Annotated in this window: 54 protein-coding genes (2 of these 54 running past the window's edge); 22 read left to right on the forward strand and 32 right to left on the reverse strand. The window is 71.2% G+C overall.

Annotation, left to right across the window (positions count from 1 at the left end):
- Nucleotides 1–365 carry the beginning of a WS/DGAT/MGAT family O-acyltransferase gene (locus RC2_RS15100; protein ID WP_068146489.1) on the reverse strand. 1060 nt of this gene lie to the left of the window's left edge, so the window shows 365 of its 1425 coding nt (coding positions 1–365); its start codon is at nucleotides 363–365; the stop codon falls past the left edge of the window.
- Nucleotides 366–583: 218 nt separating this feature from the next.
- On the opposite strand from RC2_RS15100, the gene RC2_RS15105 reads away from it, so the two are divergent.
- Nucleotides 584–1177, forward strand: a complete 594-nt coding sequence (locus tag RC2_RS15105) for an Rv3235 family protein (RefSeq protein WP_068146491.1) — start codon at nucleotides 584–586, stop codon at nucleotides 1175–1177.
- Between the two features lie 9 nt (nucleotides 1178–1186).
- On the opposite strand, the gene secA is transcribed toward RC2_RS15105, so the two are convergent.
- The 14 genes from secA to RC2_RS15175 all read right to left on the reverse strand — a co-directional run bounded on the left by secA (nucleotide 1187) and on the right by RC2_RS15175 (nucleotide 20198).
- On the reverse strand, nucleotides 1187–4135 hold the full coding sequence (gene secA, locus RC2_RS15110; protein ID WP_068146493.1) for a preprotein translocase subunit SecA: 2949 nt from the start codon (nucleotides 4133–4135) through the stop codon (nucleotides 1187–1189).
- 189 nt (nucleotides 4136–4324) lie between these two features.
- A complete protein-coding gene (hpf, locus tag RC2_RS15115; protein ID WP_082895405.1) occupies nucleotides 4325–5131 on the reverse strand; it encodes a ribosome hibernation-promoting factor, HPF/YfiA family in 807 nt (268 codons plus the stop codon).
- Nucleotides 5132–5358: 227 nt separating this feature from the next.
- Nucleotides 5359–6021, reverse strand: a complete 663-nt coding sequence (locus RC2_RS15120; protein ID WP_068146495.1) for a ComF family protein — start codon at nucleotides 6019–6021, stop codon at nucleotides 5359–5361.
- A 96-nt stretch (nucleotides 6022–6117) separates the two neighbouring features.
- Nucleotides 6118–7893, reverse strand: a complete 1776-nt coding sequence (gene lpqB, locus RC2_RS15125; RefSeq protein WP_072681572.1) for an MtrAB system accessory lipoprotein LpqB — start codon at nucleotides 7891–7893, stop codon at nucleotides 6118–6120.
- On the reverse strand, nucleotides 7890–9518 hold the full coding sequence (gene mtrB, locus RC2_RS15130; RefSeq protein WP_082895651.1) for an MtrAB system histidine kinase MtrB: 1629 nt from the start codon (nucleotides 9516–9518) through the stop codon (nucleotides 7890–7892). Before mtrB ends, lpqB begins: the two co-directional genes overlap by 4 nt.
- Before the next feature lie 82 nt (nucleotides 9519–9600).
- Entirely contained in the window at nucleotides 9601–10278 is a 678-nt protein-coding gene (gene mtrA, locus RC2_RS15135) for an MtrAB system response regulator MtrA (protein WP_068150822.1), read from the reverse strand.
- Nucleotides 10279–10282: 4 nt separating this feature from the next.
- Nucleotides 10283–10966 (reverse strand): dTMP kinase, encoded by a 684-nt coding sequence (locus RC2_RS15140; RefSeq protein ID WP_068150825.1) that lies wholly within the window; start codon nucleotides 10964–10966, stop codon nucleotides 10283–10285.
- 32 nt (nucleotides 10967–10998) lie between these two features.
- On the reverse strand, nucleotides 10999–12528 hold the full coding sequence (gene ahcY, locus RC2_RS15145; RefSeq protein WP_068150828.1) for an adenosylhomocysteinase: 1530 nt from the start codon (nucleotides 12526–12528) through the stop codon (nucleotides 10999–11001).
- 59 nt (nucleotides 12529–12587) lie between these two features.
- Entirely contained in the window at nucleotides 12588–13766 is a 1179-nt protein-coding gene (locus tag RC2_RS15150; protein WP_068150831.1) for an alkane 1-monooxygenase, read from the reverse strand.
- A 179-nt stretch (nucleotides 13767–13945) separates the two neighbouring features.
- Nucleotides 13946–15454, reverse strand: a complete 1509-nt coding sequence (locus RC2_RS15155; RefSeq protein ID WP_068150834.1) for an amino acid permease — start codon at nucleotides 15452–15454, stop codon at nucleotides 13946–13948.
- A 148-nt stretch (nucleotides 15455–15602) separates the two neighbouring features.
- Nucleotides 15603–16853 carry a mannose-6-phosphate isomerase, class I gene (gene manA / locus RC2_RS15160; RefSeq protein ID WP_068150837.1) on the reverse strand — a complete coding sequence of 417 codons (1251 nt, stop codon included), beginning with the start codon at nucleotides 16851–16853 and terminating at the stop codon, nucleotides 15603–15605.
- Between the two features lie 73 nt (nucleotides 16854–16926).
- Complete coding sequence (locus RC2_RS15165) at nucleotides 16927–18117, reverse strand: tobH protein (RefSeq protein WP_245811135.1); 1191 nt, start codon at nucleotides 18115–18117, stop codon at nucleotides 16927–16929.
- Nucleotides 18118–18192: 75 nt separating this feature from the next.
- Nucleotides 18193–19560 (reverse strand): phosphomannomutase/phosphoglucomutase, encoded by a 1368-nt coding sequence (locus RC2_RS15170; RefSeq protein ID WP_072681577.1) that lies wholly within the window; start codon nucleotides 19558–19560, stop codon nucleotides 18193–18195.
- A 218-nt stretch (nucleotides 19561–19778) separates the two neighbouring features.
- The gene (locus RC2_RS15175) at nucleotides 19779–20198 is read right to left on the reverse strand and encodes a DUF3499 domain-containing protein (RefSeq protein ID WP_174552336.1); all 420 of its coding nucleotides are present in this window, start codon (nucleotides 20196–20198) and stop codon (nucleotides 19779–19781) included.
- Between the two features lie 201 nt (nucleotides 20199–20399).
- Between RC2_RS15175 and RC2_RS15180 the strand changes: the two genes are divergently transcribed.
- The gene (locus RC2_RS15180; RefSeq protein ID WP_245811144.1) at nucleotides 20400–20819 is read left to right on the forward strand and encodes a metallopeptidase family protein; all 420 of its coding nucleotides are present in this window, start codon (nucleotides 20400–20402) and stop codon (nucleotides 20817–20819) included.
- Nucleotides 20820–20894: 75 nt separating this feature from the next.
- On the opposite strand, the gene RC2_RS19445 is transcribed toward RC2_RS15180, so the two are convergent.
- Nucleotides 20895–21167 carry a WhiB family transcriptional regulator gene (locus tag RC2_RS19445; protein ID WP_139277428.1) on the reverse strand — a complete coding sequence of 91 codons (273 nt, stop codon included), beginning with the start codon at nucleotides 21165–21167 and terminating at the stop codon, nucleotides 20895–20897.
- Nucleotides 21168–21797: 630 nt separating this feature from the next.
- Between RC2_RS19445 and cofD the strand changes: the two genes are divergently transcribed.
- The 3 genes from cofD to RC2_RS15200 are packed head-to-tail and all read left to right on the forward strand — an operon-like array spanning nucleotide 21798 to nucleotide 24660.
- Nucleotides 21798–22760, forward strand: a complete 963-nt coding sequence (gene cofD / locus RC2_RS19210; protein ID WP_068148733.1) for a 2-phospho-L-lactate transferase — start codon at nucleotides 21798–21800, stop codon at nucleotides 22758–22760.
- Nucleotides 22757–24097, forward strand: a complete 1341-nt coding sequence (locus RC2_RS15195) for a coenzyme F420-0:L-glutamate ligase (RefSeq protein WP_068148731.1) — start codon at nucleotides 22757–22759, stop codon at nucleotides 24095–24097. The genes cofD and RC2_RS15195 overlap by 4 nt, the downstream gene beginning before the upstream one ends.
- Complete coding sequence (locus RC2_RS15200) at nucleotides 24094–24660, forward strand: NUDIX hydrolase (protein ID WP_068148727.1); 567 nt, start codon at nucleotides 24094–24096, stop codon at nucleotides 24658–24660. The genes RC2_RS15195 and RC2_RS15200 overlap by 4 nt, the downstream gene beginning before the upstream one ends.
- Before the next feature lie 30 nt (nucleotides 24661–24690).
- On the opposite strand, the gene manB is transcribed toward RC2_RS15200, so the two are convergent.
- From manB to rfbD, 3 genes are read right to left on the reverse strand one after another with little or no spacing between them, the layout of a single operon-like run.
- Nucleotides 24691–25767, reverse strand: coding sequence for a mannose-1-phosphate guanylyltransferase (gene manB, locus RC2_RS15205; RefSeq protein ID WP_068148724.1), 1077 nt, complete (start codon nucleotides 25765–25767; stop codon nucleotides 24691–24693).
- Nucleotides 25764–26696 carry a glycosyltransferase family 2 protein gene (locus RC2_RS15210; RefSeq protein ID WP_068148751.1) on the reverse strand — a complete coding sequence of 311 codons (933 nt, stop codon included), beginning with the start codon at nucleotides 26694–26696 and terminating at the stop codon, nucleotides 25764–25766. The genes manB and RC2_RS15210 overlap by 4 nt, the downstream gene beginning before the upstream one ends.
- Nucleotides 26697–26706: 10 nt before the next feature.
- Nucleotides 26707–27591 carry a dTDP-4-dehydrorhamnose reductase gene (gene rfbD / locus RC2_RS15215; protein ID WP_068148721.1) on the reverse strand — a complete coding sequence of 295 codons (885 nt, stop codon included), beginning with the start codon at nucleotides 27589–27591 and terminating at the stop codon, nucleotides 26707–26709.
- 290 nt (nucleotides 27592–27881) lie between these two features.
- Here rfbD and RC2_RS15220 point away from each other — a divergent pair, with 290 nt between their 5' ends.
- On the forward strand, nucleotides 27882–29318 hold the full coding sequence (locus RC2_RS15220; protein WP_068148748.1) for an LCP family protein: 1437 nt from the start codon (nucleotides 27882–27884) through the stop codon (nucleotides 29316–29318).
- A 25-nt stretch (nucleotides 29319–29343) separates the two neighbouring features.
- The gene (locus tag RC2_RS15225) at nucleotides 29344–30060 is read left to right on the forward strand and encodes a TIGR03089 family protein (protein ID WP_068148718.1); all 717 of its coding nucleotides are present in this window, start codon (nucleotides 29344–29346) and stop codon (nucleotides 30058–30060) included.
- A 13-nt stretch (nucleotides 30061–30073) separates the two neighbouring features.
- Here the strand turns inward: RC2_RS15225 and RC2_RS15230 are convergent, their stop codons facing one another.
- From RC2_RS15230 to RC2_RS15240, 3 genes are read right to left on the reverse strand one after another with little or no spacing between them, the layout of a single operon-like run.
- Nucleotides 30074–30490 carry a hypothetical protein gene (locus RC2_RS15230; RefSeq protein ID WP_174552337.1) on the reverse strand — a complete coding sequence of 139 codons (417 nt, stop codon included), beginning with the start codon at nucleotides 30488–30490 and terminating at the stop codon, nucleotides 30074–30076.
- Entirely contained in the window at nucleotides 30487–31002 is a 516-nt protein-coding gene (gene purE, locus RC2_RS15235) for a 5-(carboxyamino)imidazole ribonucleotide mutase (protein ID WP_174552338.1), read from the reverse strand. The genes RC2_RS15230 and purE overlap by 4 nt, the downstream gene beginning before the upstream one ends.
- Complete coding sequence (locus RC2_RS15240; protein ID WP_261768135.1) at nucleotides 30995–32206, reverse strand: 5-(carboxyamino)imidazole ribonucleotide synthase; 1212 nt, start codon at nucleotides 32204–32206, stop codon at nucleotides 30995–30997. Before RC2_RS15240 ends, purE begins: the two co-directional genes overlap by 8 nt.
- A 156-nt stretch (nucleotides 32207–32362) precedes the next feature.
- On the opposite strand from RC2_RS15240, the gene RC2_RS15245 reads away from it, so the two are divergent.
- Entirely contained in the window at nucleotides 32363–32968 is a 606-nt protein-coding gene (locus RC2_RS15245; protein ID WP_139277418.1) for a GtrA family protein, read from the forward strand.
- A 163-nt stretch (nucleotides 32969–33131) separates the two neighbouring features.
- Here the strand turns inward: RC2_RS15245 and RC2_RS15250 are convergent, their stop codons facing one another.
- The 4 genes from RC2_RS15250 to RC2_RS15265 are packed head-to-tail and all read right to left on the reverse strand — an operon-like array spanning nucleotide 33132 to nucleotide 36553.
- The gene (locus RC2_RS15250) at nucleotides 33132–34436 is read right to left on the reverse strand and encodes a HAMP domain-containing sensor histidine kinase (RefSeq protein WP_068148712.1); all 1305 of its coding nucleotides are present in this window, start codon (nucleotides 34434–34436) and stop codon (nucleotides 33132–33134) included.
- A gap of 4 nt (nucleotides 34437–34440) precedes the next feature.
- The gene (locus tag RC2_RS15255; RefSeq protein ID WP_068148709.1) at nucleotides 34441–35124 is read right to left on the reverse strand and encodes a response regulator transcription factor; all 684 of its coding nucleotides are present in this window, start codon (nucleotides 35122–35124) and stop codon (nucleotides 34441–34443) included.
- Complete coding sequence (locus tag RC2_RS15260; RefSeq protein ID WP_082895525.1) at nucleotides 35121–35660, reverse strand: PH domain-containing protein; 540 nt, start codon at nucleotides 35658–35660, stop codon at nucleotides 35121–35123. The genes RC2_RS15255 and RC2_RS15260 overlap by 4 nt, the downstream gene beginning before the upstream one ends.
- Nucleotides 35661–35662: 2 nt before the next feature.
- Nucleotides 35663–36553 (reverse strand): biotin--[acetyl-CoA-carboxylase] ligase, encoded by an 891-nt coding sequence (locus RC2_RS15265; RefSeq protein ID WP_068148703.1) that lies wholly within the window; start codon nucleotides 36551–36553, stop codon nucleotides 35663–35665.
- A 90-nt stretch (nucleotides 36554–36643) separates the two neighbouring features.
- Between RC2_RS15265 and RC2_RS15270 the strand changes: the two genes are divergently transcribed.
- A complete protein-coding gene (locus tag RC2_RS15270; protein WP_068148700.1) occupies nucleotides 36644–38314 on the forward strand; it encodes an acyl-CoA carboxylase subunit beta in 1671 nt (556 codons plus the stop codon).
- A gap of 30 nt (nucleotides 38315–38344) precedes the next feature.
- Here the strand turns inward: RC2_RS15270 and RC2_RS15275 are convergent, their stop codons facing one another.
- From RC2_RS15275 to RC2_RS15285, 3 genes are read right to left on the reverse strand one after another with little or no spacing between them, the layout of a single operon-like run.
- Nucleotides 38345–39760, reverse strand: a complete 1416-nt coding sequence (locus RC2_RS15275; protein ID WP_068148698.1) for a hypothetical protein — start codon at nucleotides 39758–39760, stop codon at nucleotides 38345–38347.
- On the reverse strand, nucleotides 39747–41111 hold the full coding sequence (locus RC2_RS15280) for a hypothetical protein (RefSeq protein WP_068148694.1): 1365 nt from the start codon (nucleotides 41109–41111) through the stop codon (nucleotides 39747–39749). The genes RC2_RS15275 and RC2_RS15280 overlap by 14 nt, the downstream gene beginning before the upstream one ends.
- Nucleotides 41108–42358, reverse strand: a complete 1251-nt coding sequence (locus RC2_RS15285; RefSeq protein WP_169818380.1) for a glycosyltransferase — start codon at nucleotides 42356–42358, stop codon at nucleotides 41108–41110. The genes RC2_RS15280 and RC2_RS15285 overlap by 4 nt, the downstream gene beginning before the upstream one ends.
- A gap of 545 nt (nucleotides 42359–42903) precedes the next feature.
- On the opposite strand from RC2_RS15285, the gene RC2_RS15290 reads away from it, so the two are divergent.
- From RC2_RS15290 to RC2_RS15350, 13 genes are all read left to right on the forward strand, one after another.
- Nucleotides 42904–44214, forward strand: coding sequence for a glycosyltransferase (locus RC2_RS15290; protein ID WP_068148689.1), 1311 nt, complete (start codon nucleotides 42904–42906; stop codon nucleotides 44212–44214).
- Nucleotides 44202–45041: a glycosyltransferase family 2 protein gene (locus RC2_RS15295; protein WP_082895521.1), complete on the forward strand. Its 840-nt coding sequence runs from the start codon at nucleotides 44202–44204 to the stop codon at nucleotides 45039–45041. The genes RC2_RS15290 and RC2_RS15295 overlap by 13 nt, the downstream gene beginning before the upstream one ends.
- 68 nt (nucleotides 45042–45109) lie before the next feature.
- Complete coding sequence (locus tag RC2_RS15300) at nucleotides 45110–46636, forward strand: condensation domain-containing protein (RefSeq protein WP_068148685.1); 1527 nt, start codon at nucleotides 45110–45112, stop codon at nucleotides 46634–46636.
- Complete coding sequence (locus RC2_RS15305; protein WP_068148682.1) at nucleotides 46633–48096, forward strand: condensation domain-containing protein; 1464 nt, start codon at nucleotides 46633–46635, stop codon at nucleotides 48094–48096. Before RC2_RS15300 ends, RC2_RS15305 begins: the two co-directional genes overlap by 4 nt.
- Nucleotides 48087–49451, forward strand: coding sequence for a condensation domain-containing protein (locus tag RC2_RS15310; RefSeq protein WP_068148681.1), 1365 nt, complete (start codon nucleotides 48087–48089; stop codon nucleotides 49449–49451). The genes RC2_RS15305 and RC2_RS15310 overlap by 10 nt, the downstream gene beginning before the upstream one ends.
- A 61-nt stretch (nucleotides 49452–49512) precedes the next feature.
- Nucleotides 49513–49746, forward strand: a complete 234-nt coding sequence (locus tag RC2_RS15315) for an acyl-CoA carboxylase epsilon subunit (protein ID WP_068148678.1) — start codon at nucleotides 49513–49515, stop codon at nucleotides 49744–49746.
- Nucleotides 49743–50420, forward strand: a complete 678-nt coding sequence (locus tag RC2_RS15320) for a Maf family protein (protein WP_068148675.1) — start codon at nucleotides 49743–49745, stop codon at nucleotides 50418–50420. The genes RC2_RS15315 and RC2_RS15320 overlap by 4 nt, the downstream gene beginning before the upstream one ends.
- A 44-nt stretch (nucleotides 50421–50464) precedes the next feature.
- Nucleotides 50465–51352, forward strand: coding sequence for a sulfurtransferase (locus RC2_RS15325; protein WP_068148672.1), 888 nt, complete (start codon nucleotides 50465–50467; stop codon nucleotides 51350–51352).
- The gene (locus tag RC2_RS15330) at nucleotides 51349–51768 is read left to right on the forward strand and encodes a SufE family protein (RefSeq protein WP_245811136.1); all 420 of its coding nucleotides are present in this window, start codon (nucleotides 51349–51351) and stop codon (nucleotides 51766–51768) included. Before RC2_RS15325 ends, RC2_RS15330 begins: the two co-directional genes overlap by 4 nt.
- A 159-nt stretch (nucleotides 51769–51927) precedes the next feature.
- The gene (locus RC2_RS15335; RefSeq protein WP_068148670.1) at nucleotides 51928–53409 is read left to right on the forward strand and encodes a condensation domain-containing protein; all 1482 of its coding nucleotides are present in this window, start codon (nucleotides 51928–51930) and stop codon (nucleotides 53407–53409) included.
- A gap of 105 nt (nucleotides 53410–53514) precedes the next feature.
- Complete coding sequence (locus RC2_RS15340; protein WP_068148667.1) at nucleotides 53515–55308, forward strand: acetyl/propionyl/methylcrotonyl-CoA carboxylase subunit alpha; 1794 nt, start codon at nucleotides 53515–53517, stop codon at nucleotides 55306–55308.
- A 43-nt stretch (nucleotides 55309–55351) separates the two neighbouring features.
- Complete coding sequence (locus tag RC2_RS15345; RefSeq protein ID WP_068148664.1) at nucleotides 55352–55771, forward strand: DUF1707 SHOCT-like domain-containing protein; 420 nt, start codon at nucleotides 55352–55354, stop codon at nucleotides 55769–55771.
- On the forward strand, nucleotides 55771–56502 hold the full coding sequence (locus RC2_RS15350; RefSeq protein WP_139277430.1) for a haloacid dehalogenase type II: 732 nt from the start codon (nucleotides 55771–55773) through the stop codon (nucleotides 56500–56502). The genes RC2_RS15345 and RC2_RS15350 overlap by 1 nt, the downstream gene beginning before the upstream one ends.
- Here RC2_RS15350 and RC2_RS15355 read toward each other — a convergent pair.
- The 3 genes in view from RC2_RS15355 to RC2_RS15365 are tightly spaced (at most 45 nt apart) and all read right to left on the reverse strand, a layout consistent with a single transcriptional unit that may run on beyond the window.
- A complete protein-coding gene (locus tag RC2_RS15355; protein ID WP_169818379.1) occupies nucleotides 56484–56993 on the reverse strand; it encodes a class I SAM-dependent methyltransferase in 510 nt (169 codons plus the stop codon). The genes RC2_RS15350 and RC2_RS15355 overlap by 19 nt on opposite strands.
- Before the next feature lie 45 nt (nucleotides 56994–57038).
- Nucleotides 57039–57485: an Lrp/AsnC family transcriptional regulator gene (locus RC2_RS15360; protein ID WP_068148656.1), complete on the reverse strand. Its 447-nt coding sequence runs from the start codon at nucleotides 57483–57485 to the stop codon at nucleotides 57039–57041.
- Nucleotides 57482–57671: the final stretch of a CPBP family intramembrane glutamic endopeptidase gene (locus RC2_RS15365; protein WP_068148653.1), read on the reverse strand. It continues 521 nt past the right edge of the window; the window shows 190 of its 711 coding nt (coding positions 522–711); its start codon lies beyond the right edge, outside the window; it ends in the stop codon at nucleotides 57482–57484. Before RC2_RS15365 ends, RC2_RS15360 begins: the two co-directional genes overlap by 4 nt.

Consider the following 57671-nt stretch of genomic DNA (forward strand, 5'->3'; position numbering starts at 1 on the left):
ACCAGGTACATCTCCCACAGTGGACGAGTCCGGTCCAGCGGGCGCGACGTCAGCCGGGCGACCAGATCGTGCAACTGTTCGGTCGATCCCGGCTTGGGCAGTGCGGACCGCCGGATGTGATAGGTGATGTCGAAGTCGCGATCGTCGACCCACACCGGGCGAGCCAGCCCGAACGCGACCTCGCGCACCTTCTGCCGGTACCGCGGCACCAGCGCCAACCTGCTCTCGACGAGAGTCAACAGCTCGTCGTACGTGAAACCGCCACGCGGAGTGCGGAAGACCGCCAGGGAGCCCACGTGCATCGGCGTGGTCCCCGCCTCGAGGAAGTAGAACGACGCATCCTGAGTGGTGAGTCTGGTGGCCACCGCGCATCCCCCTCGATCGTCGGACCCACCGGATCCGGCCTGCCGGTCGTGACCTTCAGTCTCGCACGACGAGGGCCGGTCGGTTCGAGCGGAGGGACGCCGACGGTTCCGTGCCCGGGTCGGGTGTTTCCCCGACTCGGACGCCCTCGCCTGTGAGTCCAGGGGACATTCGCGCGAGACCGTGTACGACGACGAGCGGCGCGACGACACTCGGCCGCATGACCGCCCCCGACGTCCGACTGGACCACCCGCCCACCTCCGAGCCGTCGCTCGAGGACGACGGGATCGACCGGCCGTGTGCCTGTGCACCGCCCGTCGCACTGCCGTGCTCGGCACCGCCGGTCACACCGCCGTGCTCGGCACCGCTCCGCGTGTCCGGACGCCGTCCCGGCCCGCATTCCGGACGGTCGCCCGACCGGGTCGGATCGAACGGGGGTCGACCGGAACCCGTGCGCACCGTCCTCCGGCCCGATCCGGATCCCGAACTCGCCGCGGCCCGCTCGGCCGCCGACCGTCTGCTGCGCGGCGCGTTCGAGGTGATCGATCGACGGCGGGCACCGAACTCGCTCCGTGCGGGCGTCTCCCCCGCCGTGCTCGGCATGATCGCCTCGCTGTCCACGACGGAGGTTCCGGGCCGCGCCGCCGGGGTCGCGGTGCTACGCACGGTCCACGTCCGCCGCGGAGCCGGCGGGCACCTCGAAGTGTTCGGCTCCTACTCGCGCGGGGAGCGACGGTTCGCGGTGGCGGCGCAGCTCTCCATCGGACGGCCCGCAGGCTCGCCGTGGATCGTCACGAGCCTGCGGTTGTCCTGAACGCCGGATCTATTTGCGGCGCTTCGACTTCGCGCCGCGCTTGACGGGCTTGACGGTATTGCGTGCGGCTTCACGGCGTTCCCGCCGGGTGGCCGTGGACTTCTCCGCCGCTGCGCCGTCGGACGACGCGCGGCGCACGGTGGTGCCGCCGGACTCGTCCGGTCCCGAGTACGTGAGGCGGGACGGATCACGCTCGTCGAGCCCCTTCGCCCGCAACGCCGGGGGTGCCGTCTTCTCGGCTGCCACGGCCGCGGGCTCCCGGGTCGGCGACGCATCGCGACCCGCCGGGGCACCCGGCCCGGCGGCCGGCGTCGGTGTCGTGGGCGGCGCCGGGGTGGCGTTCGACCCTGCTGAGGCGGCCGGTGCTGCGGCCCGGGCGGTGACCGGGTTCTGCAGTCCGGCGCCGACCTGCAGGCCCGCGGACGCTGCCGGGCTCGGTGCCGTGGCCTCGACCTGCAGGTTGAACAGGAAGCCGACCGACTCCTCCTTGAGACCGTCGAGCATGCCGGTGAACATGTCGTAGCCCTCACGCTGGTACTCCACCAGCGGGTCTCGCTGCGCCATGGCCCGCAGGCCGATGCCCTCCTTGAGGTAGTCCATCTCGTAGAGGTGCTCGCGCCACTTCCGGTCCAGCACCGACAGCAGAACCCGACGCTCGAGTTCGCGCATGCCGCCCTCGCCGGCGATCGCGTCGATCTCCGCCTCGCGCCGCGCGTAGGCGGACCGGGCGTCGTCGAGCAGAGCCTCGCGGAGCTCGTCGCGGGAGAGATCCCCCTTCTCGCCGAACTCGTTCTCCTGCGTCAGTTCCTTCTGATCCACGCCCACCGGGTACAGCGTCTTCAGCGCCGTCCACAGCTGGTCGAGATCCCAGTCCTCGACGTACCCCTCGGCCGTCGCGCCGTCGACGTAGGCAGTGACCACGTCGGTGATCATCTGCTCGACCTGGCCCTCCATGTCCTCGCCGCGCAGGATCCGTCGACGCTCCTCGTAGATGACGGTGCGCTGCTGGTTCATCACCTCGTCGTACTTGAGCACGTTCTTGCGGATCTCGAAGTTCTGCTGCTCGACCTGGGTCTGCGCGCTCTTGATCGCCTTCGAGACCATCTTGGCCTCGATGGGCACGTCGTCCGGCAGATTCAGCCGGGTCATGATCGACTCGAGCGCCGCGCCGTTGAACCGGCGCATCAGCTCGTCACCGAGGGACAGGTAGAAGCGGCTCTCGCCCGGATCGCCCTGACGTCCCGACCGTCCGCGCAGCTGGTTGTCGATGCGCCGCGAATCGTGCCGTTCGGTGCCCAGGACGTACAGCCCGCCCGCCTCGCGCACCTTCTCCGCCTCGGCCTTGACCTGACTCTTGACGTCCTCGAGGGTGGGCTCCCACGCCTGCTCGTACTCCTCGGCGGACTCCACGGGGTCGAGCCCGCGGCTCCGCAGCGCGAGGTCGGCGAGGATGTCGGGATTGCCACCGAGCACGACGTCGGTGCCACGACCGGCCATGTTGGTGGCCACGGTGACCGCACCGGACCGGCCGGCCTCGGCGATGATGGTCGCCTCCTGCTCGTGGAACTTCGCGTTCAACACATTGTGCGGCACACCGCGCTTGGTGAACTGCTTGGACAGGTACTCCGACCGCTCCACGCTCGTGGTGCCGATCAGGACCGGCTGCCCCTTCTCGTGGCGCTCGACGACGTCGTCCACCACGGCCGCGAACTTGGCTTCCTCGCTCTTGTAGATGAGGTCGCCGTTGTCCACCCGGACCATCGGCCGGTTGGTCGGGATCGGGATGACGCCCAGCGAGTAGATCTGGTGCAGCTCGGCGGCCTCGGTCTCGGCCGTACCGGTCATGCCGGAAAGCTTGTCGTAGAGGCGGAAGTAGTTCTGCAGGGTGATCGTGGCGAGGGTCTGGTTCTCCGCCTTGATCTCCACCTTCTCCTTGGCCTCGATGGCCTGGTGCATGCCCTCGTTGTACCGGCGACCCACGAGAATGCGGCCGGTGAACTCGTCGACGATGATGACGTCGCCGTCGCGGACGATGTAGTCCTTGTCGCGCTGGTAGAGCTCCTTGGCCTTGACCGCGTTGTTGAGGTAGCTCACCAGCGGCGAGTTGGCGGCCTCGTAGAGGTTGTCGATGCCGAGCTGGTCCTCGACGAACTCGACGCCCGCCTCGTGCACACCGACCGTGCGCTTCTTGATGTCGACCTCGTAGTGCAGGTCCTTCTTCATCAGCGGGGCGATGCGCGCGAACTCCGCGTACCACTTGCTGGACGCGTCCGCCGGGCCCGAGATGATGAGCGGGGTCCGCGCCTCGTCGATGAGGATCGAGTCGACCTCGTCGACGATCGCGAAGTTGTGACCGCGCTGCACCAGGTCGTCCAGGGAGTGCGTCATGTTGTCGCGGAGGTAGTCGAAGCCGAACTCGTTGTTGGTGCCGTAGGTGATGTCGGCGGCGTAGGCCGCCCGGCGCTCGGCCGGCGTCATGCCCGACAGGATCACGTCGACCGACAGCCCGAGGAACCGGTGCACGCGGCCCATCCACTCGGAGTCGCGCTTGGCCAGGTAGTCGTTGACCGTGACCACGTGGACGCCGTCACCCGACAGCGCGTTCAGGTAGGCCGGCAGCACACAGGTGAGGGTCTTGCCCTCACCCGTCTTCATCTCCGCGATGTTGCCGAAGTGCAGGGCTGCGCCGCCCATGACCTGCACGTCGAAGTGGCGCTGCGACAGCACCCGCATGGAGGCCTCGCGAGCGACGGCGAAGGCCTCGGGCAGCAGGTCGTCCAGCGTCTCACCACCCTCGATGCGGGCGCGGAACTCGTCCGTCTTCCCCCGCAACTCCGCGTCGGTGAGCCCCTCGACGTCCGGAGACAGGGAGGAGACGTGATCGGCGATGTGCTTCAGCCGCTTGACCATGCGACCTTCACCGACACGGAGCAACTTGGACAACGACAACGACGGCACGGTCTTTACTCGTCCTCGGGTTCGGGTACAGGGGCGGGCGGAGCCGCGCCGGGGCGCGACTCCACCGGGGGCGCACGGCGACCTCGGCGCATCCATCGTAGGCGTCCTGCCTGACAGGTCGCTGTGAGGCCGACACGAAGCCGCCGGGCACCCCCCCACGAGACGGGGGCGCCCGGCGGACTCGGCGCGTCAGGACAGGCGGAGCAGTCCGTAGTCGAACGCATGGCGGCGGTAGACCACCGACGGTCGGTCCGACTCCTTGTCGTGGAACAGGAAGAAGTCGTGACCGACGAGTTCCATCTCGTAGAGAGCGTCGTCGACGGTCATGGGCACCGCCGGGTGCTCCTTCGTCCGCACGATCCGCCCGGGCCCGTCGGTGGGCTCGGTGTCGAGGGTGTCGAAGGCCTCGGCGGGCGCGGCGTCGACGGTGTTCTGCAATGCAGCGGTCGCCTCCGCGACGGAGACCGGGCGCTTCTCGCCGTAGTGAACCTTGCGGCGATCCTTCGTCCGCCGCAGGCGGTTCTCGAGCTTCGCGACGGCGGCGTCGAGGGCGCCGTAGAAGCTGTCCGCGCAGGCCTCCGCGCGCACCACGGGACCCTTGCCGCGCGCGGTGATCTCGACGCGCTGGCAACTCTTCGACTGGCGCCGGTTGCGCTCGTGCATGAGTTCGACGTCGAACAGGTGAATGGTCGGATCGAAGCGCTCGACGCGAGCGAGCTTCTGCGACACGTGAATTCGGAAGTGATCGGGGATCTCGACGTTGCGACCCTTGACGACGACATCGGCGGACGCCTCGGTCGGTGCGGCGCCGGGCGCGGGCGGCGGGGCGTCGTCGAACCAATCGACGCGCGCATCGGCGGCGCCGGGCGACTCGGGCGGGCTGGTGCGAGTGATCTCGGGCCCCGGACCGTGGGTCTCACGGGGATGAGCGTGCACCCGATGGGTGTTGGTCTGTGCTGCCGTCGTGTGAACTGCCGTAGTCGGCGACGTCGTCATACGTACCTCCCGATCGATGCTGCGCGAACAGTGTTGTCGCACAGGGAAATGCGAGGCACCGGAGCGCTGAATGCCCGGCGCCAGGTAGAGAGGCATCACCTCCTGACCTGGTGTCGAACGTGATCGAGCGTGGCCCCGACCGTAGTCGCTCACGTGCACGTCTGCCACCGTTAGCCGGATATTCACACACGGTGTTCAGCAACCACCGTCGTGGTCCGTGGAGCCGCCTACCGGACGGCCCCGATCACCACCACCGCGTCGACGGCGACACCCGCTCGCCGCAGTGCCGCGACGGACTCCGCGGCGGTGGTTCCGGTGGTCAGCACGTCGTCGACGAGCACCACCGGCCCGGGCGGCACCCGCGCTCCTCGTACGCCGATGCGGCCCGCCAGGTTCTCGGCGCGTTGCGCGGCACTCAGACCCACCGAGTCGCGCACGCCGCCGTCGACCGTCAGCACCCGCGCCGTCGACACCACCTCGGATACCGACGCGGCGGATGCCCGGAACGCGGAGGCCGCGGCGAGGCACAGGCGGACCACCGGATCGCCCCCGCGCCGACGCGCGGCCCGTCGACGCGACGGCGCGGGCACCAGGACCAACGGGTTGAGCTCGGGGGGATCGAGATCGCCGGAGTCGCGCAGACTCGCGATCGCCCCGGCCAGCGCACGGCCGAGGGGGGCGGCGAGATCACGCCGCCCGCGTTCCTTCGCCGCGACCACGGCTGCCCGGTGCGGTCCCGCGTAGGAGCCGAGCGCGAAGCACGGGACACCGACCGTCACCGCCGGGCGCACCGCGCGCGGCGGCTGCGCCAGCGCGTCGGCACACCGCGCGCACCAGGCGACGCTCGCCGCCCCGCATCCGCCGCACTCTCGCGGCAACACCAGATCCATACCCGCCCGCACCGTCGCCGGCCACCGTCCCCCCACGTGCGGCAGTGTGCCGGACGCCTCCGACGGAGTGCGGTCGACGACGCGCCCGACACGGCCTCAGCCGGGAAGGACCGGGACCGACCTCGCACCGGTCAAGCCGGGTACCTCGCGCCAGTACCGGTCGGACGCCGGATCGCTGTCGTCGATCTCGAAGACGGCGCGGGAGTCCGCGACGTAGGTGGTGCTCGGGGTCGCGTCCACGGACACCACGGGGGCGGTGAGGTTGCGACTGGGCAGACCGTCGAGCCGTGATCCGTCCACGGCCACCTGGACGATCGGGATCTCCGTCGCGGCGCGCGCCACCACGACCGTGTCGCCGGTGCTCCAGTCCAGGGACAGCGCGGCACTGGCCAGACCCGCAGCCACCGCCTCGGGCTCACGCAGCGAGTAGGTGCCGTCGGCACGGCGCACCACCACGCAGACGTAGACCGCGCCGTCGACGATCAGGGCGGCGCGAACCCCGTCGCGGGAGAGCCGGAGCTCGGTGATCTGTCCGCCGAGCTCCGCGATCTCGGAGGACTCGACGTCGGTCAGCGACACCTGGCCGGTGGCCGGGTCGCGGACCGCACGACGCACCGCGGACCCGTCGATCACCGCCCACACGGCGTCGCGATCGGGACCCCACGTGGGCCGGGTGATGGTGCCGCCCTCCGCCACCGGGAACGCGGACCCGCCGTAGGACCCGATGAGCAACGCGTCCGGCGGCGCGGGCGCCGGCCGTCCGGTGTCGGACACCGCGGCGACCAGCGTGCCGTCCGTGGACAGAGCGATCGACCGCATCGTGTTCACCGTGCCGAAGAAGCCGGGAACCGGGGTGACGCCGTTCGACCCGACGCGAACGAGGCTCCCGTCACGCAGCGCGTGCAGCCCGACGTCGGTACCGGCCACGGCCGACGGGTCGAACTCGGCGAGGTCCGCCGTGGTCCAGCCGTCGGGGAACTCGGGATCGAGCGGCACGCCGTCGGCGAGCAGGACGTACGGCCCCGACACCTCCGCCCGAGCCAACGTCCAGACGATCTGCGCGGCCAGGAGAGTTCTCGTCGCGCCGTCGAGTGGGCTCGCCCCGCCCAGGTCGATGCGGACACCGCCCGGTCCGACACCGACCCCGGTGGGGCGCCCGTCGGCCTTGGTGATGGCCTGCGCCGTGGTCAGACCGTTGACGACGTTGCGCACCGCCGGTTCCAGCGACAGGCGCGGGCCTGCCTGCAGCAGGGTGATCAGCGTGTCCGCCATGCGATCCTGCGACGCGGCGATCCACCGCTGGTCCGGAACGAGGGTGGTCCCGGTGGGGTCGACGAAGTACAGCGATCGGCGCTGGTAGGAGCCGAGGAACTGAGTCCGGTCCATCACGACGCCGGACGGCAGCTCGTCGATCCGCCATTGCCCGTCGCGAAGGACCAGGGTGAGTCGGGTCTCGAAGGACCCCTGCTCGGCCCGGTACTGGCCGCCGGTGTCGAGCTGGCCGACGCGGTTCGCGCGGATGGTGTACTCGATCGAGTCGTCCGTTCGCGACTCCTCGAGCACGTCGATCTTGTCCACGACGATCGCGATGGCACCGTCGTTCCACCGGTCCGCGGCCTCGGGGGTGAGGAACTGCCGCGCCCCCGCGTGTCGGTCGGTCGGATCGGTGCTCGCCTTCACGAAATCGCGCACCAGCAGACTCGGCTCGCGGCCCGGCGCCGGCTCGGGCAGTTCCTCCGCGACGGGTCCGCGCGCGACCGTCCCGATCGCCTGGGGTGCGGACGAGCTGGGCAGCGAGGCGCAGCCGGAGAGCACCGTCGTCAGGACCGCCATCAGCGCGAGGATCGTGCGCCGCCCGGTCGCGGCGGTCATCGATGCTCCCCCGACGACGCCCCGACACCCTCCGGACGCGCGGCGGGCACGGGCTGCCCTGCGGAGTACCGCTGCCCGGTGGGTCGGAGCGGCAGCGGGCTGGACACCACCTTGCGGCCACGCACCCGCGGCAGCGTCAACCGGAAGCAGGCCCCTTGCCCCGGCTCGCCCCAGGCTTCGAGCTTGCCGTCGTGCAGCCGAGCGTCCTCCAGCGAGATCGCCAGCCCCAGACCGGTTCCGCCGGATCGACGGACCCGGGAGGGGTCCGAGCGCCAGAACCGGTTGAAGACCAGTTTCTCCTCGCCGGGACGCAGGCCCACGCCCTGGTCACGCACCACGAACGCCGCCGCGTCGTCGTCGGCTCGCAACCGCAGCAGGACGGGTTTGCCCTCCCCGTGGTCGAGTGCGTTCGCGAGCAGGTTGCGCAGGATGCGCTCGACCCGCCGCGGGTCGACGGCCGCGTTCACCGGATCGTCAGGCATGTCGATGATCAGTTCCGTTCCCGTCTCGCGCGCGAGATGACGCACGGTGGACACGGCCGCCCGCGCGCACATGCGCAGGTCGAGTTGCTCGGATGCCAACTCCGCCACGCCGGCGTCGTGCCGGGAGATCTCCAGCAGGTCGGACAGCAACGTCTCGAAGCGATCCAGCTCCGCCACCAGCAGTTCCGACGACCGCTTGAGGAGTGGATCGAGGTCGTCCGAGCCGTCGTGGATCAGTTCGGCCGCCATCCGGACCGTCGTGAGCGGCGTGCGCAGCTCGTGGGAGACGTCGGAGGTGAACTGGCGCTGCAGGTTGCCGAACTCCTCGAGCTGGGTGATCTGCTTCGACAGGCTCTCGGCCATCTCGTTGAAGGACATGGCCAGGCGCGCGATGTCGTCCTCGCCGCGCACGGGCATCCGTTCCTTGAGGCGACCGTCCGCGAAGCGGACCGCGATACGCGAGGCGGACCGGATCGGCAGAACCACCTGCCGGGCCACCAGCAGCGACACCGCAGCCAGCAGCACCATCAGCACCGCGCCACCGATCAGCAGCGTGCCGCGCACCAGGGCGAGCGAACGGTCCTCCCCCGCCAACGGGAAGACGAGGTAGAGCTCGAGATCGGGCAGATCCGAGGCCGTGGGACTGCCGACGATCAAGGCGGGCCCGGAGTACCCGCCCGGCTCGGACACGGGCGCGAACTGGTAGCTGATCTGATCGGCCTGAACGAACGCACGCAGGGCGTCCGGGATCTGGTCGGCCGGGCCGGTGGACAGTTCCCGCCGGGCACCGTCGCCGCGCACCAGCAGAACCGGGTCGAAAGTTCCCGCGGACCCACCCTCGGATGCGGTGTCGCCGTCACGACTGGTCAGGCTGCTCCGCGCGAGCTCGAGCCGATTGGCGACGGACGTCGTGTCGTCTCCGGCGAGTTGACTCTCCACCGAGGCTCGCGCGCGATCGAGCTCCTTGGTCGCCGCGTCGATCTTGGTGTCGAGCAACCGGTCGGTGATCTGCCCTGTCAGGACCACACCCAACACGGAGATGACCACGAACGAGAGCGTCAACGTCGAGACCACCACGCGCAGCTGCAGCGACCGACGCCACGCATGGCCGGCGGCGGCCCCCACGGAGCGCGCCCAGCGCATCACCGGCGAGAACGTACCGTTGATGCGCCGTCGCGAACGGGACGTGAAGATCACCGACCTCCTCGTCCGGGGACCCCGTCGATCACGGCGGTCCGGCCTTGTACCCCACACCGCGCACGGTCAGCACCACCTCCGGATTCTCCGGATCGGTCTCGACCTTGGCGCGCAGACGCTGCACGTGCACGTTCACCAACCGCGTGTCCGCGGCGTGTCGGTAGCCCCACACCTGCTCGAGCAACACTTCCCGAGTGAACACCTGGCGCGGCTTGCGCGCCAACGCGACCAAGAGGTCGAATTCGAGCGGGGTCAGCGAGATCAGGTCGCCGTCGCGTGTGACCTTGTGGGCCGGCACGTCGATGACGACGTCGCCGATCGAGAGCAGCTCCGCCGGTTCCTCCTCCGTCCGGCGCAGGCGCGCGCGAACACGGGCCACCAGTTCCTTCGGCTTGAACGGCTTCATGATGTAGTCGTCCGCGCCCGATTCGAGCCCGAGCACCACGTCGACCGTGTCCGTCTTGGCCGTGAGCATCACGATGGGCACACCGGAGTCGGCCCGCAACACCCGGCAGACGTCGATCCCGTTCATCCCCGGCAGCATCAGGTCCAGGAGCACCAGATCCGGACGGTTCTCGCGGACGGCCGACAGCGCTTGCGTGCCGTCGCCGACCACGAACGGCTCGAAACCCTCACCGCGCAAGACGATGGTGAGCATCTCGGCCAGGGCCGTGTCGTCGTCGACGACCAGAATGCGTGGCTTCATGGGCCTATCGTGTCATCCCGTCCGACTCCGCGGTCCGATCCAGCAGTTGCGCGGCGAGTCGGTCGCTGTCCGCCTCGATCTCGTCCGCCGCCCCGCTGCCGACGACCACCCACGGCGACACCCACGACCGTGCGGCGAGCCCCGCGTAGACCGCGGCGGTGCGCTCCTGGAGACCACCGTCCCGCTCGTAGGCGTCGCGGGCGCGGGACTCGTCCGCCTCCTCGCGTCCGCGCGCCCGTTCCTCGGCCACCGACACCGGCACCTCGAGGTAGATCTGCACGTCCGGCACCGGAAGTACGAGACGGTCGAACTCGAGCGCGCGGACCCACTCGACCGTCGGTCCCGCGGCGTCCTCGTGGCGACGGGCGGCCGAGTACGCCGCGTTGGAGGCGACGTAGCGATCGAGCAGGACGACGTCGTGCCGGTGCAGCATCCGACGCAGGTCGGCCGCCGCCCCGGCACGGTCGAGTGCGAACAGCACCGCCATCGCGTTCACCCCGTCGGCGAGATCGCCGTGCTCGCCGGCGAGCGCTTCCGCGGCGAGATCCGCATGAATCGACTCCCCGTAGCGGGGGAAACCGACGCGGACCGCGTCGATTCCCGCCCGCTCCCAGGCGCGGACCAGCCGCGACGACAACGTGAACTTGCCGGCGCCGTCGACGCCCTCGACGGCGATGAGCGTTCCCACGTCGGTCGATCCCTCCGGTTCCGGTACCGGCGTCAGTACCGGTAGTGCTCGGGCTTGTACGGGCCCTCGACGTCGACGCCGATGTACTCCGCCTGCTCCTTGGTCAGCTTGGTCAGCGTGCCGCCGAGCGCCTCGACGTGGATCTTCGCGACCTTCTCGTCGAGGTGCTTGGGCAGGCGGTAGACCTCGTTGTCGTACTCGTCCGGCTTGGTCCACAGTTCGATCTGCGCGATGACCTGGTTGGAGAAGCTGTTGCTCATGACGAAGGACGGGTGGCCGGTGGCGTTGCCCAGGTTGAGCAGACGACCCTCCGAGAGCACCACGATGGACTTGCCCGAGGAGAACACCCACTGATCGACCTGCGGCTTGATGTTGATCCGCGTCGAGCCGGAGCGCTCGAGTCCCGCCATGTCGATCTCGTTGTCGAAGTGGCCGATGTTGCCCAGGATGGCCTTGTCCTTCATCGACCGCATGTGCTCGAGGGTGATGATGTCCTTGTTGCCGGTCGATGTGATGACGATGTCCGCGTCGGCGATCGCCTGCTCGACGGTGACGACGTCGAATCCGTCCATCAGCGCCTGCAGCGCGTTGATCGGGTCCACCTCGGTGACCTGGACGCGCGCGCCCTGGCCCGCGAGCGACTCCGCGCATCCCTTTCCGACGTCGCCGTAGCCGCAGATCAGCACCTTCTTGCCGCCGATCAGCACGTCGGTGCCGCGGTTGATGCCGTCGATCAGCGAGTGGCGGGTGCCGTACTTGTTGTCGAACTTGCTCTTGGTGACCGAGTCGTTGACGTTGATGGCCGGGAAGGTCAGCTCGCCGGCCGCCGCGAACTGGTAGAGCCGCAGCACGCCGGTCGTGGTCTCCTCGGTCACGCCCTGCACCGACTCCGCGATGGCGGTCCACTTGCCCGCGTCCTGCTCGAGCGACGCGCGCAGCAGACCGAGGAAGACCTTGTACTCGTCGGAGTCGCGCTCCTCGTCCACGGGCGGGACGACACCGGCCTTCTCGAACTGCGCACCGCGCAGCACCAGCATGGTGGCGTCACCACCGTCGTCGAGAATCATGTTGGCCGGGCGCGCCGTGCCGTCCTCGGCGACGGGCCAGGTGAGCATGCGCTCGGCCGCCCACCAGTACTCGGCCAGGGACTCGCCCTTCCAGGCGAAGACGGGCACGCCCTGCGGCGCGTCCGGCGTGCCGTGCGGGCCGACGACGATGGCGGCGGCCGCGTGATCCTGGGTGGAGAAGATGTTGCAGGACGCCCACCGCACCTCGGCACCCAGCGACACCAGGGTCTCGATCAGGACGGCGGTCTGCACGGTCATGTGGAGGGAGCCGGAGATGCGCGCACCCTTGAGCGGCTGGACGTCGGCGTACTCCCGACGGAGCTCCATCAGGCCCGGCATCTCGTGCTCGGCCAGGCCGATCTCCTTGCGGCCGTACTCCGCGAGCGAGATGTCGGCGATCTTGAACTCGAGACCGTTCACGATGTCGGACTGCAGCGCACCGAGGGTCTCGGCGAGCGCCTGCGTCTCGGAGGTGGTCGTCTCGGATGTCGTCATGTCTGGGGGCACTCCCTGGTCGGCTGGCGATCCACGCGGCTGGTGATCGCCAACCCAGGTTATCCCCTGACGGTGACCCCGGTGTCGGCGGTGGATCTCACCGGGAACCGGGCGCGCAGTCGGTCGGCGGCGCTCGGGTGGAGATTCGCGCGAGTCACGTCGCCGTCGTAGTGGCGGACGACCTTCGGATCCATGACCCGACGCCACAGGGGCGGCACCGCGGCCAACAGCACCATCGTCGCGTAGCCCGCCGGCAGTTGCGGCGATTCGTCGAAGCTGCGCAGCGTCTGGAACCGGCGGCCCGGGTTGGCGTGGTGATCGCTGTGGCGTTGCAGGTGGTAGAGGAAGATGTTGGTGACCAGGTGATCGCTGTTCCAGCTGTGCCGGGGAGAGCAGCGTTCGTAGCGCCCGGTCGCAGTGCGTCGGCGCAACAACCCGTAGTGCTCGATGTAGTTCACCGACTCCAGCAGGAGGATGCCGGTCACCGCCTGCACGAGCAGGAACGGCAGCACCACGGGGCCGAACACCGCTGTCAGGATCGCCACCAGCGCCACCGAGAGCCCCCACGCGGTGAGCACGTCGTTGTGCACCGAGAAGACCCGTCGGCCGCGCCGACGCAGGCGGTCACGCTCGAGGGCCCACGCCGACCGGACGCCGCCGAGAATCGTGCGCGGGAAGAAGCGGTACAGCGATTCGCCGAGTCGGGCACTGGCCGGATCCTCGGGCGTCGCGACGCGGACGTGGTGGCCCCGGTTGTGTTCGACCACGAAGTGGCCGTAGCCGCACTGCGCGAGGGCGATCTTGGCCAGGCGACGCTCCGCCCGCTCGACCCGGTGGCCCAGTTCGTGCGCGGCGTTGATGCCGATCCCGCCGACCAGACCGACGGACACCGCGTACCCCAGCCGATCGACCGTGGACAGAGTTCCGAAGGCGACCAACCAGCAGGCGACGACCAACCCGGCGTACTGCACGGGCAGGAACAGGAAGGTGCACCAGCGGTAGAACCGGTCGTGCTGGAGATCGCGCACCTCCTCGTCCGGCGGGTTGCTCCCGTCGGCCCCCGCCGCCACGTCGAGCAGGGGAATGGCGGCGAAGAAGATGAGGACGCCGCTCCACCAGAAGATCGGTGACCCCGTGTGGAGCACCAACTGCGACGGCAGCAGGGCGGACGCCGGCGCCAGGATGCCCAGCGGCCACAGATACCTCTTCGGATCCTGCCAACCCCGCGTCACCGTCACACGCTCCTCCCCGGCGCGACCCCCGATTCGGGTGATCGAATCGTTATCTGCCCCGGAAACATACCACTGGACCGTTTCGGGGCCTCACGAACGACTCGACCCCCGCCGTCGACGCAGGTCGAGGGCGGGGGTCGAGGGCGAGGGTCGAGGGCGGGGGTCGAGGGTGGACGCGAGAAGCGCTACTCCAGGCCGGCCTGCTGTCGACCGAGCACCGAGTGCCGACGGGAGTACGCGAAGTAGACGATCACGCCCAACGCCATCCAGACCACGAAACGCAGCCAGGTCTCGACGGACAGGTTCAGCATCAACCACAGGCAGGCGACGACCGCGAGGATGGGCACGAGCGGCACCAGCGGCGTCCGGAACCCGCGCTTCAGGTCCGGTCGGGTACGGCGCAACACGACGACGCCGATCGAGACCAGGACGAAGGCGAACAGGGTCCCGATGTTGACCATCTCCTCCAGCGTTCCGATGGGGAAGAACGTCGCGAGGACGGCGACCACGACGGCCACCACCACCGTGATGCGCACCGGGGTACCGCGCGACCCGGTCTTGGCCAGCGCGCGCGGCATCAACCCGTCGCGCGACATCGCGAACAGCACGCGGGACTGGCCGAGCAGGAGCACCATGACCACCGTCGTGAGACCGGCGAGGGCGCCGAAGGAGATGATCTTCTGCGCCCAGGTGATGCCGTTGAGCTCGAATGCCGTGGCCAGCGTCGACGAGTCCCCGGCCAGCTCGGTGTAGTTGACCATGCCGGTGAGGATCAGGGTCACCGCGACGTAGAGCACGGTCACGATGGCGAGCGAGCCGAGGATGCCTCGCGGCAGCGAGCGCTGCGGATCCACGGTCTCCTCCGCCGTGGTGGCGACGATGTCGAAGCCGATGAACGCGAAGAACACCAGGCTCGCGGCGGCGAGCAGGCCGTACCACCCGAAGTTGCTGCCCTCGGCGCCGGTGACGAAGGAGAACAGTGACTGGGTCAGTCCGGTCTCGGTCTCGGCCGGCTGGGCGGGCGGGATGTACGGGCTGTAGTTGGCCGCCTTGATGTAGAACGCGCCGACCACGACGATGAGCAGCACGACGGCCACCTTGATCGCGGTGATGATCAGGGAGACGCGTGAGGAGATCTTCACTCCGGTCACGAGGAGGACGGAAAGGACGACGACGATGAGCAGGGCGCCCCAGTCGACGTCGAGTCCGCCGACGCTGACGACCGGCGACGCCGTGCCGAGTACCTCACCGAGATACAGCGACCAGCCCTTCGCCACCACGGCGGCAGCGAGGGCGAATTCGAGGATGAGGTCCCACCCGATGATCCAGGCGACGAACTCACCGAAGGTGGCGTAGCTGAACGTGTACGCGCTGCCGGCGACCGGAACGGTCGAGGCGAACTCCGCGTAACACAGGGCCGCGAGACCACAGGCGACCGCGGCGAAGACGAACGCGAGCGACACGGCCGGGCCGGCCACGTTGCCCGCCGTGCGCGCGGTCAGCGTGAAGATGCCGGCGCCCACCGCGACGGCGACGCCGAAGACGGTGAGATCCCACGAGTTCAGCGTCTTCTTCAGTTTGGTGTCGGGCTCGTCCGTGTCCCGGATGGACTGCTCGATCGACTTGGTCCGCCGGAGACCCTGTCCGGAGTCGTTCACCGGCTCCCCGGTCGCACCCTTGCCGTGACTCGTCACCGGCGTGCTCCTTCGCGTCCGCGCACCGTCGTCGACGGCGCTGTGCGCCTATCGTCACACGCGGACGCGTCACAACGGACCAACGGGTGCTCGGTGCGTCACACGGTTTCGCACGCCGGGCACGGTTGCGCCGACATCGGGAGGACCGTCAGTCGACCGATCCCACCTCGGCGACGAAGACGGTGGCGTCGTCGGTCGCCGAGCAGAGTTCCGGAGCCGGATCGGACGCGGCCACCCACAAGGCATGTCCACGGTCGAGCGGGAGTGCTCGCTCACCGGCACGGACCTGCACGTGACCGTGCACGCACAGCAGGATGCGCGGACGATCCACTCGGTCGAGCGCGTACGGCGCCGAGGCGGCGTCCGCCGACCCGCTCCGCAGGTCGACGCGGGTGAGGGCGAACTCCGGTGCGGGCGTCGGGTAGCGCACCGAGCCGTCCGGCAGCGTCCGCGCCTCGAGGATCGGTGACGGCAACGGCTCGAAGTCGAGCACGCGCAGCAGCTCCGGTACGTCGACGTGCTTGGGGGTCAGCCCACCCCGCAACACGTTGTCCGAGTTGGCCATGATCTCCACGGCGGTCCCGCGCAGATAGGCGTGCAGGTTGCCGGCATCGAGGTAGAGCGCCTCACCGGGTCGAAGGGTGACGCGGTTGAGCAAGAGTGCGGCGAGCACGCCCGCATCCCCCGGGTAGTACTCCCCGAGTTCGAGCACCGTCCGCAATTCGGGAACGAACCGGCGATCGCTCGTCGTCTCCGCACGCTCGAGCGCCCGCACGCAGGCGTCGAGAACCGCGGGCAGCACCGCGTCCAGGGCGCGCTGCGGCAACGTGATCCACGACGTGAAGAGGGTGCGCAGACCCGTCGCGTCCGGTTGATCCTCCAACATCCGCTGGTAGGGGGCGAGTTCCTCGGCGCCCAACAGGGCGAACAGCTCGATCGTCTCGCGAGGCACGCGGAAACCGGCCAGTGCGTCGAACTCCGTGAGCGCCACCACCAACTCCGGCTTGTGGCTGGCGTCCCGATAGTTCCGCACCGGCGCGTCGATCGGCACACCGGCGGCGTTCTCGCGCCGGAACCCCTCCTGCGCCTGGTCCAGCGACGGATGCGCCTGGAGCGAGAGGGGCTCCTCGGCGGCGAGGAACTTCACCAGGAACGGCAGCCGCGACCCGAAACGCTCGGCGACCGCCTGCCCCAGCTGACCCGCGGGGTCCCGGTCGATCACCTCCAGCAACGACGTGGGACCGGCCTCGGTGACCAGCTGCGCGGGATCCCCCGGGTGCGCTCCGAACCACAACTCGGCCTCGGGATGTCGGGTGGGCGACGCGAGTCCCCGTAACTCCGCGAGAGCCGTGCGCGACCCCCAGGCGTAGGACCTCGCCGCACCGTCGAGAAGGTTCACCGTCGACCGCCTGTCGTCACCGTCGAGCCGTCGTCCGGTCGGACGACGGCGCAGAAGTCTGGGTCGGCGGCCGTCATCGGCCACCGGCGAGCTGGACGTACGCCGCGGCCGCCTCGAGCCGTGCCGCCAGGACGAGGCACTGACGCACCGTCGTCGCCACTCCCCCTCCGGCAGACGTGATCGCGCCGGGTCCGACCCGTCCGGCCTCGAACCCGGGTGTCGGGCGCATCTCGGGCGCGGATCCGTCGCCGGACAGGTCGTCGACGCGCACGACGTCCACCTCGCCGAGGACGGCGACGCGTCGACGCACCGACGAGTCGTCCGGATCGATCGAGACGGTCAGGATGCGGACCGGCTCGGTGGGACGCGGACCGTCGATCTGGTCGTCGTGGAAGAGCGGGTCGTAATCCTGCGACACGCCGTGTCCGGACCCGTCGCTCCCGGACCCACCGACCGAGCCGAACTCGTGCACCACCGCGACGGCGTCGGCCAGTTCGCTCGCCGCCGCGACGACGCCGGCCGTCCGCAGCAACACGGACGCGCCGTGGCGAGCCAGTTCGGTGGCGGCGACACCGTCGCCGGTGATCAGCACGCGCCGACCGGCCACGCGCGATGCCAGCGACTTGGCCGGGTTGCGGAACACCTCGACCGACGCGTGATGCCGTGCCGACTCCGCGTCGACCACGTCGGCGATCTCCGCCGGATCACCGACGTCGAACGAGGGATCGACGGCGGCGAGCACGGCCGTCATCGTCGACACGTGACGGGCGAACCCGTGATGGTCGAGGACCCGCACGCGCGGCGGGAGCGCGAGCACCCGACCGGCGCCGGCATCGGCGACGGGTCCTTCGTCCGGCACCGTCACCACCACGTCGGACCGGCGGCGGACGGCGCTGTCGACGGATCGAGCGAGCACGGGATCCCCCGCGTCGTCCCCGGCGACCACGACGACGTCCAGCGGACCCACCCACGGCGGCGTCGACGGTGCGATGACCAGCGGCACGCCCGCGTCGGCGGCCAGAGAGGACACCAGTCCGGCCGCCCGACGCGCGGGACCGGACGGTGCGACGATCACCACCGCCCTCGGCCGTGCCCCGTCGAGCCGGGCCAGCGCGCCCTCGGACACCGCCGCTGCGGTCGCACGGATCTGCGCTCCCGCGAGAGCGGCGGATCGCAGGACGCCGCCGCGGTCCGCGCGCGTGACGGCCTCGGCGTCGTCGAGGTCGACCGGCGTCACCGGGACGGTCGTCGGCATCTCGACCATCTCACCCACCTCCCACGCTCGAACGGGACTCCCGACTGTGTGCGCTCACTCCACCATGCCAGGCGTGTACCCGGTTCACCCCCGAACGATGCCCAGGATCTCCGTCGTCAACCGGTCGACGTCGGCCTCCGTCGGAGCCTCGACGTTCAAGCGCAGCAACGGTTCCGTGTTGGACGCGCGCAGGTTGAACCAGGCGTGATCACCGAGATCGACGGTGACTCCGTCGAGGCGGTCGACGGACACGGTCCGATCGGCGAACGCGTCGACGACCGCACGCGTGCGCTCCGCGGCGTCGTCGACGGTGGAATTGATCTCGCCGGACGCGGCGTACACCTCGTAGCGCGCCATGAGTTCCGAGAGCGGCGCATCCTGCGAGCCGAGAGCCGCCAGGACGTGCAGGGCGGCGAGCATGCCCGAGTCCGCACCCCAGAACTCGCGGAAGTAGTAGTGCGCCGAATGCTCGCCGCCGAACACGGCGCCGGTCTCGGCCATGAGCGCCTTGATGAAGGAGTGGCCGACGCGGGTGCGCACGGGTCGGCCGCCCAGCGACTCGACAAGTTCCGGCACCGACCGCGACGTGATGAGGTTGTGGATGATCGTCGACGACGGGTGTGCGGCGAGTTCGCGCTCGGCCACGAGGGCGGTGATCGCGGAGGGGGACACCGGCTCACCGCGCTCGTCGACCACGAAGCACCGGTCGGCGTCGCCGTCGAACGCCAGGCCGATGTCCGCTCCCGTCTCCCGGACGAACGCCTGCAGGTCGACGAGGTTGGCCGGCTCCAGCGGATTGGCTTCGTGGTTGGGGAAGGTGCCGTCGAGTTCGAAGTACAAGGGGTGCACGGTGAGCGGCCCGGGGCCGAGCACGGCGGGGACGGTGTGCCCGCCCATGCCGTTGCCCGCGTCCACCGCGACCGACAGCGGTCGGATCGACGCGATGTCGACCAGCGTCCGGACGAACTCCGCGTAGTCCCCCAGGACGTCGCGGGTGGTGATCTCCCCGCGCGGACCGTCGGTCGCGGGCACCCCCTCGATCACGTCGGCGGTGATGGTCGCGAGCCCCGAGTCCTGGCCCACCGGTTTGGCGCCGGCCCGGCAGAGCTTGATGCCGTTGTACCGGGCCGGATTGTGGCTGGCGGTGAACATCGCACCGGGACAATCGAATCGGCCCGACGCGAAGTACAGCTGGTCCGTCGAGGCGAGTCCGATGTGCACGACGTCCAGGCCGCGCGCGACGACACCGTCGGCGAAGGCCGCGGCGAGAGCCGGGGACGAGTCGCGCATGTCGTGACCGATCACCACACGGTCGGCTCCCTCGGATCCGACGAGCCGTGCGAAGGACGCCCCCACGTCCCGAACGAAGTCCTCGTCGATCTGCTCGCCGACGACGCCCCGCACGTCGTACGCCTTGATGACCGCTGTGACCAGGTCCGCTGATCGAGCCACGTCATTCTCTCCTCGGTGTCATGGGGAACGAGCCGGTGCGCACCGGATCTCGACGAACGCCGGGTGTACGTCGGACGCCACCGTCGGCGAATCACCCACACGGGGTTCGGTGGGTACGCCAGAGCCTAACGCCCGACGAGCCGTCGGGAGGGGCGGGCGCAAGAGAATCGCGGCGACTCGTTTCGCGCCGCGGGCCCGTCACGAACCGTGGGATCCGATCAGGACGACGGATCGGGGAGAACGCGGAGATGGCCGCGGCGACCCGTGCGCGCGGTCGGCATCACCGGCATGGACCCGGCGCCGTCGCCCTCCGGTCGCGAGGACGTCGGCCCCGAGTTCGGCAGGGTCCGGGGGGACACGCGATCACGGGCGCCGGCTTCGCGGACGGCCTCCGCCAGAGCGGTGAGATCGTCCTCGTCCGGGCCCGAGGTGGCGAAACCGCCTTCGTACCGGACCATGTCCCAGCCCTTGGGGGCGGTGATGGACGAGCCGTGCACCTCGCAGAGGTCCCAGGAGTGGGGTTCGTCCACCGTGGCCAGCGGACCGACGACGGCGGTGGAATCGGAGTAGACGTAGGTCAACGTCGCCACGGCCGGTCGGTTGCACCCCGGTCGGCAACATCCCCGCACAGCTCTCACAGCCAGCACCCTAACCCGCGGGACACGCCGGGGAACAGCCGACACGACGGGATCGTCGGTGTGCGCCGGTACCGCGATGCCGCCGAGTGCACGAGCCGTAGCATGACGCGGGTGTCGTCGTACCCCGATCCCGCGCGTCCGTTGCGGTCCGATCGCACCCGGCCGTCCGCGTCGCGATCGGCTGCCCGACGTGGGCGCGGGATGCGCGGAGTGCTGCTGCCCGACTCCGTTCCCGGACGCCGGTCGCGGTCCGAGCAGTTCGACGCGGCCGTGCTCGACGCGTTCGCGCCGATCGAGCGCCGTTGGCACGACCGGCTGCTCAAGCTCGACATCGCCGTGGACGACGTGCCCAAGATCCGCGCCGTCGACCCGTCCTCGGTGACGTGGCCGCCGGAAGTGGTCGCGGAGGGCCCGGTTCCGTTGTCGCGCCTCATTCCGGCGGGCGTCGACAGCCGCGGGGCGACGGTCCGTGCGCGCATCGTGGTGTTCCGCCGACCGTTGGAACGGCGGGCTCGCTCGATGCACGATCTCACCGACCTCGTGCACGACGTCTTGGTGGAGCAGGTGGCGACGTACCTGGGCGTCACCCCGGACGTGGTCGACCCCGACCCCCGGGACTGACGCCGAACCCCGGTACCGAATCGACCGGGACTCTCGATTCGCCAGCGGGTCGAGCGGTCGGTCGATATCGAGCGGTCAGATGATGCCGCGCTTGAGGCGACGACGTTCGCGTTCCGACAGTCCGCCCCAGATACCGAAGCGCTCGTCGTTGGCGAGGGCGTATTCGAGGCACTCGTCCTTGACCTCGCACCCGAGGCAGATCCGCTTGGCCTCGCGGGTGGAGCCGCCCTTCTCGGGGAAGAACGCCTCGGGGTCGGTCTGCGCACACAGTGCGCGCTCCTGCCACTGGTCGTCCTCGTCCGCACCGTCGACCAGGACCAGGCCGGGTTGCGGTGCCGCCGTGGGCATTCCGAGCGTGACGAGCGGCGGGTCGACGTCGACCTCGGGGGCCTCGATCGGGACACCGTCGAGGTCGTCGGCCAGGGTGTCCGCCAGGTCGAGGTCGAGATCGACGCCCTCGACGTCGGGGGCAATGTGCAGGCCGCCGCGATCCTGCAGACCGGAGTTCGAGTGCTGGTGGTCGGGCATCACGTCCGCCTCCTCTTGTTCGTCGCGTTCCGCCTGGCTGCGGCGGTGCGGTCGGTGTCGGTCACTGGTGTCGATGATCGACCGTGAAGCCGGATCGCGATGCGAGCACTCGCGGCGAGGCGAGCGAACACGTGTTCGAACACTGGTTCGCTGCAAGCGATTCCACCGTCCGAACCGGTAATGACATGACTGTGATTAGACACGCCGCGGTGTGTCGCGGTCAAGCGGAGCGCCGTTTTTCCCATACCATCACGCCCCGCGAAATCCGGGCACGCGGATGCAACGGTGTGTTCGCCCCGTCGAGCCCCGGCGCCACCCCCGTCTCACCCCGCCCTTCTACCCGAGCGTCACGACGGGCAAACACGCCCCCACCCGGCCGACGACCAGCAGCACACCGGCCCGGTGACCGCCCGGCGGCCGCGCCGGCGCGAGGGCCTAGGGTCGACGGTCATGAAGGTGACTGTTCTGGTGGGCGGCGTCGGCGGTGCACGCTTCCTGCAAGGCGTGCGCGAACTGCTCGGCGACGGCGACGAGATCACCGCCGTCGTCAACGTCGGTGACGACGTCTGGATGCACGGTCTGCGCATCACGCCGGACCTCGACACCTGCATGTACACCCTCGGAGACGGCATCGACGTCGAGCGCGGGTGGGGGCGTCGCGGCGAAAGCTGGAGCGTCAAGGAGGAATTGGCGGCGTACGGCGCTCAGCCGGACTGGTTCGGTCTCGGTGACCGGGACATCGCCACCCACCTGATGCGCACCCGCATGCTGCGGACCGGGTATCCCCTCTCCGCCGTCGTCGAGGCTCTGTGCGTTCGGTGGTCCCCCGGTGTCCGGTTGCTCCCCGTCACCGACGACCGGTGCGAGACCCATGTGGTGATCACCGATCCGGACACCGACGGCGACGAACGCAAGGCGATTCACTTCCAGGAATGGTGGGTCCGCCACCGAGCCGCGGTCCCCACGCACAGCTTCGCCCACATCGGCGCCGAGCAGGCCCGGCCCGCGGACGGTGTGCTGGAGGCGATCTCGGACGCCGACGTCGTCCTGCTGGCCCCGTCCAACCCGGTGGTGAGCATCGGCGCGATCCTCGCCGTCCCCGGACTGCGATCGGCGCTGCGCACCACCGCGGCACCGGTGGTCGGGGTCTCCCCCGTCATCGCCGGTCGTCCGCTCCGCGGCATGGCCGACGAATGCCTCTCGGTCATCGGCGTCGAGACCTCCGCCGAGGGCATCGGACGCCATTACGGGGCGCGCAGCGGTACCGGCCTGCTCGACGCCTGGCTCGTCGACGAGGGGGACACCGCGGACGTCCCCGGCGTCACCGTACGGGCCGTCCCCCTGCTGATGTCGGATCCGTCGGCCACCGCGGACATGGTGCGGGCCGCACTGAGCGCGGCGGGCGTGGCGTGAGCGACCACGCACCCGGTGGGGCCGTTCAGATCCTGCCCGTGACCGGCCTGCCCGAGTTCCGGCCGGGTGACGACCTCGCCGCGGCGCTCGCGACCGCGGCGCCCTGGGTGCAGGACGGGGACGTGCTGGTGGTCACCAGCAAGATCGTGTCCAAGGCCGAAGGGCGACTGGTGGTCTCGCCGACCGACCCCGACGCGCGGGACGCGCTGCGACGCACTCTCGTCGAGCAGGAGGCCGTGCGGGTTCTCGCCCGTCGCGGACGCACGCTCATCACCGAGAACCGACTCGGCATCGTCCAGGCCGCCTCGGGCATCGACGGATCGAACGTCGTCGGCGACGAACTGGCGCTGCTCCCCGAGGACCCCGACGCCTCCGCCCGGCGCCTCCGCGACGATCTGCGCGCGAGCCCGGGTGTCCGCGTCGCCGTCGTGATCACCGACACCATGGGGCGGGCGTGGCGAAACGGCCAGACGGACAACGCGATCGGCGCTGCCGGACTCCCGGTGCTCCACGGGTACGCCGGTGAGCGCGACGGCCAGGGCAACGAGCTGGTGGTGACCGAGGTGGCCCTCGCGGACGAGCTGGCCGCCGCGGGCGACCTGGTCAAGGGCAAGCTGGGCGGGGTGCCCGTCGCGGTGGTGCGCGGCCTGACCGTCACCGACGACGGCTCGACCGCACGCGATCTCGTCCGTCCCGGCGAGGACGACCTCTTCTGGCTCGGTACCGAGGAGGCACTGGCGCGCGGTGCGCGAGGGGCCGTCCCGGGCCGACGTTCCGTCCGACGCTTCACCACCGACCCGGTGGACCCGGATGCGGTGCGCGACGCCGTCGCCGATGCCGTCACCGCCCCCGCTCCGCACCACACTCGTCCGATGCGATTCGTCCACCTGCTCGACTCCGAGCGGCGCACGGCTCTGCTCGACGCGATGGAACGCCGCTGGCGTCACGACCTGAGCTCGGATCCCCGCACCGCCGGATCGGTGGACGTCCGCGTCGCTCGGGGCCGCATCCTGCGCGACGCACCGACGATCGTGCTGCCCTTCCTCGTTCCCGACGGCGAGCACGACTATCCCGACGCCCGACGGCGCGCGGCGGAACGCACGATGTTCACGGTGGCCGCCGGTGCAGCGGTGCAGGCGTTCCTGGTGGGGTTGTCGGTGCGGGGACTCGGTTCGTGCTGGATCGGCTCCACCATCTTCGCGCCGGAGGAGGTGCGCGCCGTGCTCGACCTACCGCAGTCCTGGTTGCCCGTCGGAGCCGTGGCCATCGGGGTTCCGGCAGATCCGCTCGCGCCGCGACCGGCCGCGTCCCCGGGCGACGTCCTGGTGGAGCGATGAGCGCCGAGTCGTTGCACGCCTCCGCGACCCGCGTGCTCGCCGAGTGGCGGACCGACGACCCCGCGGCCGAGTCGCTCCGTCACACCATGCTGGCTTTCCTCGCCGCCGAGCCGCGGGCGTGCCTTCGCGCGTGCGCCGCCGGCCACATCACGGCCTCGGCGGTGCTCCTCGACCGCAGCGGGCGGAACGTCCTGCTGACCCTGCACCCGCGCGTCGGACGGTGGCTCCAACTGGGCGGCCACTGCGAACCCGAGGACGCGACCGTGTGGGACGCCGCGCTGCGCGAGGCACGAGAGGAGAGCGGCATCGACGACCTCGCGTTGGAGCCCGGCCTGCTGGACGCGCACACCCACCCGATCACGTGTTCGCTGGGCGTGCCCACGCGGCACCTCGATCTCCGGTTCGTCGTGCGCGCCGCCGCCGACGCGGAGGAGGTCGCCGCCGTCCGGAGCGCCGAGTCGACGGACCTGCGCTGGTGGCCGATCGACGCCCTCCCGGACGGACCGGAGGGCGCCGAGCGCGACGCCCTCCGCGCGATGATCGACCGGGCGAACGCCCGCTGATCGTCGCTCGCCGGTGGAGCCGGCCCGGCGTCAGACGTCGGTGGAGAAGCGAACTCCGCCGTCCGGCAACGTGACTCCCGGCCACACACGCGCACCGCGCAACAGTTCGCAGCGCGCCCCGACGTTGGCGCCGTCGCCGATCACGGCGTCCCGCACGAGTGCCCGCGGACCGATGCGCGCACCGAAACCGAGAATGGACCGTTCCACGACGGCACCGGCCTCGACGACCGCACCGTCGAACAGGACCGCTCCGTCCAGACGGGCGCCCGCGCCGACCTCGGCACCGCGTCCGACGACGGTGCCGCCGATGAGCAGCGCGCCCGGCGCCACCCCCGCACCCGGATGCACCAACGACTCCCCGCGCGTGCCCTCGAGCGCCGGTGACGGTGCGATACCGCGGACCAGGTCGGCAGAACCCTTCACGAAGTCCTCGGGGGTGCCCATGTCCCGCCAGTACGCAGCGTCGACGTGTCCGTAGACGCGCCTGCCCTCCGCCAGCAGCGCCGGGAACACCTCGCGCTCCACGGACACCGGGCGACCGGCCGGAATCTGCTCGATCACGCTGCGGCGGAACACGTAACAGCCGGCGTTGATCTGGTCCGTCGGCGGATCCTGCGTCTTCTCGAGGAACGCGGTGACGCGCCCGTCCTCGTCGGTGGGCACGCAGCCGAACGCGCGCGGGTCGCCGACGCGGACCAGGTGCAGCGTGACGTCGGCCTCGGACGTGTGATGGGTGTCGAGCACGGCCCGCAGGTCGGTGCCGCCCAGCACGTCGCCGTTGAACACCATGACGGTGTCGGCGCGCAGTCGCGGCAGCACGTTGCGAATTCCGCCACCGGTGCCGAGCGGCTCGTCCTCGAAGACGTACTCGAGGTCGAGTCCGCGACTGCTGCCGTCGCCGAAGTAGTCCTCGAACACGTCCGCCTTGAAGGACGTGCCGAGCACGACGTGCTCGATGCCCGCGGCCTTGATCCGGGCCAGCAGGTGCTCGAGGAAGGGAAGCCCCGCCGTCGGCAGCATCGGTTTGGGAGCGGACAGGGTCAGCGGCCGCAGCCGAGTCCCCTTGCCACCCACCAGGATCACGGCATCGGTTGCCGGAGCTGTCATCTCGTCTGCCTCTCTCGTCGTTCGCCCGTCCCGACCTGCGTGTGCCGTGCGTCGTCCCCGTCCACCGCGCCGCGACCGCGCAACGCGGCCGCCACGACGATCCGGGATCGAAGCGCCAGACCGAGACGAAGTACCCCGCGCAGGGGGGCCTGCCACCACTCGGGATGGCGGTCCGCCTGGAAACGGTAGGCGCTCTCGTGGTGGGCCGGGAGCATGGACTCCGGATGACGGCCCGCCGCATGACCTTTCGCGTGGGTGACGACGGCGTCCGGCACGTAGACGTTGAGCCAGCCGGCCCGACCAAGTCGGTCGCCGAGGTCGACGTCCTCCATGTACATGAAGTAGCGGGAGTCGAATCCGCCCACGGAATCGAACGCCGCACGGCGCAGCAGCAGACAGGAGCCGGACAGCCAGCCGACCGGGCGCTCGTCCACGGCGTCGGTGTCCTGCCGATATCGCTGGGTCCACGGGTTGGTCGGCCACACCGACCCGAGCAGCGCATGGAGCGACCCGGAGGTCAGATCGGGAACCCGACGGGCCGACGGGTAACGCGACCCGTCCGGCTCCAGGATGCGGGGGCCCAACGATCCCGCGCGGGGCCACCGCTCCGCGGCTTCGAGCAGCGCGTCGATCGAGCCCGGCGACCAGCGGACGTCGGGGTTGACCACCATGACGAATTCCGCCGCGGGGTCCGTCAGGGCCACGGCACGATTCGCGGCGCCGCCGTAGCCGATGTTCTCCCCCGTCCGGACCAGGCGAACGTTCTCGCGCTCGTCCGCGGCGGCTTCGGGCGCACCGTCGGTGGACCCGTTGTCCGCCAGCAGGACCGTGACCGGTCGGGTGGTGGCCGCCGCGAGACTGTCGAGAAAGGTGCGCAGGTGCTCGCCGGGCGAGTAGGTCACCGTCACGACGGCGAGAGGGGCGTTCACGCCGGTCACCCTATCGGCCGCCGAACCGACCGCTCTCGTCCGCCCGAGCGGCGAGCGCGGCGTCGAGCGCGGCGCGCCACGGACGCAGCGGCGTCAGTCCGGAGCCGATCCAGGACTGCGGCGAGAGCACCGAGTAGGCCGGGCGAGGGGCCGGACGAGGGAAGTCGTCGCTCGAGCACGGCTGCACCCGTTCGGGGTCGGCTCCGACCCCGGCGAAGGCCGCACGCGCGAGGTCGAACCACGACGCGGACCCTCCGCCGGCCGCGTGCAGCACGGACGGCAGGGTGCCGACGGTGCCCGCGGCCTCGAGGAGCCCCGCCGCCAGATCGGCCGCGTACGTCGGCGACCCGACCTGATCGCTCACCACCGTCACGGTGTCGCGCTCCCGTTCGAGCCGCAGCATCGTCGCCACGAAGTCGGTGCCGGTGCCCGTGTAGACCCAGGCCGTCCGCACGACGGTCGCCCCGGGCAACGCCGCGAGAACGGCCCGTTCTCCCGCCAGTTTGGTGCGGCCGTAGACCGTGCGGGGGCCCGTCGGGTCGCTCGGCTCGTACGGCGTCCGGGCATCGCCGGGGAACACGTAGTCGGTGGAGACGTGCAGCAGCTGCGCGCCCACCTCGGCGCACCGTTCGGCCAGCAGCCGCGGGCCACGCACGTTGAGATTCTCGGCGGCGTCGACGTCCGTCTCGGCCGCGTCCACCGCGGTGTGCGCGGCGCAATTGATCACCACGCAGTCGCCGGTGATCGCGGCCTCGATGGACGACGGGTCGGTGATGTCGAGCTCGCGCGACCCGTATCCCACGGCCGCGCCGCCACTGCGGGCGACCACCTGACGACCCAGCTGACCGGCCGCTCCGGTGACGACGATCGGACGGGCGGGTGCGGTTCGGGTCACAGGCGAAGAGTGTGGCACGCCGCCGCGGCTTGCGCGGACCACCGCGGCGGGGCCGTTAGCCTGGACCGGTGACGGATTCTGTGACGAACCCCGGGACGCCGCGCGGTCGCCACGAATCCGCGACAGGCGCCGCCGCCCGGCCGGGCGCCCGACGCTCGGGCGCCGACGACCGCAGCCCCCGCCCCGGCGGGGGTACCGACGGCCGCAGCCCCCGCCCCGGCGGGGGCCGTCGACCGACCTCGCGCACCCGCCATCGCTCCCCCGCACCCCCCGGTCGCCCGTGGGCGCGCATCGCCGTCGCGTCGCTGTCGGCGGCCGCGGTGCTGGTGACGGGCGTGGCCTGGCGCAGCGTCGACTCGCTGCGGAGCAGCCTCGCCACGGTGTCCGACCTGGGGCTCGGCGGCGCAGCCGACGGCGCGGTCGACATCCTCATGGTCGGCACCGACAGCCGTACCGACGCCCACGGCAACCCGCTGTCGGCGAGCGAACTCGCCTCGCTCCGTGCCGGCGAGGAAGTGGCGAACAACACCGACACGATCCTCCTCATCCGGGTGCCCAACGACGGGTCCTCGGCGACGGCCATCTCGATCCCCCGTGATGCGTACGTGGCGGTCCCCGGTCTCGGGAACAGCAAGATCAATGCCGCCTACGGCGCGACGAAGGAAGAGAAGCGTCTGGAACTCGTCGAGAGCGGTGTGCCCGACGACGAGGCGGATCGCGAATCGACCCAGGCCGGCCGCGAGGCGCTGGTGTCGGCGGTCGCCGGGCTGACCGGCGTGACCGTCGACCACTACGCCGAGGTGGGCCTGCTCGGGTTCGTCCTGTTGACCGACGCCGTGGGCGGGGTCGACGTCTGCCTGAACGCCCCCGTGGACGAGCCGCTGTCCGGCGCGAACTTCCCCGCCGGCGAGCAGACCCTGAACGGCTCCGACGCGCTCAGCTTCGTCCGGCAGCGGCACGATCTGCCGCGCGGCGACCTCGATCGCATCGTGCGTCAGCAGGTGTTCATGGCGTCGCTCGTGCGCAAGGTCCTCAGCGCCGGCACCCTGAGCAACCCCGGCACACTCGGGCAACTCTCCACCGCCGTGTCCCGCTCGGTGGTCCTCGACGACGACTGGGACGTCCTGCAGTTCGCCACCAACCTGCAGAACCTCGCCGGCGGCAACGTCACCTTCGAAACCATCCCGGTCGCGGACATCAACGGCATGACCGACTACGGCGAGTCGATCGTCGCGGTCGACCCCACCGAGGTGCAGAACTGGGTGCGCGGACTGCTGGGTGACGCCGCCCCGCCCGCCACCGATCCCGACGCTCCCGACGTTCCGCAGATCGACCCGTCGACGGTCACCGTGGACGTCGCCAACGATTCCGGCATCAGCGGTCTGGCCTCGTCGGTGTCCTCGACGCTGGAAGCCGAGGGCTTCCGTACCGGGGAGGTCGGCAACAACGAGGGCGAGTCGGTCGACACCACCACCGTGTACGCGGGCCCGTCGGACGACGACACGGCGCAGGCGGTCGCGGCGCGCGTCGGGACGACGTCGACGGCCGTCGACGACTCCCTGCCGTCGGGCACCGTGCGCGTCGTGCTCGCATCGGACTACTCCGGCACCGGCACACCGACCTCGGCGATCACCGGCGTGACCTCCGCGGGTGACGCACCGACCCCGGCTCCCGCCGCCGCCGACCCCATCGACGCCGGGTCCACCGGACCCCAGTGCGTGAACTAGTGCGTGAACCGAGGAGCGACGTCTCGTGACCGATCCCACCCTGACCGACCTGCTCCTCACCCCGATTCTCGAGGCCGACCCTGCGGGCCCGCGGGTCACGTACTACGACGACGCCACCGGTGAACGCATCGAGCTGTCGGCCCTGACGCTGGCCAACTGGGCCGCGAAGACGGCCAACTTCCTCCGCGACGAGCTGGGCGTCGCTCCCGGCGACGCCGTGCGCGTGGACCTCCCGGCGCACTGGCAGACCGCCGCCGTTCTGCTCGGCGCCTGGTGGGCGGGTGCCCACACCGTCGTCGGCGCGGCCGACGGGACCGCCACCTCGGTGGCGCTGGTGACCGCCGCCGGTCTCGACGACGCCGACGAGAGCGAGGTCGCGGCACTGTCCCTGGATCCCTTCGGACGTCCCCTTCCGGACCTGCCGATCGGGGTCACCGACTACGCGACCGCCGTACGCGTGCACGGCGACGCCTTCACGCCGTCGGGCACCGGTCCCGCGGTGGGTGGCCGGAGCGCGGCCGACGTCCTCGAGGACGCCCGACGACGCGCGGCAGAGCGATCGTGGGACGCGTCGAGCCGGGTCCTGTCGACGGCGCCGTGGCCGGATGCGGAGTCCGTCGTCGACGGTCTCGTCGCCGTCCTCGCGGCCGGAGCGTCGCTGGTCCAGGTCGCGAACGCCGATCCGGCCGCGCTGGAGCGTCGGCGAACGACGGAGAAGGTCACCCACTCGTTCCCGACGTGACGGGCGGGCGCGTCTACCGGCCGTAGCCGCCGTCGGTCAGCCCTGCTTCGATCTCGAAGCGGTTGGCCGCCCCCGGGCGGCGCACTTCCTCGACGAGGTAACGGATCGCGAACGACACCCCGTACCGACGCCACTGCTCGGCATGGACGGCCTCGTGCGTGAGCAGGGCGCGACGCCGCCGCGGGTCGGCGAGGGCGCGACCCGGCGTCACGGGCCCGGTCAGGAAGACCGAACCGACGCACGTGCCGCCGCGGCCGTAGCCGGTGCGCGTGCCGTGGCAGATCAGCAGGGCCGACTCTCGATCCCACTCGACCCGGCCGCCCCACACGGCGCCCCACAGCAGCGCCACCCACGTGGCGAACGCCACCTGACGGCTGCCCCGTGACACCGCCCGGACGGTGGTTCGCGACACCCGCAGCGGAGCGGTCATCCGAGCAGGGACCGCCGCAGGGCCTCGTCCTTCTCGAGCACCATCTGCTCGAGGCCGCGTTGGAAGTCCGTCATGCGCCCGCGCAGGGTGGGATCCGAGGCGCCGAGAATGCGCACCGCGAGGAGGCCGGCGTTCCGGGCGCCGCCGATGGACACCGTGGCCACCGGGACACCTGCGGGCATCTGCACGATCGACAGCAGCGAGTCCATCCCGTCGAGGTACTTCAGGGGCACCGGCACGCCGATCACGGGCAGCGGTGTCGCGGAGGCCACCATGCCGGGCAGGTGCGCTGCTCCCCCGGCACCGGCCACGATCACCTCGATGCCGCGGTCGGCGGCGTCGCGGGCGTAGTCGAGCATCCGCTGCGGGGTGCGGTGCGCGGAGACCACGCCGACCTCGAAGCGAACGCCGAACTCGGCCACGGCCTCGGCGGCGGCCTCCATCACGGGCCAGTCCGAGTCACTGCCCATGACGATGCCCACGCGGGCGCCGGTGGTGGTGTCGTCAGCCATGGTGCGGGTCCCATCCGTCGGTCCAGACGCCGTGCGAGAGCCAGTGCGCGGCGCGCTCGGCGCGTTCTCTGATGTCGGCGACGTACGCCGGGTCGTCGGGCGACCCACCGGGAGCGCCGACGACGTTCACGTGGCCGATCTTTCGATCGGGCCGCTCGCCCTTGTCGTAGAGGTGCACCTTCGCGTCGGGCATGCGGGCGAAGAGGTGGTGCAGACGCTCGTCCATCGACAGGTCCGGCTCGGCCGGTGCCCCGAGGACGTTCGCCATGACCGTGACCGGAGCCGTCGGCGAGCAGTCGCCCAGCGGGTAGTCGAGCACGGCCCGCAGGTGCTGCTCGAACTGCGAGGTCCGCGCGCCGTCCTGCGTCCAGTGACCCGAGTTGTGCGGGCGCATGGCGAGTTCGTTGATCGAGACCGAGCCGTCGGCCTTCTCGAACATCTCCACTGCCATGACTCCGACGACGCCGAGTTCCGAGGCCACCCGCAGCGCGATGTGCTCGGCGTCCGCCGCGGCGTCGTCGGACAGGCCCGGCGCCGGGGCGATGGCCACCGCGCACTGCCCCTTCCGCTGCACCGTCTCCACGACCGGCCACGTCGCGCCCTGCCCGAACGGGGACCGCGCGACCATCGCGGACAGTTCGCGGACCATCTCCACACGCTGCTCGACCATGAGCGGCGCGCCCGCGGCGAGTTGCTCGCGGACCACGGCCACTGCCTCGTCGGCGGTGTCGGGGAGCCAGACGCCGCGGCCGTCGTACCCGCCGCGGACCGTCTTGATCACGACCTGCCAGTCGTGGGCCTCGCCGAACGCGGTCAGGTCCGCCTCGGAGGCCACCGGCGCGAAGTCCGGCACCGGCAGACCCAGGTCGCGTAGGCGAGCCCGCATCTTCAGCTTGTCCTGGGCGAACACCAGAGCCGACGGCGGCGGCTGCACGTTCACCCCCTCCGCGACGAGGGTGTCGAGGTGCTCGGTGGGCACGTGTTCGTGATCGAAGGTGAGAGCATGCGCGCCCCGCGCGACCTCGCGCAGCGCGGCCAGATCGGTGTGCGACCCCAGGACGACGTCGGCACTCGCCCGCGCTGCGGGCTCGGTGGCGGTGCCGGACAGCACCCGCAACGTCTGGCCCAGTTCGATCGCCGCCTGCTGCGTCATCCGGGCGAGTTGACCTCCGCCGATCATCGCGACCACCGGCATCGACGTCATGCGATCGCGGGGCGGTTCCTCGCGGGGCGGGACTTCCGTCGGGTTCTCCGTCACGGCCCATATCGTTCCACGAGACCGTTCCGCGACCGAGCGCGGCCGCGATTCGTGCGTGGCGAGATTAGGGATCACGCCGATCCGTTCGTAAACTAACCAATCGTGCCTGTGATGGATCGTGTGGTAGCCAGCATTCCGCAACCGTTCAGGGATGTCGCGCTGCGCCACTCGGAACTGATCAAGTTCGCCATCGTCGGCGCCACCACCATGGTGTTCGACCTGACGATCTTCTATTCGCTCAGTCTCACGGTCCTCGAATCCAAGCCCGTCGTGGCCAAGATTCTCTCCGGCGTGCTGGCCACGATCCTCAGCTACATCCTCAACCGCGAGTGGTCCTTCAAGAACCGCGGCGGCCGTGAGCGCCACCACGAGGCCCTGCTGTTCTTCACCATCAGCGGTGTCGGCGTCCTCCTCGCCGCGGCGCCCCTCTGGATCGCCAACAACGTCTTCGACATCCGCGAGGGCGCCACCAGCCTCACGGCGCTGGTGATCATCGACTTCGTCCTCAACTACGTCATCGGCAACCTGCTGCAGATGGCGTTCCGGTTCTGGGCTCTGCGGCGGTTCGCGTTTCCCGACGAGAACGGGCGCGGCGTGATCGCCAATCCCCTCGACGAGTTCGACCAGCACGGCAACCCGCGCGACCCCGACGCACTCGACGACGCCGACCCGGACGGCCAGCAGGCGCCGTTCATGGGTCACAGCTGAGCCCGGACTCGTCACCGGGCCGACCGTCCCGCCCGAGCGGCGCCCGCGTTCCGGAGCGGCTCCTCCGATCGGGGCCGCCGCTCCGAAACCGGGGCGCCGGTCGCGGGTCGGGTGACACCCGGGGGCAGAGCCCCGTACGCACGGTCGCCCGTCGTCCGCCCGCCTACCGCGGCTCCACCGGCGGGCTCGTCACCCGCGGCGTCGTGGCCGGCAGGAACACCGTGAACATCGCCGGACGCCGTCGCTGCAGCTCCAGCCGGCCACCGTCGGCCTCGACCAGAGCCCGCGCCAACGCCAGCCCGACGCCGGTGGAGCCGGCCCCGGAGAACCCCCGGTCGAAGATGTGGGGGGCGAGCTCGTCGGACACGCCCGCGCCGGAGTCGGCGACGTCCACCCGCACCGTCGGCTCGCGGTGCTCACGACCGCCCACCGCACGGACCGTGACCACACAGTCCCCGCCGCCGTGGTCGAGGGCGTTGTGGATGAGGACCGAGACCGCCTCGCGCAACCGGGTGTCGGTGACGGACGCCGTCAGCGCGGGGTCGCCGGTGAGGGTGAGCGTGCGTCCGGCGTCGTCGAATGTGCGTCGCCAGTCCTCGACCACCACCTGCAACTCGGGCAGCACCGCCACCTCGGCGGCGCCGGCGGACCCGTCGTCGCGCGAGGACCGGACCAGATCGTCGATGGCGTCGGTCAGCCGATCCACCTGCGCCATGGCCTCGTTGGCCTCGGTGACCACCTCGGGATCCGGGTGCTCGGAGAGCTCGTCGAGGCGCAGGCGCACCGCGGTCAGACGGCTGCGCAGTTGGTGGGAGACGTCCGCGACCAGCGCGTGCTCGCGTTGCAGCCGACCCACGATCTCCACGGTCGCGGAGTCGAGGACGTCCGACACCCGGTCGAGTTCGGGAATGCCGTGGCGGGTCGCGTCCTTGCGGAAGTCGCCCTCCGCCAACCGCGCCGCTCGTCCGGCCACCTGCTGCAGAGGGTCGGCGAGGCGTCGTGCGGTGAGAACGGCCACGACCGTGCCCGCGGCGATCGACGCCAGCACCACCAGCGCGACGGCACCGACGGCCTGCGCCTGGGACGTGCGCATCTCCGCCGACGGGATCTCGAGCTTGAGCGAGCCCGACGTGCCCATGGACAGCGACTCCTCGATGGGTCGCTCGACGGACGCTCGGCCGATGTCGACGCGCGTCGCCGGGTTCTCCGGCGTCGGGTAGACCACCTCGAGGCGGCCCCCGGTCGGCACCGCGAGACGCAGCGACGTGGTGTCCAGCACCCCGTCGACGCGACCGTCGCCGCCCTCCTGCTCGATGATCTCCGCAGCGAGACGGTCCAGACGCAGTCGCATGTCACCGCGCGTGAAGTCCTCGACCCAGAGCCAGGCGGTGTAGGTCAGCGGAATGCCCAGCAGCAGCCCGGTGAGGATGACCACCGCGAGGATGGCCTGGAGAAGTCGGCGCCGCACCGGGTCAGTCCGTGTTGATGCGGAAGCCCACGCCCCGCACCGTCGCGATGCGGCGCTCCGCGACGGGCCCCTCGTCGCCGATCTTCCGGCGCAGCCAGGACATGTGCATGTCCAGGGTCTTGGAGCCGCGCAGCTCCACGTCCCCCCACACCTCGCGCAGGATCGTCTCGCGGGAGACCACCTGACCGGCGTGGTCGAGGAGGATCTTCAGCAGCTCGTACTCCTTGTTGGCCAGGCTGATCTCCGTGCCGTCCAACAGGACCCGCCGCGCGGCCGGTTCGAGCCGCAGACCGCCCACCTCGATCGGGGTGTCCTCGGCCGTGGGCCCGCGTCGGCGGAGCAGGGCGCGCACGCGCGCCATCAATTCGGCCAACCGGAACGGCTTGGAGACGTAGTCGTCCGCGCCGGCGTCGAGCCCGACCACGAAGTCGACCTCGTCCGTGCGGGCCGTGAGCATGAGAACGGCCAGCTCGGACGTCGACGCGCGGATCTGTCGGCACACCTCGAGGCCGTCCATCCCCGGCAGACCGAGGTCCAGGATCAGCAGATCGAACGTGCCGCCCAGAGCGCGGGCCAGGGCATCCGGTCCGGTCCGTTCGACGGTCACGGTGTAGCCCTCGCGGCCGAGGGCCCGCGACAGGGGTGCGGCGATGGCCTCGTCGTCTTCGGCGAGCAGAACGTCGGTCACCGGACCACCCTACGAGGTTCGTGGCCTTCGTCCGGGCGGTCGTCGGCGTCGGACATCACGTGGTGGTAGAGCAAGGAGTGCACGCGCTCGACGTCGGGCACGTCGTCGAACTCGAGCGGATCGTCCGATCCCGCCACCACCACCAGCGTCCCGGTCCGCAGCAGACGATCGACGAGCCCGTGACGGAACTGGACGTTCGCGATGCGCGCGAGCGGAATGTCCGTGCCGTGGTGGGCGAGGACGCCCTGCCGCACGATGACCCGCCGGTCGGTGACGACGAAGTGCGTCGTGCGCCACCGCACTACCGGCACCACCGTCCGCAGGACGACGATCGCGGCCCACGCCACGCCGACGGCAGCGATCGCGGCCGTCCGCGCCGTGCCCTCGGTGGTGCGTTCGGCGACCCCGGCGAGGAAACCGGCGAGTCCGGTCACCACCAGGGCAGTGAGGGCGGGGAGGACGAGCATCTTCCAGTGGGGGTGCCGGTGGAGGGCGACGTCCTCGTCCGGTCCCATCGCGTCACGCGGGAACGCCACGATCACTCCCCTGCGTCGGGGACGGCGCGAAGATGGGTGACGTCGCCTGCCGAGACGGCCAGAGGAGCGGACCCGTCCTCGGGAGCGATCACGATGCGTCCGTGACCGTCGACGTCCGCCGCCGTGCCGACCAGCACCTCGTCGCCGGGCATCGTCACTCGCACACGTCGCCCCAACGTGTCGCACCGTGCGCGGTAGAGCTCGGCGAGTCCGGCGGTGTCCCACCCGCTGTCGCGCCAGTGGTCCACGGCGGAACCGAACGCCCGGAGGAACGCCCGCACGATGGTTCCGCGGTCCAGTACCGACGCGCCCGCCGCCCGCAGCGAGGTCGCCGTCGGCACCGGGAGTTCCTCCGCCGTCGGGGTCACGTTGATGCCGACGCCGGCCACCACCGTCAGCGTGGGCCGACTCGCGGCGACCTCCACCAGGATCCCCGCGACCTTCCCCGGTCCACGGTCCCCGGTCAGCAGCACGTCGTTGGGCCACTTGAGGACGGCGTCCACCTCGCACACCGACCGCAGCGTGTCCACCACGGTGATGCCGGTCAGCAGGGGCATCCAGCCCACGGCGTCGGGCGAGATCCCCGCCAGACGGACCAACGCCGACACCGTCACCTGCGATCGCGGCGGGGCGGTGAACGAGCGGGAGTGCCGACCACGGCCCGCGTCCTGCACATCGGCGATCACCGCGGTGCGATCCGCTGCGGTGGCCGCGACGGCCACCAGATCGGCGTTCGTCGACCCGGTGCGCGGTACGACCGTCACCTCGGCCCACGATGCTCTCGGACCGGACACCAACGCGCGGGTGATCGCCCGGCCGTCGAGAGGAGCCCGGTCCAGGTCGGTCCAGGGCCCCGCTTCCTGTACACGTTCCGAGCCACCGTTGTCCGACATGAGGCCCGAGCATAGAGATTCCCGGGGCCGTTCCGAACGATCGTGACCGGGCGCACGGTTCGACGACGCCAGTCGTTACAGTGCAAGGCTATGACGAGTGTTCAGGACGCCGCAGCGCAGGAATCCGTTGCTCGCGACGACGCCGACGGGACGGCCGCGGCCGCACCCGACATCCACACCACCGCCGGCAAGCTCGCCGAGTTGGCCGCCCGCCGGTCGCAGGCCGAGCGCCCCATGGGCGAGGCGGCCGTGGAGAAGGTGCACGCCAAGGGCAAGCTGACCGCCCGCGAGCGCATCGAGGCACTGCTCGACGAGGGATCGTTCGTCGAACTCGACGCCCTCGCCCGCCACCGCAGCGTGAACTTCGGTCTCGCGGAGAACCGTCCGTTCGGTGACGGCGTCGTCACCGGATACGGCACCGTCGACGGCCGTGACGTCTGCGTCTTCTCCCAGGACGCCACCGTCTTCGGCGGCTCCCTCGGCGAGATCTACGGCGAGAAGATCGTCAAGGTCATGGACCTGGCGCTCAAGACGGGCCGTCCGCTGGTCGGGATCAACGAGGGCGCCGGCGCACGCATCCAGGAAGGCGTGGTCTCCCTCGGCCTCTACGGCGAGATCTTCCACCGCAACGTCCGCATGTCCGGTGTGGTCCCGCAGATCTCGCTCATCATGGGTCCCGCGGCCGGTGGTCACGTCTACTCCCCCGCGCTGACCGACTTCGTCGTCATGGTCGACAAGACCTCGCAGATGTTCGTCACCGGACCCGACGTCATCAAGACCGTGACCGGCGAGACGGTCACCATGGAGGACCTCGGCGGCGCCCACACCCACATGGAGAAGTCGGGTGTCGCGCACTACGTCGCGTCCGACGAGCAGGACGCGCTCGACTACGTCCGCGACCTGCTGGGCTACCTGCCCTCGAACAACCAGGCCACCGCGCCGCGCCTGGCGCCGACGGACCCGATCGACGGATCCATCGAGGACTCCCTCACCGCCGAGGACCTCGAGCTGGACACGCTGATCCCGGACTCGCCGAACACCCCGTACGACATGCACGAGGTCATCCGCCGCATCCTCGACGACGACGAGTTCCTCGAGGTCCAGGAGGGCCGCGCGCGCAACATCATCGTCGGCTTCGGCCGGGTCGACGGCCGTAGCGTCGGCATCGTCGCCAACCAGCCGACGTCGTTCGCCGGCACGCTGGACATCGACGCCTCCGAGAAGGCCGCGCGCTTCGTTCGGACGTGCGACTGCTTCAACATTCCCATCGTCACGCTCGTCGACGTCCCCGGCTTCCTGCCCGGCACCGGCCAGGAGTTCGACGGCATCATCCGCCGCGGCGCCAAGCTGCTCTACGCCTACGGCGAGGCGACGGTCGGCAAGATCACCGTCATCACCCGCAAGGCCTACGGCGGTGCGTACGACGTCATGGGCTCCAAGCACATGGGCGCCGACATCAACCTCGCCTGGCCCACCGCCCAGATCGCCGTCATGGGCGCGTCCGGCGCCGTCGGCTTCGTCTACCGCAAGCGTCTGCTCGAGGCCGCGAAGAACGGCGACGACGTCGACGCACTGCGCCTCGAGCTGCAGAACGAGTACGAGGACACCCTCGTCAACCCGTACGTCGCCGCCGAGCGCGGGTACGTCGACGCGGTGATCCCGCCGAGCCACACCCGCGGGCAGATCGTCACCGCCCTGCGCCTGCTCGAGCGCAAGTACGTCACCCTGCCGCCGAAGAAGCACGGCAACATCCCGCTCTGATCGACCGGCTCGACGGCCGGAGGGGCTCGATCACCAGAACCGGTGATCGAGCCCCCACCGCGTCAACTCGCTCGACAGGGTGTTCCGTAGGGCTGCGGTGTCTCCCACCAGATCCGGGTGGATGCCGAACACCGTGACGGTGACGGTGTCCGCGTACTGCACCGACCACGCGGCCAGCGCCGGCCCCTGGGCGCGCCGATCGGCCGCGGAGCGTCCCTGCATCACGGCGCGAATCGCGAACCGCTCGGCGGGCGCCCCCAACGGTGCCATCGAATCACCGGGCGCCGCACCGAGATTCGACACCGTGACGTCCGGTCCCGGAATGGCCTTCATGAGCCGACCGAGCGCGACGTCCGGCAACAGTCGCGCGATCGCCTGCAGATGGTCGACCACCGCGTCGTCCGTCACCGCGTAGCGCGCGAAGGCCTCCTTGCTCGAGCGGCGAATGGTCGCCAGTCCCGTGTCCGGGCCCACCGGCCCCGCCAGCCGAATCCACACGCCGCCGGACGCATTCGCGCGGTCGTCCCCGTCGGATCGCGTGTCGACCGCGATGCAGACGCGGGTGCCGCCCGGCGGCATCACGTGCCCGGTCCCGCGCAGCACGCTCGTCAGCACCGCGGTGAACAGGCTGTTGGGTGTCCCGCCCAGGGCGGCGGCCCGCGCCTCCCACTGCTCTCGCGGAATGTCGACGACGGCCAACGTGGTGTCCGCGTCACGCTGCGGCGGGGCGGGACGGTCCACCGCGGCGCCCACCCCCTCGGGTGCGTCCGACACCGGGGCCGCCGCAGCCGACCGCCCCAGCACCGCACGCACACCCGCCCGTGCGATCACGGCGGTCGCGCGGACGATCGCCGGGACCTGCGACGCGGCGTCGGCCAGATCTCCGCGCACGCCCGACCATCCCGACACCTCGGACGCCGTCGGAAGTCCGCGCACCGACCCCAGCCGGTTCTCCACCGATCGTCGGGCGTCGCGGAGGGCGTCGTGCACGGCGTGACCGTCGGCGATCATGTGGGACACCAGCAACGTGAGGACGACTCGTCCGGAGCGGGTGTGGGCGTACTCCACCGTGAAGCCCCGTCCGTCAGCGGGATCGAGCTCGACGCCTCGCAGTCGGCGGTCGAGCCAGGCTCCGACGGCGTCGTCGTCCACGACCGTCGGTTCGGCGTACACCGTCGGTGGTCGGTCCGATCGGACCCAGCGGTGCCGAGCGACCGGCACCCGGGTGCGCACGATCCGGCGGCCGAAACCGCCGTGCGACAACGCCGTTGCCCAGTCGACCACCGCGTCGTGGCCCGGATCGTCGCGCAGGACCCAGGCGAACTGGATCGGCGCGGTCCACCCGAACAGCCGCTCGGCCAGGTCGTAGGACTCGTCGGCGCCGGCCACCCGGTCCGCCGGATCGGTCGCCGTGTCCGTGGTCTTCGCTGCCTCACGCGACGTCACCGCGCACCCCCCACGCCTCCAGTTCGGCCCGCACTGCATCGCGCAGCGCGGATACGGACCCGACACACGTCTCGTCGAAACCGGCCACGGCGAACGTCGTTCGGCCCTCGGTCTCGAGCAACCACGACTGCACGCCCTCCCCGAATCGCTGCGGACGGTCCGGCCGGACACCGCGCGCATCACCGCGGAACGACACCGACGTCGCCGTCGCGTCACCCACCCGCGCCAGCCCGTCGAACCGACCGAGGTTCGAGGCCACCGCGTCCGGCATCCCGGAGGGCCCGGCCATCACCACGCGGGTGACCAACGCGATCGGCAACACCTGCAGAAGCGACTGCAGATGGTAGGCGGCGGGTCGCTCACCGGCGCCGACGGCGGTGAACGCCGCCCGGCACCGCGTCCGCACGGGTCCGAGGTCGCCACCCGCGGAGGGACGGTCGTCGACGACGACGGTCACCCCTCCGGTCGCATTGCTGCGCTCGTCGTCGGCGGCATCGGGTCCACGGAGACTGACCGGCACCCCGATGCGCACGGGGTCACCGGGCGCGGCGTATCCGGACGCGTAGAGAGCGCCGGCGACGACGGCCACGAACAGGGAATTCGGTGTGCCGCCGTATCGCGCGGCTCGCTCCGCCCAGTGGTCGGTGTCGGTGTCGACGACCACCCAGGACGGATCCGCTCGGGGCGCCCGTACCGCCGGTGCGGACCGCGCCGGACGTGCCGACCTCTCGGGGGACGGGGCCACGGGGTCCGTCGCGGAGTCGGCGGGCCGCGACGTCACCGCGGCGCGCACGGCACGGGCGGTTCCCACGGCCGCGCGGCCGACCTGCAGGCCGGCGTCCGCCAGGTCGCTCACGAGCCCGGGGCGGCGTAGCGACATCTTCGACGGTGCGGGCGACGCCGTTCGCGTTGCCGCGACGGCGTCGGTCGCCGCCGCGGTGAGCGCGCGACCGTCGGCCACCAGATGCAGGCAGGTCAGGGAGAGGACCGCACCACCGCGGTCGTCCGGAGCGAGGTGCACGGCCCAGCAGCGACCTGCCTCGGCATCGAGGTCGGTCGTGCGCAGCAGTGCGCGCGCCCACTCGTCTCGCTCGTCGGCCGGTACGGGTGCGTCCTGGATGGTCAGGGCGGCGTCGGCGGTCGAGCGCACCCAGGAGGGCCGGGCCACCGGGATGCGGGGCCTGACCAGCCGTCGGTGCAGCCGGCTCGCCGCCAGCGCGTCGGCGACACTCCGCACGGCCGCCGTCGCGGGCGGACTGTCGAACATCCACGTCACCTGCAGGACGACGTCCCATCCGAAGGCCTCGCGCAGAAACCAGTACGTGAAGTCCTGATCCTGGAGACGGCTCATCGCGCGACCGGGATTCGGGACTCCACGAGATCGGCCGCCCGGGCGACCGCGTCCTCCGGATCGACGAGGGCGTCCCCCACCCGACGCGCCGCGTCCGAGCGGGCCGCAGCCGACTCGATCGCGGCCGCGAGCGCGGCCGGGGTCGGATCGTCGCCCCGCAGCATCACCCCCGCGCCGACGTCCTCGAGGCGCCGCCCCCAGAACGGTTGATCCGCCGACACCGGCCGCACGACGGCGGGGCGTCCGGCGCGCAGGACCGCGGCGGTGGTGCCGGCCCCGCCGTGATGGACCACCACGGAGCAGCGCGGGAAGACCGCGGCGTGATCGACGTGGCCCGTGAGCACCCGCACGTCCGCACCCGCTCCGAGCGATTGGTAGACGTCGCTGTCGAGGTCGTTCCATCCGAGCGCGACCAGGGCGCGCAGGCCGAGTGAGCGCACCGCCTCGGTGACCCGGCGCAGCGATCGCTCGGCAGCCCGCAGCGGCATCGAGCCGAACCCGATGTGCACCGGCGGGTCTCCGGCGCCCAGCCAGGCCTCCAGGTCCGAGGGCAGCGGCGCCGCCGCCGGCGCACCACCGAGAAATCCGACGAGGGGACGGCGGGCACGGTCGAAACCCGCGGGCGGCGGGCAGAGCGCCGGGTCGTAGGCCTGGATCTCGACGGCGCCGGCATCGGCGAATCGGTACGGCACGGGACGACGCGCGGACGGCAGCCCCAGCCCGGCGCGCAACCTGTTCTCGCGGCGGCGGGTGGCGGTCCACAGCACGGTCTCGTGGACGGACCAGGCGGCTCGGGTCACCGGAGCAGGCAGACCGTCCGCACCGAAACCGGGCAGATGGACGTCGTTGGTGCGGACCGGCGCGTGGTGCAGACCGACCACTGCGGCCCGAACCGAGTCCGCCAGAGGCGCGGCGACCTGCTCGGTGGTGATCCCGGTGACGACGACGTCGGGACGATCCCGGTGGACGACGGCGGACAGGTCCGCGACCATCTCGGACCACCCGAGGTTCCACAGTTCACCGGCCGACCGAACACGGTCGATCACCGATCCGTGCGCACCACGTCGCACCGCGTCGGAGGCCAGGTGGGCCCGGGTGTCGTACCCGAACGGCTCGACCGGGACGCCGTGGTCGGACGCGAGCGACAGGAGGTTGGGCGGAAGTGCGGCCACCACGTCATGGCCTCGGGAGTGCAGTGCCGCCGCCAGATGGGCTGCCGGTTGGACGTCCCCCCTGGTGCCGCTCACGGCGACGACTACACGCATCGACTCTCCCTCGGATCTCGGCTCGGCATGCACGGGGACGCAGGCCCCGGTACTCGGACGTCACTGCGGCGAGTTCGGCGTCGGGCGTGCCGTGGACGGGTCCACGGGCCATGTTTCCGACCGACGACAATGCTCGACCGGGTGTTCGCTGGATGGTCACAGACTCTCGTGCCGCTGCGCCAATGAGTATGTCTCACAATGCCTTGCGACGGTTACCGGGGTGTTTCGCCGATGAATACGTTGCATGTCACCGACGTTCGCGCCGGTCACGGGCCGCATGAGAACGGTCACCCCGCCGGAAGGGTGTGATCCGCGCCGTCCCGGTTGGCGGGCACGGCGGTCGTCTGCCATGGTCGCAACGTCCGGACTCGATACCGACCCGAACGATCCGCCTCGGGCACGAGCGGGCCGTCGACCGGTCCGGTCGGGCGGATCGCAACCCGACGACGGGTACCGCGACGGTCGGTCGATCATCGCGTGCGGGAACACCTTTCGCGGACGAGCAGCGAGACGGAAGGAGGAATCGGATGGTGTCGACCCTGGTGTTCCAGGGCAGCAGAGGGGACGTCGAGCCGGGCATCGCACTGGCCGAGGAACTCGCCCGTCGCGGCCGGCCGATTCGATTCGCGGTCCCTCCCAACGTCGTCGACGACGTACGCCGCCGACTGTCCGTCGCGCCCGCCGTCGAGGTGTCGGCCTGCGGACCGGACACGTCCCGGACACTGGCGTCCACCGTGGCGACCCGGGAGATCAAGTCCCGCAACCCCGTCCGTCGCCTTCGCGCGGCGACGGCCCTCGCCACCGAGGACGGGATCCGCACCCGTCGCGATCTGCTCGCCGTCGCCGACGGATCCGATGTCGTGATCGGCTCCAACGTCGGCCAGGAGGCGGCACTCGACGTCGCCGAGCGGCTGGGAGTGCCGTACGTGCCGGTCCATCTCTGCCCCGTGCGTCCGACACGCGCGGTCTCCTTTCCCCCGCTTCCCTCTCGGGTTCCGGGACCGGTGCGCCTGGCCGGCTGGCACGCGCTCGATCGGGCACTCTGGCATGCCGCCCGCGCGACCGAGGCCGCGCACCGACACGACCTCGGCCTCCCCGCGGCGTCGTCGTCGGTGGCCCGCCGCCTGCGCCGACTCGGGACCACCGAGATCCAGGCCTACGACCGGGCCCTGTTCCCGACGTTGCCGGACGAATGGGGCGCTCGCCGACCTCTCGTGGGTTTCCTGCGCCCGACCGGTGACCCCGCGGGGCTCGACCCCGACCTGGCGGCCTGGCTGTCCGCCGGACCCGCGCCGCTCTACGTCGGGTTCGGCAGTATGACCGTTCCCGACGGACCCGCGGTGATCCGTGCGATTCTCGACGAGCTGGGGCGACGCGGACACCGAGCCCTCGTCGCCGGCGGCTGGTCGCGGCTCGGTGCGGACGACGACCGCGGCGGCGACGACGCGAGACGCGACGTCGAGGACCGGGTGCGGTGGGTGGACCAGGTGGACCACCGCGCCGTTCTTCCCCGCTGCACCGCCGTCGTGCACCACGGCGGGGCCGGCACCGTCGCGGCCGGACTGCGCGCCGGGTGCCCTACGTTGGTCTGCTCGATCGGGGCCGACCAACCCCTGTGGGGCGCCCGCGTCACCGCGCTCGGTACCGGGGCGAGCATGCCCGCGCGGGCCGCTCACGGTGCCGCCCTCGGTCACGCGCTCGATCGAGTTCTGCATCCCGACACCCGCGTTCGCGCCGCCGCCGTCGCTCGAGAGCTCGTCCCGCCCGACGTCGCGGTCCGAGCAGCGGCCGACGCGCTGGAGTCCGCAACCGACAGGAGAGTTCCGTGTCTCGATTGACCCTCTCGGTCGTGATTCCCGCCTACGACGAGGAGGAGTCCATCGGATCGTGCCTCGACCTGCTGTGCGCCCAGGCGTCCGACATCGACGAGATCATCGTGGTGGACAACAACTCTCGTGATCGCACCGCCGACATCGTGGCGGACCGCGCCGCTCGGTCACCGCTGATCCGCACCGTCACCGAGCACCGTCAAGGCTTGGTGTTCGCCCGTGACACCGGCATGGACGCCGCGCGGGGCGATCTGATCGCCCGCATCGACGCCGACACGCGCGTCGGGCCCGACTGGGCTCGCACGGTCCGCGACTTCCTCACCCGCGACACCGACGGTCACTGGTGGGCCGTCTGCGGCCGGGGCGAGGCGTACGACCTGCCCTACGGCACCGCCGCCGCCCGGGCCAAGAGCCGCTTCTCGCCGTTCGGGCGACGACGTGCTCCGGAGGTGCGCGACGTGCCGGTCCTGTACGGCTCCAACATGATTCTGCGTCGCGGCACCTGGGAGGCCATCCGCGATCGCGTGTCCGACCGTCGTGACGTGTTCGAGGACGTGGACATGGGACTGTGCGTGCGCGCCGCCGGGGGACGCAACGGCTTCCTCGCCGACCTCACGGTGGGCGTCTCCCCCCGCCGAATGCACTCCCCGACCGGGGAGTTCGTCCGATACATGGTCTGCCTGCCCCGAACGTTGCTGCTGCACCGGCGCATCGGCCTCGCGCTGGCTGCCGCCACCCTCTACGTCCCGGGGGTCGTGGTCCTGCACGCCGCACGCCTGCTCCTCATCCGGGGGGCCACCCGGGCTCCGATTCCTGCCGCACGCGGCATGCCCTGACGGTCCGTTCGACGAGTCCCCGGACCACCGGGAACGACTGCCACCTCCCTCAGATCAGGACGGCCGACATGCATTTCACCGAGCTCGCCGACTACCCCCTCCCGGACGGAACGGTGACGGAGTGGACCCCGTCCGTGTCGGACCCGGCCGCGTGGCGACCCGACGCGCGTCCTCTGGCGTTCACCCACGAAGCCCACCTGCGCCACAGCCTCGAACGGAGCCGCACGCTCGACACGACCGGCCCCGAGGGGGACGCCGAATGGATCGGCGCCGTCCTGGAGATCGACCGGACCTACGATCCGGAGGTGGTGCGGCGGACGGTGCAGCGATGGATCGCTCGACACGAGGCGCTTCGCACCACCGTGGACGCCGTGGGCGAGAGCCTCGCTCGGCGCACGGCAGACCCGTCCGCCGTCACGGTGACCGATCGCGTCGTCGGATTCCGGTCGGGGGCGGATGCCCACGATCACCTGCTGTCCTTCCTCGGGCGCGGCCTTTCGCCGTTCCGCTGGCCGCACGTCCTGATCGCCACGGTGTCCGAGACCGGGTTCCTGCAGGTGGATCACGATCGGTTCCTGCTGGTGTTCGGAGCCGACCACTCCGTCATGGACGCGTACTCGATGTTGTTGTCGGTCGGCGAGTTCCGGCGGATCTACGACCACGAGCTCGATGCCCGTGAGCACGACCTGCCCGTGATCGGGAGCCATCTCGACTACAGCGTGCACGATCGCCGGACCGGCGCCGACGTCGACGCCGACTCCGAGGCGGTCGCCGTGTGGGACCGGTTCCTGCGGGACGGCCGGTTCCCCGCGTTCCCCGTGCTCGCGGCGGACGCCGACCGCGCCGAGGGGCGGGCCGCCACGACCCGGCAGGGCGCACTGTCCGTCTCGATCGCGTCACCGGCGACCACCACCGAGTTCGCTGCCCGATGCCGACGCAGCGACGCGTCGCTCACGGCGGGCGTCGCGGCCGTCGTCGCCCTCGCGCAGCGCACGATCGAGCCGGCGCCCGGCGTCGACACCACCGGTCCGTGCCGGTTCGTCATGCCGATGCACACCCGGTACGCGCCCGAATTCTCCCGCGCCGTCGGCTGGTTCGTCGGCGTCGTCCCGGTGAGCGTGGACCTGGACTCCGACCACGCCGACACCGCACTCGTGACCGCCGCCGAGAACATGCGCGCCGTGGCGGGCGTGGAGAGTCGGCCGTGGTCCGCCATCGCGGCGCTCCTCGGCGTCGTCGACGTCCCCCGCTTCGTCGTCAGCTACCTCGACCTGCGCCACGTCCCCGACGCGGCCTCGTGGCGAGACTGGCGGGTCCAACCGCTCCGCAGCGCCACGTACTCGGACACCGAGGTCTACCTCTGGTTCCTGCGTACCCGGGAGGGACTGTTCCTGTCGGCCCGATTCCCCGGTACCGATGCGGCCACCGCCGCGGTACACCGGTTCGTGGCCCGCTGCCGCACTGTCGTCGACGCCCTGGCGGCCGGTGCCGAGACCGTCGGGATACCCGCTCCGAACGACAGCGAGCGGCCCGCTCCGAACGACAGCGAGCGGCCCGCTCCGAACGAGGCCGTGCGACAGGAGGTTCGAGCGTGATCATCACCGCGATGGCGAACTGGCGACCGGCCCCCGGCGAGATGCTCGAGTGGCATCCCGTCACGGCGGCCCGGGACGACGCCGACGGCACCGGCGACGCCGGGGTGCACCCGGTCCCGGCGTCCTTCCTGCAGGCCAACCACGTCCGCGGCGTGGACGCGGCGCTGCGCCGCGGTGATCGGCACACCGGATTCCTCGGCTCCGCGACGGAGATCGAGGGCGATCTCGACGACGCCGCACTGACCCGGGCGGTGGCGGTGTTCCTCTCCCGACACGAGGGCCTGCGGACGTGGTTCTCCGTGCGCGACGGGTCCGTGCGGCGGCACCCCGCACCGGCCGACGCTGCCCTCGTGCCCGTCGACGCCGGAGCGGTATCCTCGACCGACGGGGTTCGAGAGGCGGTGCGCGACAGACTCTCCCGTGACGCGACGCCCCTGTCGTGGCCCCCCGTGGCCGTCGGCGCAGTCCGGCGCCCCGGCAGCTTCTCGCTGTACTACGGCGCGGACCACGCGTTCTCCGACGGCGCGTCCCAGGTCAGCGTGATCACCGAACTGGCGGACCTCTACCGCGCGGAGGTGACGGGGACTCCGGCTCTCGACCTCACCGAGCACGAGGGCAGCTTCCTCGATCATGTCCGGATCGAGGACGAGGTCTCCCCGTCGTACGACCTCCGATCCCCCGAACTCGCCGACTGGATCGACGTGGTGTCCCGGCACGACGGCGGCCTTCCTCGTTTCCCGCTCGATCTCGGACTCGCCCCGGGCGAGACCGCACCGATGGAGCCGGTGGAGCGGGATCTCCTCACCGCGGCCGAGGCCGAGGTGTTCGAGCAGGTGTGTCGTGACGCCGGTGGATCGTTCACCAGCGGACTCTTCGCCGCCTGCGCCCTCGTCGAACACGACCTGGCCGGAACGGGTCGATACGACGGGATCGCCGTGCTCTCCACCCGGCACCGCGGGCCGTTCGCGTTGTCGCAGGGGTGGTTCTGTGCGTTCTCCCCGGTCACCTTCCCCGTGAGCGACTCGAACGGCCCGGACGACTTCGCCGAGGTGGTCCCGTCGGCGACCGCCGCGTACGCGCGGGCCAAGGCGGCGGCATCCGTTCCCATCGGCCGAGTCCTCGACCTGCTCGCCACGGGCGGTATCGGCGGCGCGGGGCTGGCGCGCAGCCCACAACTGTTCTCCTACCTCGACTTCCGTCGATTTCCCGGCTCCGGCACCCCTGCGGACGAGCGGGCCGTGCTGTTCACGGGTGAGGGCCGAACGGCCAACGCCTCCATGTGGTTCAACCGCGACCACCGGCATCTCTACCTCGGCGCACAGATCCCCTCGACGCCGACGGCCCGCCGCACGGTGCGGCGCTACCACGATCGACTGATCGAGCTGCTGACGGACGTCGTCCGCACGCGTGACGACGGACGTACGACAGGCGTGAGCGGTGCGGACGAGCGATGCGCCTGATCGGTGCGGACGACCTGCTGCCGCGGCCGGGCACCGTGCTGCTGTGGTCGGTCCAGGCCGACCCGGAGACCGCCCGGGTGCAGGACGCACCGCCGTCGTTCAATCAGCGCACCCACCTCGCCGGCACCGGTCCGCTCACCTGGCTCGCCGTCGCCGCCGAGGTGCCGGGGCCGATCCGACGCGCCGATCTCGCACGGGCCGTGCTCACCCTGCTCGCCCGTCACGAGTCGCTGCGGACCTCCTTCCGCCGAACACCGCAGGGGCTGCGCCGCGCCGTGCATCCGGCCGAGGCCCTGACCCTGCGTCCCCGATCGGCCGGTCCGGTCGCCTCACCCCCACGCGCGCGCGACGTCGTCACCGCGTTCGTGAGCGAGCAGTGCGCCGAGCCGTGGTCGACACCGGCCGTCGCCGTGGCGGCGGTCGACCGGGCGGACCGGTCGACCGTGGTGATCGGGATCGATCACGCGCTCGGTGACGCGTGGTCACTGACCGTGCTCCTCGACGACCTCGTCCGGCTCTATCGTGGCGCTCCCGCCGATCCGGTCGCGGTCCCGTCGTTCGGCCGACACTGCGTCCGCGAGGCGGCCACCGTGGTCGAGCCGGACGATCCGCGACTCGGCGAGTGGCTGCGCTTCCTTCGGGCGCACGGGAACGCACCGCCGTCGTTCCCCGGTCCCACGGGCGTTCCCGCGGGCGAGGTCCGACGAGCGGTGCTCCGGACCGACACGCTCGTCGGCGCGGACGATGCCGGCGCCGCCGAGGCGTCGTGCCGTGAGCTCGGAACCGGTCCCTTCGCCGGCGCCCTGGCAGCCCTCGCCCACGCCGTCGCCGACGAGTGCTCCGGCGACCGGCCCCGGTCACTGTCGCTGCTGTTCCCGCTGCACACCCGCACGCTGCCGTCCGAGAGCCGCGCCGTGGGGTGGTACGTCACCAACGCCCCGGTCACGGTGGCGGTGTCGGCCGACGTCCGGTCCACCACCCGCGGCGCGGGACTCGCCCTGCGCGCGGCACTTCCGCTGGGGGAGGTCCCGATCGACACCGTGATCGGCGCCCTGGGCGAACTCCGCCGCCCGCGTCACGACGTGTTCATGGCGTCCTTCGTCGACTACCGGCGATTGCCCGGACACGCGACCCACGGGCCGCTCGACGCCCGGCACGTCTCCGCCGTCACCGATGCCGACGACGTGCAGATCTGGTTCGCTCGCACCGACGCCGGCCTCGCGGTGCGCACGCGCGTCCCCGACACCGCGGTCGCCCGCGCGACCGTCGACCGACTGATCGACCGGATGCGCGCGCAGCTGAGCGCGCTCGCTCGCCCGGCGCTCCTCCCCGCCGATCCGGCCCCGGTACAGTGACGCTTCGACCGCCGGAGACGACGCGACCCGGCCACGGCAGGCAACGCAGCGAGGAGATCACGTGAGCGCAGCGGACGAGACAGCGACGGCCCCCGCCGTTCGGGTCGTGCGGGGCAACCCGTCCGACGAGGAACTGGCCGCGCTGGTGACCGTCCTCGCCGCCGCGTCCTCGACCGAGGCCCCGGCCGAGCCGCCCGTGCTCGACACCTGGGGTCACCCCACTCGCCTGCATCGCGACTTCCGGGCCTTCTCGCCGCTCGCCTTCGGCAGCGGTATCGCGCGACCGCCTCGATGACCACGGCGAGCCCGGCGCCCCCGGTGCGCCTGGTCCTCGCGTCCCGCTCCCCCGCACGTCTGGCCCTGCTTCGCGCCGCCGGCGTCGAGCCGATCGTGCGAGTGTCGGACGTCGACGAGGACGCCGTCGTCCGGTCCCTCGGACCCGGTGTCGCGCACACGTCGGTGGTCACCGAACTCGCCGCGGCCAAGGCCGAGGTGGTCGCCGAGACCGTCGCTGCCGAGCCCGATCTCGCCGTCGGCACCGTCGTGATCGTCGGCTGCGATTCGATGCTCTCGATCGGCGGCAGCCTGGTCGGCAAGCCGCACGACGTCGACACCGCCCGCGACCGATGGTCCGTGATGGCCGGTTCGGCGGGCGAGCTGCTCACCGGACACTGTGTTCTCCGGCTCGACGACGGCCGCATCACCGCGCGAGCGGCCCGGCACTCCGGCACGGTGGTCCGCTTCGGCACACCCGACCCGGACGACCTGGAGGCCTACCTCGCATCCGGCGAACCCCTCGCCGTCGCAGGGGCTTTCACGCTCGACGGCCTGGGCGGATGGTTCGTCGACGGCATCGACGGCGACCCGTCGTCGGTGGTGGGCCTCGGGCTGCCGCTCGTGCGCCGACTGCTCGCCGAGGTGAACGTCACCGTCTCGGCGTTGTGGGCGGGCCGGGGTCTCGCCACCTAGGATCGCGGAAGGCAAGTCCACCCCGATCAGCTCAGGAGACGCACGTGTCCGTCGCGCCCGATCCCCATCCCGCCTTCGCGTCGTTCGCCCACCCCGAACGACTCGTCACGACGCAGTGGCTGTCCGCCAACATCGGCACCCCCGGACTCAAGGTCGTCGAATCCGACGAGGACGTCCTGCTCTACGACGTCGGCCACATTCCCGGTGCGGTGAAGATCGACTGGCACCTCGATCTGAACGATCCCGTCACCCGCGACTACATCGACGGCGAGCAGTTCGCGGCTCTCATGAGCCGCAAGGGCATCTCCCGCGACGACACGATCGTCGTCTACGGCGACAAGAGCAACTGGTGGGCCGCCTACGCGCTGTGGGTGTTCACCCTGTTCGGCCACGAGGACGTGCGCCTGCTCGACGGCGGCCGCGACGCCTGGCTCGCCGAGAACCGTGACACCACCCTCGACGTCCCCGACGTCACGCCCACCGACTACCCCGTCGTCGAGCGTGACGACGCGGCCATCCGCGCGTTCAAGGACGACGTGCTGGCCCACCTCGGGTCCGGCCCGCTGGTCGACGTCCGCTCCCCCGCCGAGTACACCGGCGAGCGGACCCACATGCCCGACTACCCGGACGAGGGCGCCCTGCGCGGCGGCCACATCCCCACTGCCGTCTCCATTCCGTGGGCCAAGGCCGCCGCCCCGGACGGTCGGTTCAAGTCCCGCGCGGAACTCGACGAGGTGTACGCGGACGTGGACAGCGACGCGGAGGTGGTCGCCTACTGCCGCATCGGCGAGCGGTCGAGCCACACCTGGTTCGTCCTGACCCACCTGCTCGGTCACGAGAAGGTGCGGAACTACGACGGCTCGTGGACCGAGTGGGGCAACGCCGTGCGGACGCCGATCGTGCGGGGCGAGGATCCCGGGGCAGCTCCGTGACCGACGTGTTGCCGGCGCCGCTCGCCGAGATCGTCGACGATTTCAAGGCCGTCGAGGGGCAGGACAAGATCACCTTGCTGCTCGAGTTCAGCACGGACCTGCCGGCATTGCCGGCCGGGCTCGAGCAGGCCGCGATGGAACCGGTACCGGAGTGCCAGTCCCCGCTCTTCCTGTCGGTGGATGCCGAGGATCGGTCCGCGGTGCGACTGTTCTTCAGCGCGCCGCCCGAGGCGCCGACCACGCGCGGGTTCGCCTCGATCCTCGCGCAGGGCCTGGACGGGCTGCCGGCCGACGAGATCCTGGCGGTGCCGGACGACTTCTACACCGAGCTGGGGCTGGCCGACGCGGTGAGCCCGCTTCGCCTGCGCGGCATGTCGGCCATGCTGTCCCGCGTCAAACGGCACCTGCGCGGCTAGACCGAGGGCCCGGCCTTCGTCCTGACAACGGCGGGTCGGCCGGTACACTGGGCGCGATTCGGCGTCGCCCGCCGACCATCCCCGGCGGGCCGCGCACAGCCCTCCGGTCTCGCTCCCACCCCGATCGAGACCGACGCACCGGAAGGACGGTCGACACCCGTGGAGTTCACCGAGCTGGTCGACTATCCGGTTCCCGCCGGCACGATCACCGAGTGGATTCCCAGTGTCGGCCCCCACGCGTCGACCCCGGAGAACGCCGGCTGGTGTCGCGACGACAGGCCGACCTCCTTCGTGCACGAGGCGCATCTGCGTCGGACGCTCGCCCACCCGTCGGCGGGCAGGGAGTCCTGGCTCGGGACGGCGTTCGACATCGCGGGGCCGCTGGACGTCGATGCGTTCCGTGCGGCGGTGCTCGCGTGGATCGACCGGCACGAGCCGATGCGCACCAACGCCACCGTCGATCCTCGCACCGGTGAACTCTCGCGCGTGACCGCGCCGGTGGGAGCCACCGACATCTGGGTCATCCGCCAGGACGAGTGCTCTCGCGGAGACGAGGTGTACGAGCATCTGCAGCACCTCTTCGACGAGTACACCTCCCCGCTGGCCTGGCCGTCCTACGCCTTCGCGACCGTGGAACCGTCGGGCACGGACCGTGCCGAGCACTTCACCGTGTTCTTCGCCGCCGACCACTCGATCATCGACGGCCTGTCGATCGTGCTCATCGCACACGAGCTGACCCGCCTCTACAACGAGCAGGTCTCGGGCGCACCCGCCGGACTGTTCCCCACGGCGAGCTATCTCGACTTCGGCGTCGCCGAGCGGGAGCGATGCGGGGACCCCGGCGCCGTCGCCACGGCCGCCGCCGAGTGGAGCGATTTCCTGGCGGAGGAGGACGGCCTGTTCCCGGCCTTCCCCGTCGCCATCGGAGATCGGCCGTCCCAGCGAGTCGTGCAGAGCGGCCTCTCGGCCTGGATCATGGACGTCGACGAGGCCGAGGCCTTCACCGTCGCCTGTCGTCGCGCCGGGCCGGGGTTCCTGGCGGGATTGACGGCGGCGATGGCCGCAGCGGCCCACGCGACCTCCGGGGCGGAGCGGTTCCGCACGGTCACCCCCATGCACACCCGTCACGATCCCTCGTGGGCTGCCTCGCTCGGGTGGTTCGTCGGGCTGGGACCGGTCGACGTCGAGGTCGCGGCGGGCGACTCGTTCGCCGACCTCGTGCAGCGCGCCGGAACCGAGCTGACCCGCACCCGCGCGATCTCGCGGGTGCCGATGGACGTGGTCGGCCGCGCGGCGGGCATCGACACCGAACCGCGCTTCGTCGTCTCGTTCATGGACGTGCGGTTCGCGCCCGACGCCGAGACGTGGCCCGACGTTCGAGCCCGCGCGTTGCGGAGCCGCAAGTACGACCACGACGTCTACCTGTGGTTCCACCGGACCCCGCAAGGGGTCAACGTCGCGGCTCGATTCCCCGGCACCGAGCAGGCCACGGCCGCCGTGCATCGCTACCTCGCGGCCCTTCGCGCCGCGCTCGCGCGGGTGGTGCGCGACGGCTCGTTCGTGGTCGACGCGTACCTGTCACAGGATCCCGAGACGGACACGTCACAGGGTCACTGCGTCGGAGAAATGTCGCACACCTAGACTTCGATACAAGGACGTCCATTCGACGTGGCGCCCGCGTTCGCTCGGGTGCGTACGTCCACGTCCGGACGCGTCCGTGACCCTTCGACAATCACAGGAGGCTTCGTGCCCAGCCATGCCACGTCTCGTATCAGCAAGGTTCTCGTCGCCAACCGCGGTGAGATTGCCGTTCGAGTGATCCGAGCTGCGGCCGACGCCGGCTACACCTCCGTCGCGGTGTACGCGGACCCCGACGCCGACGCCCCCTTCGTCCGCTTGGCGGACGAGGCGTTCGCGCTCGGTGGCCAGACCTCCGCCGAGTCCTACCTCGACATCGCCAAGATCGTCGACGCGGCGACCAAGTCCGGTGCCGATGCGGTGCACCCCGGCTACGGCTTCCTCTCCGAGAACGCGGACTTCGCGCAGGCCGTGATCGACGCCGGGCTCATCTGGATCGGGCCGTCTCCGCAGTCCATCCGCGATCTGGGCGACAAGGTCACCGCCCGCCACATCGCCGCCCGCGCCAAGGCGCCGTCGGTCCCCGGCACCTCGGAGCCGGTGAAGGACGCCGACGAGATCCTCGCGTTCGCCGACGAGCACGGCCTGCCGATCGCCATCAAGGCCGCCTTCGGCGGCGGTGGCCGCGGCATGAAGGTCGCCCGCACCCGCGAGGAGATCCCGGAGCTGTTCGACTCCGCCACCCGCGAGGCCGTGGCCGCGTTCGGTCGCGGTGAGTGCTTCGTCGAGCGCTACCTCGACAAGCCCCGCCACGTCGAGGCACAGGTCATCGCGGACCAGCACGGCAATGTCGTCGTCGCCGGCACGCGCGACTGCTCGCTGCAGCGTCGGTTCCAGAAGCTCGTCGAGGAGGCCCCCGCGCCCTTCCTCACCGACGAGCAGCGTGAGGCGATCCACAGCTCGGCCAAGGCCATCTGCCGCGAGGCCGGCTACTACGGCGCCGGCACGGTGGAGTACCTGGTGGGCCAGGACGGCCTGGTCTCCTTCCTCGAGGTCAACACCCGTCTGCAGGTCGAACACCCCGTCACGGAGGAGACCTCCGGCATCGACCTGGTTCTGCAGCAGTTCCGCATCGCCAACGGTGACGAGCTCTCCATCTCCGAGGATCCGACCCCGCGCGGGCACTCGTTCGAGTTCCGCATCAACGGCGAGGACGCCGGCCGCGGCTTCCTCCCCGCCCCCGGCCCCGTGACGACGTTCGTCGCCCCGGAGGGTCCCGGCGTGCGCGTCGACTCCGGTGTGGAGTCGGGCTCGGTCATCGGCGGTCAGTTCGACTCCATGCTGGCCAAGCTCATCGTCACCGGCGCCACGCGTGAGGAAGCGCTGGCCCGCTCCCGCCGCGCCCTCGCCGAGTTCACCGTGGAGGGCCTGGCGACGGTGATCCCGTTCCACCGCGCCGTCGTCTCCGACCCGGCCTTCATCGGCACCGAGGACGGCTTCGACGTGCACACCCGGTGGATCGAGACGGAGTGGAACAACACCGTCGAGCCCTTCACCGCCGGCGCCCCGATCGAGGAGGGCGACGACGGTCCCCGCCAGAACGTGGTGGTCGAGGTCGGTGGACGTCGCCTGGAGGTCTCGTTGCCGGGAACGTTCTCCATCGGCACCGGCGGCGCTCCCTCCGGCGGTGCGATGCGCCGTAAGCCGACGCCGCGCAAGCGTGGCGGCGGCGGCGCGGGTGCCGCCTCCGGTGACGCCGTCACCGCCCCCATGCAGGGCACCGTCGTCAAGGTCGCGGTGACCGAGGGCCAGCAGGTCGCCGCGGGCGATCTCATCGCCGTCCTCGAAGCCATGAAGATGGAGAACCCGGTCAACGCCCACAAGGACGGCGTGGTGACCGGGCTGTCGGTCGAGCCCGGCGCGGCCATCACCCAGGGCACGGTGCTCGCCGAACTGAAGTGACGCGCTCCCCGCGGTATCGGGGCGCGCGGTCTAGGCTCGCGGCATGGCCGACAGTCCTGACGTGCGCATCGGTACCGCGGAGCGTGAACGCGCGTTCTCGCTGCTCGGGGAACATTTCGCGGCCGGGCGCCTGACGCCCGGCGAGTTCGACGAGCGGTCGGCGGCGGCCGGTCGCGCCGTGACCCGGGGTGAGCTGGTCCCGCTGTTCGCCGATCTGCCCGGCGCGGGAGCCGACCTGGTGCACTCGTCCGCGGCGGACGAATCGTCCACGGCCGCGGCGGGCGAGAAGTCCACACCGGCCGCCGTCTCGGACCCCGGCGCCGGCCGTGACTGGCGACGCGCCGTCATGGCTCTGGTGCCGATCGCCGCGCTGGTGCTGTTCTTCGTGACCGGCACCTGGCTGTGGTTCCTCGCGATCCCGGCGGCGGGTGCGATTCTCTTCGCGGGCCGGGACGACCGTTGATCGACGTCCGCGTCGCGCTGTTCGACGTCTTCGGCACCGTGGTGGACTGGCGAACCGGCATCGCGGACGCCGTGCGGACCTGGTCCGCCGTTCACGCGCCGACGCGGTCCGACCTCGATCCCGGCGACGTGGCGGACCGATGGCGTGCGCGGTATCAGCCGTCGATGCAGCCGATTCGCAACGGGTCGCGAGGATTCACCACGCTCGACGTCCTGCACCGGGAGAGCCTGGTGGATCTGCTGACCGAGCTCGAGATCGACGCGGACGACGAGGCCGTCGACGCCCTCAACGCGGCGTGGCACGCGCTGCCGCCGTGGCCGGATTCGGTCGCGGGACTCACGGCGATCCGAGAGTTGATGCCCGTGGCTCCGCTGTCCAACGGCAACGTCTCGCTGCTGCTGGACATGGCCCGGAACGCCGGGTTGCCGTGGGACACGATCCTGGGCGCGCAGGTGGTCCGGGCGTACAAGCCGACGCCGGAGAGCTATCTGCGGACCGCCGAACTGCTCGATCTCGAGCCGGAACGGTGCCTGATGGTCGCGGCGCACAACGACGATCTCGCGGCGGCGCAGGCCTGCGGCCTCCGCACGGCGTTCGTGCGCCGCCCTCTCGAACACGGGCCCGGCGGCGCGGATCCCGGGCCGACGGGCGACTGGGACGTCGTGGTCCGGGACCTCGTCGAGCTCGGAGCCGTGCTGGCTCGAACAGGTGCTCAGACGCGCCGTTCGTAGACGCCGACCTCACCGCCGAGCTCGTACGCGCCGATTCCCGCGAAGGAGGCGAGGACGCGCTCGTGGTTCCAGTCCTCGTCGACGTGGATCTCGTGCGGGTTGCCCTCGATCTCGTGCTGGGGGTAGTGCACGATCGGGATGGACAGGTAGACGGCCTTGCGCGCCGCCGCGGTGCAGCGCTCCCACAGCGTGAGGGCGTCCGCCTCCGTCATGTGCTCGGCGACGTCACCGATGATCACCACGTCCGCGTCCGGCAGGTCGACCTTGCGTGCGTCGCCCACGACGATCTCGTCGTAGTACTCGTGCAGGCGGTAGGTGTCGACGTAGGGCTGCCAGATCTCGATGCCCGTCAGCCGATCGACGTGCGGCCCGGCGAGGAGCTTGGCGTACGTGCCCACGCCCGGTCCGATGTCGAGCACGGACACCGGCCCTTCCTCGGCCAGCGCGAACACGCGGTCACGGGTCCAGGACTTACCTTCGGTCGAACTCATCGGCATGGGGGCTGTATGCCCCCGGCGCCTGCCCCGTAACCCGTCTCATTCGTCGTAGAACGTCTGCAGCACGATGGTGCTGCGTGTGTTCACCCCGGCGGTGGTGCGGATACGCTGCAGCAGGTGTTCGAGGTCCCGCGGTGACCCCACCCGGACCAACAGGACGTAGCTGTCCTCGCCTGCCACGGAATGACAGGCGCGGACTCCGTCCAGGTCGCGCAACCGCGCCGGGGCGTCGTCGGGCGCCGTGGGGTCGAGCGGCGTGATCGCCACGAACGCCGTCAGCGGCGCCCCCAACACCTCGTGGTCGACGCGCGCGGTGTACCCGAGCACGACGCCCGACGACTCGAGTCGTCGCACCCGCGCCTGCACCGCGGACACCGACAGGCCCGCCTTCTCGGCGAGGTGGGCGAGCGTGGCACGCCCGTCTCGGACCAGTTCCGCGACGATCACCGTGTCGACGGCGTCCAGCGACGTCCCGGGTGCGTTCATGCGAACAGCGGGGGCATGGCGAACACCATGACCGTCGACCACGAGACGTGGGTCAGGATGGGCGCGAGGATGCCGCCCGACGCTCGCCGTTCGAGCCCGAGCACGAAGCCGAGTGTGATGGCGGCGAACCCGAGCATCGGGTTGCCCGTCGCCAGGGTGGCGATGGTGTAGACGATCGTCGAGATC

The organism is Rhodococcoides corynebacterioides NBRC 14404 (genome assembly GCF_001894765.1).
Classification (GTDB): domain Bacteria; phylum Actinomycetota; class Actinomycetes; order Mycobacteriales; family Mycobacteriaceae; genus Rhodococcoides; species Rhodococcoides corynebacterioides.

Bases quoted from the DNA above. Each gene is read 5' to 3' on its own strand.
- RC2_RS15105 (WP_068146491.1), top strand. From the start codon at position 584: ATGACCGCCCCCGACGTCCGACTGGACCACCCGCCCACCTCCGAGCCG.
- hpf (WP_082895405.1), bottom strand. From the start codon at position 5,131: ATGACGACGTCGCCGACTACGGCAGTTCACACGACGGCAGCACAGACC.
- RC2_RS15120 (WP_068146495.1), bottom strand. From the start codon at position 6,021: ATGGATCTGGTGTTGCCGCGAGAGTGCGGCGGATGCGGGGCGGCGAGC.
- lpqB (WP_072681572.1), bottom strand. From the start codon at position 7,893: ATGACCGCCGCGACCGGGCGGCGCACGATCCTCGCGCTGATGGCGGTC.
- mtrB (WP_082895651.1), bottom strand. From the start codon at position 9,518: ATGCGCTGGGCGCGCTCCGTGGGGGCCGCCGCCGGCCATGCGTGGCGT.
- mtrA (WP_068150822.1), bottom strand. From the start codon at position 10,278: ATGAAGCCACGCATTCTGGTCGTCGACGACGACACGGCCCTGGCCGAG.
- ahcY (WP_068150828.1), bottom strand. From the start codon at position 12,528: ATGACGACATCCGAGACGACCACCTCCGAGACGCAGGCGCTCGCCGAG.
- RC2_RS15165 (WP_245811135.1), bottom strand. From the start codon at position 18,117: ATGGTCGAGATGCCGACGACCGTCCCGGTGACGCCGGTCGACCTCGAC.
- RC2_RS15180 (WP_245811144.1), top strand. From the start codon at position 20,400: ATGCGCGGAGTGCTGCTGCCCGACTCCGTTCCCGGACGCCGGTCGCGG.
- RC2_RS19445 (WP_139277428.1), bottom strand. From the start codon at position 21,167: ATGCCCACGGCGGCACCGCAACCCGGCCTGGTCCTGGTCGACGGTGCG.
- cofD (WP_068148733.1), top strand. From the start codon at position 21,798: ATGAAGGTGACTGTTCTGGTGGGCGGCGTCGGCGGTGCACGCTTCCTG.
- RC2_RS15200 (WP_068148727.1), top strand. From the start codon at position 24,094: ATGAGCGCCGAGTCGTTGCACGCCTCCGCGACCCGCGTGCTCGCCGAG.
- manB (WP_068148724.1), bottom strand. From the start codon at position 25,767: ATGACAGCTCCGGCAACCGATGCCGTGATCCTGGTGGGTGGCAAGGGG.
- RC2_RS15230 (WP_174552337.1), bottom strand. From the start codon at position 30,490: ATGACCGCTCCGCTGCGGGTGTCGCGAACCACCGTCCGGGCGGTGTCA.
- purE (WP_174552338.1), bottom strand. From the start codon at position 31,002: ATGGCTGACGACACCACCACCGGCGCCCGCGTGGGCATCGTCATGGGC.
- RC2_RS15240 (WP_261768135.1), bottom strand. From the start codon at position 32,206: ATGACGTCGATGCCGGTGGTCGCGATGATCGGCGGAGGTCAACTCGCC.
- RC2_RS15265 (WP_068148703.1), bottom strand. From the start codon at position 36,553: ATGTCGGACAACGGTGGCTCGGAACGTGTACAGGAAGCGGGGCCCTGG.
- RC2_RS15270 (WP_068148700.1), top strand. From the start codon at position 36,644: ATGACGAGTGTTCAGGACGCCGCAGCGCAGGAATCCGTTGCTCGCGAC.
- RC2_RS15280 (WP_068148694.1), bottom strand. From the start codon at position 41,111: ATGAGCCGTCTCCAGGATCAGGACTTCACGTACTGGTTTCTGCGCGAG.
- RC2_RS15290 (WP_068148689.1), top strand. From the start codon at position 42,904: ATGGTGTCGACCCTGGTGTTCCAGGGCAGCAGAGGGGACGTCGAGCCG.
- RC2_RS15300 (WP_068148685.1), top strand. From the start codon at position 45,110: ATGCATTTCACCGAGCTCGCCGACTACCCCCTCCCGGACGGAACGGTG.
- RC2_RS15310 (WP_068148681.1), top strand. From the start codon at position 48,087: ATGCGCCTGATCGGTGCGGACGACCTGCTGCCGCGGCCGGGCACCGTG.
- RC2_RS15320 (WP_068148675.1), top strand. From the start codon at position 49,743: ATGACCACGGCGAGCCCGGCGCCCCCGGTGCGCCTGGTCCTCGCGTCC.
- RC2_RS15345 (WP_068148664.1), top strand. From the start codon at position 55,352: ATGGCCGACAGTCCTGACGTGCGCATCGGTACCGCGGAGCGTGAACGC.
- RC2_RS15355 (WP_169818379.1), bottom strand. From the start codon at position 56,993: ATGAGTTCGACCGAAGGTAAGTCCTGGACCCGTGACCGCGTGTTCGCG.
- RC2_RS15360 (WP_068148656.1), bottom strand. From the start codon at position 57,485: ATGAACGCACCCGGGACGTCGCTGGACGCCGTCGACACGGTGATCGTC.